General features: G+C 44.5%; 44 protein-coding genes, 1 tRNA gene and 1 pseudogene (1 of these 46 running past the window's edge). 23 read left to right on the plus strand and 23 right to left on the minus strand.

The window, feature by feature from the left end; translation table 11 throughout:
* Positions 1-471 precede the first annotated feature (471 nt).
* From LZG73_RS19560 to hpt, 3 genes are all read right to left on the minus strand, one after another.
* Positions 472-555: transfer RNA gene (locus LZG73_RS19560), tRNA-Leu, on the minus strand.
* Positions 556-629: 74 nt separating this feature from the next.
* A complete protein-coding gene (locus tag LZG73_RS19565; protein ID WP_233853737.1) occupies positions 630-2,030 on the minus strand; it encodes an MBL fold metallo-hydrolase RNA specificity domain-containing protein in 1,401 nt (466 codons plus the stop codon).
* A 13-nt stretch (positions 2,031-2,043) separates the two neighbouring features.
* Entirely contained in the window at positions 2,044-2,571 is a 528-nt protein-coding gene (gene hpt, locus LZG73_RS19570; RefSeq protein ID WP_233853740.1) for a hypoxanthine phosphoribosyltransferase, read from the minus strand.
* Between the two features lie 163 nt (positions 2,572-2,734).
* Between hpt and LZG73_RS19575 the strand changes: the two genes are divergently transcribed.
* Entirely contained in the window at positions 2,735-3,961 is a 1,227-nt protein-coding gene (locus tag LZG73_RS19575) for a lipopolysaccharide assembly protein LapB (protein WP_233853742.1), read from the plus strand.
* 16 nt (positions 3,962-3,977) lie between these two features.
* Here LZG73_RS19575 and LZG73_RS19580 read toward each other — a convergent pair whose 3' ends face one another.
* The 4 genes from LZG73_RS19580 to prmA form a co-directional block, all read right to left on the minus strand.
* On the minus strand, positions 3,978-5,348 hold the full coding sequence (locus LZG73_RS19580) for a dipeptidase (protein WP_233853744.1): 1,371 nt from the start codon (positions 5,346-5,348) through the stop codon (positions 3,978-3,980).
* Positions 5,349-5,449: 101 nt separating this feature from the next.
* Entirely contained in the window at positions 5,450-6,106 is a 657-nt protein-coding gene (gene plsY / locus LZG73_RS19585; RefSeq protein ID WP_233853752.1) for a glycerol-3-phosphate 1-O-acyltransferase PlsY, read from the minus strand.
* A gap of 153 nt (positions 6,107-6,259) precedes the next feature.
* Positions 6,260-10,942 (minus strand): hypothetical protein, encoded by a 4,683-nt coding sequence (locus LZG73_RS19590; RefSeq protein ID WP_233853754.1) that lies wholly within the window; start codon positions 10,940-10,942, stop codon positions 6,260-6,262.
* A 9-nt stretch (positions 10,943-10,951) separates the two neighbouring features.
* The gene (gene prmA, locus LZG73_RS19595) at positions 10,952-11,782 is read right to left on the minus strand and encodes a 50S ribosomal protein L11 methyltransferase (RefSeq protein ID WP_233853762.1); all 831 of its coding nucleotides are present in this window, start codon (positions 11,780-11,782) and stop codon (positions 10,952-10,954) included.
* 125 nt (positions 11,783-11,907) lie between these two features.
* Here prmA and LZG73_RS19600 point away from each other — a divergent pair, with 125 nt between their 5' ends.
* Both LZG73_RS19600 and LZG73_RS25695 read left to right on the plus strand, forming a co-directional pair.
* Positions 11,908-12,141 (plus strand): DUF2281 domain-containing protein, encoded by a 234-nt coding sequence (locus LZG73_RS19600; RefSeq protein ID WP_233853764.1) that lies wholly within the window; start codon positions 11,908-11,910, stop codon positions 12,139-12,141.
* Complete coding sequence (locus tag LZG73_RS25695; protein WP_409014346.1) at positions 12,142-12,540, plus strand: type II toxin-antitoxin system VapC family toxin; 399 nt, start codon at positions 12,142-12,144, stop codon at positions 12,538-12,540. It abuts the gene before it with no gap.
* 49 nt (positions 12,541-12,589) lie between these two features.
* On the opposite strand, the gene LZG73_RS19605 is transcribed toward LZG73_RS25695, so the two are convergent.
* Positions 12,590-14,404 carry a glycogen synthase gene (locus LZG73_RS19605; RefSeq protein WP_233853765.1) on the minus strand — a complete coding sequence of 605 codons (1,815 nt, stop codon included), beginning with the start codon at positions 14,402-14,404 and terminating at the stop codon, positions 12,590-12,592.
* A 379-nt stretch (positions 14,405-14,783) separates the two neighbouring features.
* Here LZG73_RS19605 and LZG73_RS19610 point away from each other — a divergent pair, with 379 nt between their 5' ends.
* Together LZG73_RS19610 and LZG73_RS19615 are read left to right on the plus strand one after the other, a co-directional pair.
* A complete protein-coding gene (locus LZG73_RS19610) occupies positions 14,784-16,301 on the plus strand; it encodes a glycoside hydrolase family 10 protein (protein WP_233853768.1) in 1,518 nt (505 codons plus the stop codon).
* Positions 16,302-16,305: 4 nt separating this feature from the next.
* Entirely contained in the window at positions 16,306-17,523 is a 1,218-nt protein-coding gene (locus LZG73_RS19615) for an NADH-quinone oxidoreductase subunit D (protein WP_233853770.1), read from the plus strand.
* Between the two features lie 56 nt (positions 17,524-17,579).
* Here the strand turns inward: LZG73_RS19615 and LZG73_RS19620 are convergent, their stop codons facing one another.
* A complete protein-coding gene (locus LZG73_RS19620) occupies positions 17,580-18,590 on the minus strand; it encodes an aspartate-semialdehyde dehydrogenase (RefSeq protein ID WP_233853779.1) in 1,011 nt (336 codons plus the stop codon).
* Between the two features lie 84 nt (positions 18,591-18,674).
* Positions 18,675-19,253, minus strand: coding sequence for a 5-formyltetrahydrofolate cyclo-ligase (locus tag LZG73_RS19625; protein WP_233853782.1), 579 nt, complete (start codon positions 19,251-19,253; stop codon positions 18,675-18,677).
* Positions 19,254-19,370: 117 nt separating this feature from the next.
* Between LZG73_RS19625 and LZG73_RS19630 the strand changes: the two genes are divergently transcribed.
* The 3 genes from LZG73_RS19630 (at position 19,371) to LZG73_RS19640 (ending at position 22,242) form a co-directional block, all read left to right on the plus strand.
* The gene (locus LZG73_RS19630) at positions 19,371-20,582 is read left to right on the plus strand and encodes an NADP-dependent isocitrate dehydrogenase (RefSeq protein WP_233853784.1); all 1,212 of its coding nucleotides are present in this window, start codon (positions 19,371-19,373) and stop codon (positions 20,580-20,582) included.
* A gap of 143 nt (positions 20,583-20,725) precedes the next feature.
* On the plus strand, positions 20,726-21,940 hold the full coding sequence (locus LZG73_RS19635) for a hypothetical protein (protein WP_233853786.1): 1,215 nt from the start codon (positions 20,726-20,728) through the stop codon (positions 21,938-21,940).
* A 95-nt stretch (positions 21,941-22,035) separates the two neighbouring features.
* Positions 22,036-22,242, plus strand: a complete 207-nt coding sequence (locus tag LZG73_RS19640; RefSeq protein WP_233853788.1) for a prevent-host-death family protein — start codon at positions 22,036-22,038, stop codon at positions 22,240-22,242.
* On the opposite strand, the pseudogene LZG73_RS19645 reads toward LZG73_RS19640, so the two are convergent.
* Positions 22,243-23,769 (minus strand): annotated as a pseudogene (locus LZG73_RS19645) (RtcB family protein).
* Between the two features lie 182 nt (positions 23,770-23,951).
* Here LZG73_RS19645 and LZG73_RS19650 point away from each other — a divergent pair.
* Both LZG73_RS19650 and LZG73_RS19655 read left to right on the plus strand, forming a co-directional pair.
* A complete protein-coding gene (locus tag LZG73_RS19650) occupies positions 23,952-25,181 on the plus strand; it encodes a pyridoxal phosphate-dependent aminotransferase (RefSeq protein ID WP_233853790.1) in 1,230 nt (409 codons plus the stop codon).
* Between the two features lie 94 nt (positions 25,182-25,275).
* Positions 25,276-26,343, plus strand: coding sequence for a ferredoxin--NADP reductase (locus LZG73_RS19655; RefSeq protein ID WP_233853792.1), 1,068 nt, complete (start codon positions 25,276-25,278; stop codon positions 26,341-26,343).
* Positions 26,344-26,405: 62 nt separating this feature from the next.
* Here LZG73_RS19655 and LZG73_RS19660 read toward each other — a convergent pair whose 3' ends face one another.
* The 6 genes from LZG73_RS19660 to LZG73_RS19685 all read right to left on the minus strand — a co-directional run bounded on the left by LZG73_RS19660 (position 26,406) and on the right by LZG73_RS19685 (position 33,922).
* Positions 26,406-28,325, minus strand: coding sequence for a M56 family metallopeptidase (locus LZG73_RS19660; RefSeq protein WP_233853796.1), 1,920 nt, complete (start codon positions 28,323-28,325; stop codon positions 26,406-26,408).
* Positions 28,326-28,327: 2 nt separating this feature from the next.
* Positions 28,328-28,702 (minus strand): BlaI/MecI/CopY family transcriptional regulator, encoded by a 375-nt coding sequence (locus LZG73_RS19665; protein ID WP_233853797.1) that lies wholly within the window; start codon positions 28,700-28,702, stop codon positions 28,328-28,330.
* 225 nt (positions 28,703-28,927) lie between these two features.
* The gene (dnaN, locus tag LZG73_RS19670; protein ID WP_233853801.1) at positions 28,928-30,052 is read right to left on the minus strand and encodes a DNA polymerase III subunit beta; all 1,125 of its coding nucleotides are present in this window, start codon (positions 30,050-30,052) and stop codon (positions 28,928-28,930) included.
* Positions 30,053-30,159: 107 nt separating this feature from the next.
* A complete protein-coding gene (gene gldG, locus LZG73_RS19675) occupies positions 30,160-31,818 on the minus strand; it encodes a gliding motility-associated ABC transporter substrate-binding protein GldG (protein ID WP_233853803.1) in 1,659 nt (552 codons plus the stop codon).
* Between the two features lie 117 nt (positions 31,819-31,935).
* Positions 31,936-32,943 carry a phytanoyl-CoA dioxygenase family protein gene (locus LZG73_RS19680; RefSeq protein WP_233853805.1) on the minus strand — a complete coding sequence of 336 codons (1,008 nt, stop codon included), beginning with the start codon at positions 32,941-32,943 and terminating at the stop codon, positions 31,936-31,938.
* Between the two features lie 85 nt (positions 32,944-33,028).
* On the minus strand, positions 33,029-33,922 hold the full coding sequence (locus tag LZG73_RS19685) for a DUF1080 domain-containing protein (RefSeq protein ID WP_233853807.1): 894 nt from the start codon (positions 33,920-33,922) through the stop codon (positions 33,029-33,031).
* Positions 33,923-34,263: 341 nt separating this feature from the next.
* Between LZG73_RS19685 and LZG73_RS19690 the strand changes: the two genes are divergently transcribed.
* On the plus strand, positions 34,264-34,479 hold the full coding sequence (locus LZG73_RS19690; protein ID WP_233853808.1) for a hypothetical protein: 216 nt from the start codon (positions 34,264-34,266) through the stop codon (positions 34,477-34,479).
* On the opposite strand, the gene rnr is transcribed toward LZG73_RS19690, so the two are convergent.
* Genes rnr through lipB form a run of 4 tightly spaced genes read right to left on the minus strand, consistent with a single transcriptional unit; the run spans position 34,480 to position 38,801 of the window.
* Positions 34,480-36,849 carry a ribonuclease R gene (gene rnr, locus LZG73_RS19695; protein WP_233853809.1) on the minus strand — a complete coding sequence of 790 codons (2,370 nt, stop codon included), beginning with the start codon at positions 36,847-36,849 and terminating at the stop codon, positions 34,480-34,482.
* Positions 36,850-36,904: 55 nt separating this feature from the next.
* Complete coding sequence (locus LZG73_RS19700) at positions 36,905-37,639, minus strand: 3'-5' exonuclease (protein WP_233853812.1); 735 nt, start codon at positions 37,637-37,639, stop codon at positions 36,905-36,907.
* Between the two features lie 26 nt (positions 37,640-37,665).
* The gene (locus tag LZG73_RS19705; RefSeq protein ID WP_233853814.1) at positions 37,666-38,076 is read right to left on the minus strand and encodes a hypothetical protein; all 411 of its coding nucleotides are present in this window, start codon (positions 38,074-38,076) and stop codon (positions 37,666-37,668) included.
* Between the two features lie 11 nt (positions 38,077-38,087).
* Positions 38,088-38,801, minus strand: a complete 714-nt coding sequence (gene lipB / locus LZG73_RS19710; protein ID WP_233853816.1) for a lipoyl(octanoyl) transferase LipB — start codon at positions 38,799-38,801, stop codon at positions 38,088-38,090.
* Between the two features lie 164 nt (positions 38,802-38,965).
* Here lipB and LZG73_RS19715 point away from each other — a divergent pair, with 164 nt between their 5' ends.
* The 4 genes from LZG73_RS19715 (at position 38,966) to LZG73_RS19730 (ending at position 42,963) form a co-directional block, all read left to right on the plus strand.
* Positions 38,966-39,172: a hypothetical protein gene (locus LZG73_RS19715; protein ID WP_233853817.1), complete on the plus strand. Its 207-nt coding sequence runs from the start codon at positions 38,966-38,968 to the stop codon at positions 39,170-39,172.
* The gene (locus LZG73_RS19720) at positions 39,162-39,488 is read left to right on the plus strand and encodes a type II toxin-antitoxin system RelE/ParE family toxin (RefSeq protein ID WP_233853825.1); all 327 of its coding nucleotides are present in this window, start codon (positions 39,162-39,164) and stop codon (positions 39,486-39,488) included. Before LZG73_RS19715 ends, LZG73_RS19720 begins: the two co-directional genes overlap by 11 nt.
* Before the next feature lie 16 nt (positions 39,489-39,504).
* Positions 39,505-39,864, plus strand: a complete 360-nt coding sequence (locus LZG73_RS19725; RefSeq protein ID WP_233853827.1) for a YraN family protein — start codon at positions 39,505-39,507, stop codon at positions 39,862-39,864.
* A 195-nt stretch (positions 39,865-40,059) separates the two neighbouring features.
* Positions 40,060-42,963: a PVC-type heme-binding CxxCH protein gene (locus LZG73_RS19730; protein WP_233853828.1), complete on the plus strand. Its 2,904-nt coding sequence runs from the start codon at positions 40,060-40,062 to the stop codon at positions 42,961-42,963.
* A gap of 4 nt (positions 42,964-42,967) precedes the next feature.
* Here LZG73_RS19730 and LZG73_RS19735 read toward each other — a convergent pair whose 3' ends face one another.
* The gene (locus LZG73_RS19735; RefSeq protein ID WP_233853829.1) at positions 42,968-43,837 is read right to left on the minus strand and encodes an AraC family transcriptional regulator; all 870 of its coding nucleotides are present in this window, start codon (positions 43,835-43,837) and stop codon (positions 42,968-42,970) included.
* Positions 43,838-43,974: 137 nt separating this feature from the next.
* Here LZG73_RS19735 and LZG73_RS19740 point away from each other — a divergent pair, with 137 nt between their 5' ends.
* From LZG73_RS19740 to LZG73_RS19765, 6 genes are all read left to right on the plus strand, one after another.
* Positions 43,975-44,793: a phytanoyl-CoA dioxygenase family protein gene (locus tag LZG73_RS19740; protein ID WP_233853831.1), complete on the plus strand. Its 819-nt coding sequence runs from the start codon at positions 43,975-43,977 to the stop codon at positions 44,791-44,793.
* Between the two features lie 151 nt (positions 44,794-44,944).
* The gene (locus tag LZG73_RS19745) at positions 44,945-47,698 is read left to right on the plus strand and encodes a DUF1553 domain-containing protein (protein WP_233853833.1); all 2,754 of its coding nucleotides are present in this window, start codon (positions 44,945-44,947) and stop codon (positions 47,696-47,698) included.
* A 553-nt stretch (positions 47,699-48,251) separates the two neighbouring features.
* Complete coding sequence (locus LZG73_RS19750; protein ID WP_233853835.1) at positions 48,252-49,727, plus strand: DUF1501 domain-containing protein; 1,476 nt, start codon at positions 48,252-48,254, stop codon at positions 49,725-49,727.
* Between the two features lie 24 nt (positions 49,728-49,751).
* Positions 49,752-50,072 carry an L-rhamnose mutarotase gene (rhaM, locus tag LZG73_RS19755; protein WP_233853837.1) on the plus strand — a complete coding sequence of 107 codons (321 nt, stop codon included), beginning with the start codon at positions 49,752-49,754 and terminating at the stop codon, positions 50,070-50,072.
* A gap of 23 nt (positions 50,073-50,095) precedes the next feature.
* A complete protein-coding gene (locus LZG73_RS19760) occupies positions 50,096-51,595 on the plus strand; it encodes a c-type cytochrome domain-containing protein (RefSeq protein WP_233853839.1) in 1,500 nt (499 codons plus the stop codon).
* A gap of 57 nt (positions 51,596-51,652) precedes the next feature.
* The gene (locus LZG73_RS19765) at positions 51,653-52,096 is read left to right on the plus strand and encodes a barstar family protein (RefSeq protein WP_233853840.1); all 444 of its coding nucleotides are present in this window, start codon (positions 51,653-51,655) and stop codon (positions 52,094-52,096) included.
* On the opposite strand, the gene pnuC is transcribed toward LZG73_RS19765, so the two are convergent.
* Entirely contained in the window at positions 52,093-52,710 is a 618-nt protein-coding gene (pnuC, locus tag LZG73_RS19770) for a nicotinamide riboside transporter PnuC (protein ID WP_233853841.1), read from the minus strand. The genes LZG73_RS19765 and pnuC overlap by 4 nt on opposite strands.
* A gap of 491 nt (positions 52,711-53,201) precedes the next feature.
* On the opposite strand from pnuC, the gene mfd reads away from it, so the two are divergent.
* Positions 53,202-56,555 carry a transcription-repair coupling factor gene (gene mfd / locus LZG73_RS19775; RefSeq protein WP_233853842.1) on the plus strand — a complete coding sequence of 1,118 codons (3,354 nt, stop codon included), beginning with the start codon at positions 53,202-53,204 and terminating at the stop codon, positions 56,553-56,555.
* Positions 56,556-56,695: 140 nt separating this feature from the next.
* Positions 56,696-57,671, plus strand: partial view of an SUMF1/EgtB/PvdO family nonheme iron enzyme gene (locus LZG73_RS19780; protein WP_233853851.1) — the 5' portion only. Its footprint extends 296 nt past the window's final position; the window shows 976 of its 1,272 coding nt (coding positions 1-976); its start codon is at positions 56,696-56,698; the stop codon falls past the right edge of the window.

Genomic DNA, 57,671 nt, shown 5'->3' on the forward strand with positions numbered 1-57,671 from the left:
CAAAGACCATCTCAAAAGGATGGTCTTTTTTTGTGCCCTAGGCCTGGGCGGTGCCACGTTCGCTTCACCTCTTCCCAGGCTGGGCCGCACAGGCTTGAACAGAGAAGTTAAGCGCGGCTGCCTAAGCGGGGCTAGCTAAGCGGGAGGCGCCTAAGCGGGGCTGCCTAAGCGGGGATGGTCTAAGCTCAGAACCGCCGATGATAACGCCCCACGCAGGCTTGCCTCAAACCTGGAGAGTAGGTCAGGCCAAGGAGGTAGCCACCAAAATTAAACTAAAAGCCTTTTAATGCTTAAAGTGGAATGGTGCAAAGCCGTAGTGCCTAGTGGGTATTTTCGATCAGTCCTAATAGCTAGTCGACAAACTTTAACAAACGTAGACCCACAGTCTTCGCATCGATCATATATATCTATTCTTAAAGCACAAAAAAACCTCAACTTGCTTCAAATGAGCTCATTGAGGTCTTAATGTAGTGCCGAAGATGGGACTCGAACCCACACAGGGCAACCCCCACACGCCTCTGAAACGTGCGTGTCTACCAATTTCACCACTTCGGCATAAAAACTGGTTGACAAAAGTAGTAATGTTTGGGACTTTGTCTGCTCTTGCAACCGAAAAGTGGTGAAACTTTTTACACCTGGATGTTTTCGAATTGTGCTGGTATATGGATATTTTGAAAGCCCGCCTGTTCGAGTTTCAGTTTGAATGCAACTTGTGTTTCGTATTCTCCATGAACTAAAAAAACTTGTTTGACTTTCTCAGGTGCCTGGCAGGATAAAAATGCAAGCATTTCGTTATAATCCCCATGACCTGAGAACGATTCCATCGAGGCAACCTGGCAACGCACATCAAATTGTTCACCGAAAATATTCACAATCTTTTCTCCGCGCTTCAATGCTCCTGCGAGTGTGTTTTCAGAAGCATATCCTACTAGTAATACCGTTGAATTCGGATCGCCAACATTGTTCTTGATGTGGTGTTTGATTCGGCCAGCTTCTGCCATTCCAGAGGCGGAAATGATGATGCAAGGCTCTCTATTATCATTCAAGGCAATTGACTCATTCACATCTGAAATGTAATGAAGATACGGAAACGCAAATGCGTCGCCATCCTTTTCAATATAAGCCAGAATTTCCGGATTGAAGCATTCATCATGTTCCTTCATAATGCTTGTAGCACGAATTGCGAGCGGACTGTCGATATAGACAGGAATTTTGGGCAGTTGGCCGGAACTGGCTAATTGATCCAAAGCATAAATAAGCTCTTGTGTACGGTCAATAGCAAAGGCTGGAATAATCAGCTTGCCCTTCCTTTTTACACAAGTCTCGTGGACAATTTGTAAAAGATGACCTCGCATGTCAGTTTGCTTTTGATGCAGCCGGTCTCCATAAGTCGATTCGCAAATAATAATGTCTGCTTGTGGAAATGCATCTGGCTTTCGTAGAATGCGATCTTCGGGTCGACCAATGTCACCGGTGAATGTTAATTGTTTGACTACTCCGCCATCAGGAATGGTTAAATGCACGGCGGCGCTTCCAAGCAAATGTGCGGCATCTGTTAGTGAAACCGAAATTTCATTATCATTTCCCAAATGAAACTTTTCTCTATAATTGACAGGCGTAAATAAGGCCAGTGCATTCGCAGCGTCGGTTGCATTGTACAACTCCGATAATAGGGGTCTTCCCTGCTTTTTGCGACGCTTATTTATACGCTCCACATCCATTTCCTGAATATGCGCACTGTCCAGAAGCATAACTTTGCAAAGATCTGCGGTGGCGGCGGTGCAATAGATAGGACCGTTGAAACCTTGCTTAACGAGCCGGGGAATTAATCCTGAATGATCAATATGGGCATGCGATAAGATTAAATAGTCTACCTCGGATGGTTTAAAACCGAAGTTTTCATTTAGTTCATCTGTCTGAATGCCCTGAAACAATCCGCAATCAAGCAAAATCTTTGTTCCCTTTTCGGTTGTAATTAAATGTTTGCTGCCTGTAACTGTCCTTGCAGCTCCAAAAAACTGAATGTTCATAAATGTGATTTGATCAAGCTAAAACGTAAAGCGAATCTAAATTTCGCCCGATTCCATCATAGTCTAAGCCATAGCCGACCACGAATTTATTTCCAATGTTAAATCCAATGTATTTAAGATCAATGGAGGTTTGCAAAGCTTCCGGTTTGTGAAGCAATGTGGCAATCGCCACGGAAGCAGGAGCGAGGCCATTTAATTGGCTCAATAATTGAGACATTGTCAGGCCTGTGTCTACAATGTCTTCGATAATGATCACGTCGCGGCCTTCAATGTTATTATCCATTCCGATGATTTCCCGAACCTCACCTGTCGATTCGGTTTTTGCATAAGAAGAAAGCCTTATAAAGCTAATTTCGCAGGTTAGGGGGATTCTTTTGACCAATTCGCTTGCAAAGAGAAAGGCGCCATTTAAAACAACGACAAATATCGGACAGCGTCCTTGATAATCATTGGTGATTTCGTTGGCAAGCGTGGTAATGCGATTTTCTATATCTTCCCGGGAAATTAAAGGGACGAACGTCTTGTCCAGAATGTTGATCATAATTGGGTGTCATTTTACCGAATCAGCATGAGCCGATTGATAATAATTTGTTTCTCAGCAGTTCAAATTTGCATGAGTCAATATTAACTCTTTTTTCAAAAACCTAACCAGTAGCAAACGTAAAATATAAAACACACGTTAATTAGTGAGATTTGCCCCTGATATGAAAAGTTTGATAATCCATATAATCGCATCCTTTTGCCTGGTTGTGTCTGCTGCACAACTGGCTTCGGCTCAATTGTATTCCTCTGCTGAGTTGGACAAGAATTATGACATGATTCTCAAAAACCCGAGTGTGCAGATCGAGTCCACGGAGGCGATCAATATGCTTTATAATTACAAATTCGCCGAAGCAGATGCTGAATTTCGCTGGCTGAAATATCGCTATCCCAAACACCCGATGCCACATTTTTTGATGGGATTGGCTGAATGGTGGAAAATTGTGCCGAATACAGAAAACGAATCGCACGATAAAGCTTTTCTTGCGCAAATGGATTCAACAATCAATTTGGCAGAAGAGCTTTACGAAAATGAGAAAAATAAGGTTGAACCTGCGTTTTTCTTGGCTGCGGCTTATGCATTCAAAGGACGTTTGTATGCGGAGCGCGAAAGCTGGACCAAGGCAGCATTCGCTGGCAAGAAATCGTTGAAATATTTTGAGCAATGTAAAGGAAATGGTGATCTGACCCCGGAATTGCTTTTTGGAGATGGACTTTATAATTACTACGCGGAATGGGTTCCGAAAGAATATCCGATCTTGAAACCGGTTATGTCATTATTTCCAAAAGGCAATAAGAAGCTTGGAGAACAGCAACTCGAAAAAGTGGGAAACAATGCATTTTACACGCGCGTTGAAGCCAGATATTTTTTGCTGCAAATTTATAGCATGGAGAATGAGCATAGCAAAGCGTATGAGATGGCTAAATATATGTGGCAAACCTATCCGAACAACCCTTATTTCGAACGTTATTTTTGCCGAACTGCTTTTGTGACCGGGAAAATGGGTGAAGCTGAAAGAGCTGCTCAAAACATAATTGACAAAATCAGTCAGGGAATGCCGGGTTATGAGGGCGTGAGTGGCCGTAATGCGGCTTATGTGCTTGCCTACTACAACATGACTTACCACAAAAATTACGATCAGGCGGGCAAATTTTACCAGAAAGCAATTGATTATTCCAAACAGACCAATTCGCTGAACGCCGGCTATTACGTGTCGTCTCTGATTGGTCTGGGGAAAATCGCGGAAACGAAAAAGGACTACGACGAAGCACTGCGTTTTTATAAGCAAGCTGCCGATAGCGCCGACAAGAAAACCAGTCAGGATAAGGAGGCAAAAACGGCCATTGCAAATCTAAAAAAACTAAAACGCGATCAGCGTAAAAAACGATGAAAGAGTTGCCAAGTCATCAAGACCTGACAAGTTTCAATGCTGCGTAATGCTTAAAAAATAGCGGAATCGTTTCTATTCCCTTATAATAATTGAAAAGACCATAACTTTCATTAGGTGAGTGTAAGGCGTCAATGTCCAGCCCGAAACCCATCAAGATGCTCTTCCTTCCCAATTCTTGTTCAAATAAGGCAACAATGGGAATGCTTCCGCCACCGCGCGTAGGAATAGGCTTTTTACCAAATGACTCTTCCATGGCCATTTCGGCCGCCTGATATTCAACAGAATCAGTTGGCGTAACATAAGGCAAACCACCATGATGCGGCATCACCTTAACCTTCACAGACGCAGGTGCAATGGATTCAAAATGCTTCGTAAATATTTCGAGAATTTCGTTATCTGTTTGGTTAGGAACCAGACGCATTGAAATTTTTGCATTAGCCTTTGATGGAAGCACTGTTTTTGCTCCCTCACCAATGTAACCTCCCCAAATGCCGTTCACGTCCAATGTTGGGCGAACGGACGTTCTTTCAATCGTTGAATAACCCGCTTCACCGGCGATATCATCAATTTGGAGATCATTTTTATATTCGTCCAAATCAAATGGAGCCGCATTCAATGCCGCTCGCTGATCTGCCGTCAAATCTTCAACATTGTCGTAAAAGCCTGGAATCGTAATGTGACCGTTTTCATCTTTGAGTGAAGCGATCATCTCGCACAGCACATTGATTGGATTGGCTACGCCGCCGCCATAAACTCCCGAATGCAGATCGCGATTGGCTCCCACAACTTCTACTTCCACATAAGTCAGGCCGCGTAAACCGGTTTCAATAGAAGGGACATCATTGGCAATAATGCTCGTGTCAGAAATCAGGATCGTATCGCATTTCAGCAAATCCTTATGCTCCCTGACAAAATCACCCAAATGCGACGAGCCGATTTCCTCTTCACCCTCAATCATTATTTTCACATTGCATACAAGATTTCCAGTCGCAAGCATTGTTTCCAATGCCTTAATGTGCATGTAAAACTGCCCTTTGTCATCACAAGATCCGCGTGCATAAATGCGCTCATTCTTGATAACAGGCTCAAATGGCGGTGAATTCCAAAGTTCGTAGGGATCAGCTGGCTGAACATCATAATGTCCATAAATGAGCACAGTCGGGAGCGCTGGGTCAACGATCTTTTCTCCATAAACCACGGGATGGCCGGGCGTTTCAAAAATTTCAGCCCGATCTGCGCCTGCATCTGAAATCCGGTCGCGGACGTAAGCGGCTGCATTGAGCATATCCTGCTTGAACTTAGAGTCTGCGCTGACAGATGGAATGCGCAACAAATCCAAAAGCTCATTCAAAAACCTTTCCTTATTCTCATTTATATATTGAAGCATCTCGTATTTGTTGAATTGAAATTATGGGACATTAGCCCGTCAAGATAAAAAAATAGCCTCTAAGGTCGATCCTCAGAGGCTATTTTTTTAAATGTATGTTGTTATTGACGGTTGTCTGACCTTGATTTTTTGAAAATCTTAACCCTGCTTTCATTGCCATTCATCAGTCTGACAATGTTTTTTTGGTGTGTAAAAACAACCAGAATAAACATCGTAAATCCAAAGACAATCAGCAACGGCTCCGGATGCCCAAAAACGCCGAGCCACGAAAGCACTGGAAACGCAAGTGTTGCTAAAATTGAGCTTAATGAAACATATTGAGAAGCAAGAAGCGTCGCAATGAAGATCGTGATGCAAACCAAGGCAAGTTCCGGATGAATTGCCAGCACCATTCCCAGCAAAGTCGCGATGCCTTTTCCACCTTTGAATCGAACAAAAACCGGGAAAATATGACCGATGATTGCAATGATCCCGAAAAGGATTTTATACATCAGTAACTCAGTTTCGCCGATCTCATTCATGTAGAAAAGCATAGAAGCAAGACAAGTTGCAGTCCAACCTTTCAAAACATCAATCAGCATTACCACCGTTCCTGCACGCTTACCCAAAACCCTGAAAGTGTTGGTGGCGCCCGCATTTCCGCTGCCATGTTTTCTTACATCAATTCCAAAGTAACCTATTCCGTACCAGACTGAACTGGGTATTGATCCTAACAAGTAGGCAGCGATAATTGTAATTATTAATAAGGCAATACTCATATTGTACTATTCGCAGAAAAATTTAAACGTTGAAATGTATTTTTCAAAAATACGATAGTTGAAGGATTTTACAAGCAAAACGAATACAAAACTAACATTATACAAGCGAATTTTCAAGTTGTAGCATTAACTATTGTAAATTCTACATTTACATTAAAATCCTTCGGTTGGTTCCACTTTCTTCTTTTTGGCTTCTGTGGGAACAACCTTCTTTTTCGTTGTTTTCGCGGCCAACTTGGCTTTTTTAATTGCTGGTTGATAGAAGTCATCAAAGCGGTTTACAAATGCATCTTTCTCCTCAGAGCCGATAGAAACCAGTGACATATCTTTCGATTTCACATTTTTTGATTTCGCTGTAATCTGATCATTGAAATCAACCTGCGATGAAACTACACCAAGCTCGCCCAATTTGTAGTCAAAATAATACCACACATCCGGTGAGGCCTGTAAGAACAGACTGAATTCATCGCCATCAACGGAGCGTCTAATTTCCAGAACGCCTTCCATTTGCGCATTAATGTTGTTTCTGCCCAAATTGGCAACGCCAATCGGACCTTGAGAATAATAGGAGCCGTGCGACGCAGACCAATGCAAATTTACATTCGACAACAGCATGGGCACGTCCAGAGCAGGGGAGGCTTCAAATAAAGGTTTGTAACCAGCGGCAGTCAGCTTAGCGTATGCGTCAGTCGCTTTGGAACCGATTAAGGCAGATAATTTTTTGTTCAATTGCTCTGCGTCATCATCCGCCGCAGTGCTGTTTTGCTCTTCCAGATTAACCTCGACGATTTTAGCCGCCAATGGTTGCGAGATTGGCTCCAATGCCGGTAACTTCATCAGCAACATGGTGTTGAATGAAAATCTTGCGCTATCAACCTGCGCTTCACCTGTTCCCACGGATTGAAGCCATTGCGCTCCTGTCAGTTTCAAAGGTCCCGAAAATGTCGCCAAACCAGTTTTATCATCAAACCGCAAAGCATTGGCTTCATCAATCAGCCCATCAGCGCCGGGAGGAGGCAAAACTTTAAACGCCTTTTCGTCTTCATCATAATTCAGCGCGCCTTGTGCAAGATAAACGTCTTCGTCACCATCCGATTCTTTTGGTGATAAAAACGACATGTACATGCCACGTGCCTCATTGTAATGCAAGCCAACCGAAAGCGGAATTTCGTGCTCATTTTTTAGGTCCTTATCGATTTTAATGGCAATCGTTTCTCCGGGTGCTTCTTTGTATACAATCCAGGAGCTCTGGAAATCCTTCCTGAACTTGATCACAGGCTTCACAAAACCATCCAATTGAAGCGAAGGCTCGTAAGCAATAAGGTTAATCCCTCCTTTATATTGAATGCGTGGTGAGAGGATCAGATTTTCGGCTTCCTTAATGTCGGCGCGGGCAGTTGTGTAATATTTAATGGCCCCTGGTGCCTGATTATTATTACGCTGCTTTTTCCCTTCTGTCGCTTCGCCCATTTCCCTCAACTCGAAATTTTGCATTTTAATGTTGAAAGTGTCTTTCCGGGCGGTAATATATTGATATGTGGCCGAACCCTCAAAGTGATTGCGCGAATCAATGCGAATGTCCGCGTCACGCATTCTGTGCGACGTATTTAATGTATCAATCTCAATGCGCGCTTTTTTCAAAGGAGCAATTTTCCCTTTGCTGTCCACGCTCACCAAGCCGCCGTCGGGAATGATCTTCACGTCCGCAGTTTGTATAAATGGAACGCCCTTAATGTTCAATGTTACTTTCTCAACATCATAAATGGCCTCAGAACCATTGAAAGTAAGTCCTTCCTGATCCGGGTCCATGGATGTATAAGACGAAGTTTCGCCAAAACCCTTCATCAAAATCGTTTTCTTGGCCATGTCCCATTTCGCACTGCCAATCAATGTTTTATAGGAAGCCGTAGGAATTTCCATCCCTGATGAGTCCGTGCCGAAGCCAGTTTCATCCGTCAGGAAGTTGGCAATGCCCGTTTTGAAGTTAAAATCAATGTTAACATTCTTGCCGGTGAGCAACTTTTTTGTAGACTTTTGATCCACACTATTGATCGCAAATTCCGAGCGATTTGCCAGATAACCATCTTTATTGAATTTAATGTCAGGTGAGGAGAGCTCAGAATCAGGCCGTTTCAGCTTTCCGCTTCCATATAATCCGCTCGATCGCAACAACAAGCTGCCTTCCAGACTCGTCGTTCCTTTGTAAAACGAAAACGACTTGCCCTGCGTGTTAATGAACATGCTGTCCGCATTGGGATACCATTTCAATGCATAATCCTTTAATTCAACCGCCGGGAAATAACCCTGGCCAATGGTTGCCTCCTTAATGCTTGCCACATCACCAGACGCCATCAGCGAATCGGCGGTCAGCAATATATTTTTTGCGGTCATGGAGGCAGACATGTATTTCAAAACAGCCTTGGAATGAAGTCCGCTGTTGTCCATCCTCAGCGTGTCCGTAAACCGTGCCATTGCTTTGCCTTCATACAGTTTCATGTCGGTCAATGGTGGCTTGTATTCGAAGCCAAGCGAATTATCAGGCATGCTTTTCAAAACCGTTTGAATCAGCGGAATGATGCCATTTGAATTGAACGCGCCCTCAAAAATTACATCGCGCTCATCCAATCCACCCATATCAATCTTCGGAATCTTGAAATTAACCTCTCTCGGGTAAATGACCGTTCCGCGTTCAGGCTGATCAAAATAAACCATCATCCCCTCCTCCACAACAAGCCGGGGCGATTTTTTCATGCCTTTCTGAATCCCGGATTTGTTCTTTGGATCGCTCAGATAAAACGTCCCGCCCTTTTCATACTTGACGTGACCTCCAACTTCGCCACTCTGTCCTTTGGCAAATTTTTCCCTTGGTGTAAATGTGATGGAATCGGAGGGAGCCACATTAACGAAGAATTGATTGTAATCAAATTTGAGATTAAGCCCTCTAAACTGGTAATTGGAAGCCACCATCTGGCCATTTAATGTGAAATTCCTGTTTTTACCAATAATCAGTTTTTTGTCCGAAGGAACAGCGTAGATTTTCAGAGAATCACTAACCACAAATCTGGAAACGCCTAACACAGTAAGCATTGTATCAGGCAAATAAATAGTTGCGTTGGCAATTTCGTCGTTGGATGTGTATTGCGAAGTGACCTGAAAATTGTCATAATCGGCCTTATCCAGGTTTGCCAAAACGAAAAGGATTCCTTTTTTGCTCAGGGCAAATTCGTCGGTTGCTTTGTTATAAATGAAATACTCCTCCAAAGTTAGCCTTTGCAGCGCACTGCGCATGATTTCCGGCTTTTGCTTGAACTTCCGCGCTAGGTCGTCGGCCAGGAATGCGCTTTTCTTTTCTGTCTGCGTATAATTTGCGGCCATAATTAGCGGCTGGAATCCATATTCCTTGCTAATGTCCTTAAATCGCTCTTTTTTGAAATAATCCAAAGACTCCAACTTTACCGGAGCAACCTGCTTGCCATTGATGCGGAAAAATTCAACCTTATCATTCGGAAACCGCCACCGCATTGCCTGCGACCAGATGTTCATTTTATGATAAGTGTCTTTGTAAGGAAGCGGCGCGTAGTCCGTCCTTTCCACGCGGCCCAGTTTCACCAGACCTTCATCATCATTGTATTTGAATGTAACGCCGGGGTGATAAAGCGAATCGCTGCCGAGCGGCATCGAATATGTGGCAAATGAGGCCGCAACCACAGAATCTTTCAGAACAAACTTCTTGCTTTGTGCCGTGAACGCGAGCTTGTCTTTGTATTTTACTTTAATCGTCGAGGGAAGTTCGCTTAATGAAGAACTATACATTTCCGTCCCGATCAATGCAAAACCGCCTTTGTAATCAATGTTCTTGCGCGTTGCTTTCAATTGCGCATCAATTCCGTTGGAAACAAAGCGTGGATATGGAGCCGGTTGACCCTTCAACTTTTTAACGCCACGATATTCCAGCGTTCCTTTAATGGGAGCCGCAAGTTGGGCATCGCTGTGCAATGTGACATGCTCCGCAACCAGTTTAGGTTGAGAAATATTGAAAGAATAACTATCCAAATCTGCGTAAATCGACGAATCGCCAGCCGCCTGCCAGTTGAACTTGCCATTTTTACCAACAAAAACTCCGTCTTTCAGCGAAACACTGCCATTTGCAGGCCCGAAAACGACTGAGTCACCAGCAGTGACCATTGCGAAAGTTGCGTTTTGCAAGTCCAGCAATGCGCCGGTGATGGCAGGTAGGGGATTGGTTTTGGGTGTAATTACAAAATTTGAATCAACCGGCGTATCCCAACTGTCATTCGCTGCTGCGACGGAGGCTTCGGCGTTGGCAGTCACCGCATTGGTGGTGTCAAAGCGATATTTGTATGTTCCGCCTAAAAGATAAAGCGAGTTATAATTAGCCGCATAAAGTTTGTTGGTTTCACTAATCGTCCTGACCGTTTCCAGCACTTTTTGCAATGTCTTGCCATCATATTTCTGTCCCGAATTCGTCGCCAAATCCAGAAACCCATCCAGATTTTCCGGCGATTGCCGCGCGAATGTATGCGCATTGCGAATCAGCAAAAACATGACAGGCCCTGCTTTCTGACCTTTTGAAATTTGAGTTTTTACAATGTTGATAAATTTCGCCTGCTGCGATGTGTTAAGCGAAGACATCCAAATGCTGTCGAGCTGCGCCACGGAACGGATATATTGCGGATTGCGGCTCCCGTCCATCAGCTTGCGCAATTGCACAATAAATTGACCGGGTTCATCCGAAATTTTAAGATTTTGAGCAAAAACGGTTTCCGCCGTAAATGCCAAAATGCAAAAAAGTAAAGCAGTACGAAATATCCTCATCTGTAAAAATTAGCTTTTAAAAACCACACAAGCCCATTGGTTGCGCGTGTTTGAATTTATCTTGGTCAATCCATTCTTTGCCGCACATTGCTCAATGTCAGCCTGATCCATTTCATAAAATCCGCTTGTCACCAGCCAGCCACCAGGCTTTAAATGCTTTACATAAGCCGGAATCTCGCTTAGCAAAATGTTGCGGTTAATGTTTGCCAAAATGCCTCCAAACATTTGTTCGTCAGGCACTTCGGTAATTGTTCCCTGGAAAACCTCAGCCTCGAAATCCAGTTTATTCATTGCAAAATTCTCCCTTGTATTTTCAACTGCCCATTCATCAATATCAAACCCCAGCAAATGCGTAGCACCAAGTTTGGAAGCCAAAATCGAAAGGATTCCGGTTCCGCAACCCACATCCATGACGGATAATCCCGCATGAGGAAGGCTCAGTTGCTCATTCATGACAAGCCAGGTTGTTTCGTGGTGTCCCGTGCCAAAAGACATTTTGGGTTGGATCAGCAAATCGTATTTGAATGCAGGGTCCGGCTCGTGAAAGGTGGCCCTCACCCGGATTTGGTCACCAACTTCTATTGGCTCGTAGCTTTTTTCCCACTCCTCGTTCCAATTTCTCCTTTCTAACGATTTCCATGTGGCCGCTATTGTCGTTAATTCCAGGTATTTGGCAGTTAAATCGTGTATGTTTTGTTCATCAAAATCGTTCTCCTGGATATACGCCAAAAGCCCCTCATCCGTCTCCACAAAAGACTCAAACCCAACCTCCCCCAACTCCGCCATCAATATCTCCGAAAAATCCGGATCAAGTTTCAGATCTAGTTCTATGTAATTCATGTTAATTAATTTTCCTTTCTAAAACGGTTATCAAAAGTAAAATTACGGCAGTAGACAAGGATTCGTGCAAAGACTTTGGTGACTTATGCCGATTATCCTTAAATTTATATTAAAGAATAACGACTATGTACACAGCTGTCAAAGGAATTTATGAGAATGGTGTTTTGATATTTACAGAAACACCCCCTTCCGAAGATAAGTCGGAAGTCCTTGTTCTATTTTTGGGTGAAGAGAATAGAATAAAAACACAAAACAGGAGCCCTGAAAAAGGAGTTGTGCTTGGCAGCCTTGTCAATAGAGGTTTTAAGATCCCGGATGATTTCAATGATCCGTTGGAGGATTTTAAAGACTATATGTAAATGCGGAGATACCTAATTGACACGCAGGTTTTAATATGGTCTCTTGTTTCACCTGCAAGGCTAAGTGCGGAGGTTTTCAATCTGATGTCTTCCAATATAATTTGCGTTTCGCAAATCAGCCTTCTCGAAATAGCTATCAAGCAGAAGCTGAGCAAACTTCCAGAGTTGCAAATTAGCGTCGATGAATTGGAGACGATAATTTTAAAGGATGGATTTAAACTAATCCCGTTATTCACTGCACATATTGCGCATTACAAGACAATTCCATTATTTGAGAATCATCGAGATCCAATTGATCGAATTCTTCTGGCGACTGCTTATTCTGAAAATACGCCGATTATATCCTCGGATAAGAATTTCAAATTATATAGTGACGTAATTTCGCTCGTCGAGGCCTAATTGACAAAAAAGCTCGCTTATCAGTAAGCGAGCTTTTTTGTTTAAGTTATCAAGGCTTCCGCCGCTTCGCGGCTAAGTCATGCGCGGTGTCGTAATAGGACCTCAGATTCATCCAGTCGAAGACATCTGAAATGTTTTCGACGCGGTTTCTTTGCATGATGCGGTCGCGGCGTTGCATTCTTACGAATTTGAAGAGAATGTCTGCAAGCTGGTCGGCGGCTTGGGTAAATGTCTGGGATTTTCTGTTGATGACGTAAATGCCACGATTTTCATAATCCCGCATAATTTGCATAATGTAATCTCCAAAACCGGAAAGATCACTCGTCACAGTCGGCACGCCACGAACAACACATTCCAAAGGTGTGTAACCCCATGGTTCATAATAACTTGGGAAAACGCCTAAGTGACAACCCCGAACGAATTGTCCATAATCAAGACCGAAAAGCGGATTTGTTGAAGAAATAAAATCGGGGTGATAAACGATTTTAACCCGGTCGCGCTCATTGTTGACCAGATTTGCCGTTTTGCAAAACTCCGTAATGCCATCCTCAGCTTTCAAATCATGCGTTACGAAGGCAGGAAGTTTATCCGTTTTCCAGCTTTGAATCGTCCTGCGAAGCCTTAACCGCCAATATTCATCTACAAAATTGTTGAGGTCGGGCATTTTATGATCTGTTCCGGATGCGGCTGCCAGGAATAGCTTTTCACCAACATCCTTCTCAATAGCCCGGCACGTTTCCTGCAATTCATTTAGCACTGCTCGCGATTGCAGAACATCTGGATTTACCGAAGAATATGGCTGTTTGGTCACAATAAACATGACAACCGTCGTGTCCATGTTAGCCTGAACCATTTTCCAGTTCAGCCTGGCCAATGCTTCAAGCGTCAGATCATAGCCCTTGTTGCTATATTCATAACGTCCGGAAGTAAAGAAGTATAGCGTTTTGTCAAGATCAAAAGAATAGCTTGGAAAGAAATGGCCCAAAACAAACTCATGAATGCGCTCCTTATGCTTTAAATGCAGGTTTTGAAATTCATGAACAGCCTGAAAACGAACCACATTCAGCCCGTTCGGTGTTACCAGATCAGGCATTCTGCCCAGGAAAACCTCACATTCACGCGCGGTAACATCACTTACGGTTGTCAGAACGTGCGCACTTAATGCTGCTTGCCGTTCAACCGAACATTGTGCCAGAATTCCGTAATTTTTGGCCTCCTGCTCCCAATCGAAGAAAGGAAGCTTGCTGTAAAATCCGCTTACATTCTGTGCCAGATAACGCCCCAGCATTGTGGCGTGCGTCGTGAAAGTTGTTGCAATTTTAACATTGTCGCGTTTCAGGTCCGGTAAGCCGCTGCTGGCCATCCACTCATGGAATTGCGCAAAAATCTCTTCCCGTTTTGCATTCTCCTCAGCGTATTCCTTCAAGAAAAGGCGGACAAATTCGCCGAAACACAAGGTCTGATTTACCAAATGTTCCACATTGATCGTGGGAATCCTGCTGCGTTCCCAAAGATTGAATTTGATCGAATCAAGCTCGTGCGCATTGCTTTCGAGATCAAAAAGTATCACGCGGGGCTTGCCCGTTACGAGCCAATAGCCATAAAAAACATTATAGCCCATGTCGCGCAATCTCTTCACGACACGCGCAGCCGGAGAATCTTCCAGATCACTGATTACTTCAAATTCGGATGACGCTTTTTTCTCGAAATAAGGGCCTAATAAAAAGTAGTTCTCATCCCACTTTTCAACCATCGCGGGAACCTTGGTCCGTATTACAGTATAAATTCCTCCAACTTGATTACAAACCTCCCATGCAATTTCAAACAGGACGTTTTTCTTAGTGGTTTTGACAAATGGTTCCAATACGGGATGTTGTTTTAAACGTTACTAGCTGCATTGCAAAGCGTGATGTTTTCTATTAGTCACAAAAATCCTTGTAATTACACAATAAATATGCAGAAAAATTTTTCACAATTACAACAATCCGTCGTTTGTTTCTTCATCCTCAAACACCGCATAATCGGCGATTTTGAGCTCAAAATATAACAAAGTCAAGAATGCCGGTTTTGTTTCTTGATGCGCGAAGGACCATCGTAAAAACGGTCAGCACATGAATTTAAGAACGTTCTCGGCTAACTTTGTTCCAAATTACGTTACTTTGATTGGATTAACATTTTGCATTGGTTAGATAGTGAAAAAAATTAAATTAGTTGCGCTTTCCTTTACATTGCTTCTATTTGTAATGGAAAGTTGCATAGCCCAAAATGCCGATAATGAAATCGATTTACCCCCAAAAAGGGAATTCAGGGCAGTTTGGATCGCAACTGTCGATAATATCGATTGGCCCAGCAGCAAAAATCTTATTCCAGAACAACAGCAACAGGAGTTTTCTAACCTGCTGGATTTTCATAAAAAAGTAGGCATGAATGCGGTGTTCGTCCAGGTGCGCGCAGCCGGTGATGCATTTTATGCCAAAAGCCCCGAACCGTGGTCCGAATGGCTTACGGGGCGTCAGGGAAGGCAGCCGGACCCAATGTGGGACCCATTGGATTTTATGATTAATGAGGCCCATCGGCGCGGACTTGAATTTCACGCGTGGCTTAATTTAAATCGGCTGGTTCACAAGTCCTCAACCAGTGTTTCGTCCGAAAACGTCAGCAAAATCCATCCCGAATGGATTTTAAGTTATGATGGCTATAAGCTTTTTAATTTCGGAATTCCGGAAGTAAGGCAGTTCATTACGGACATGACGGTTAATGTGGCCAAAAATTATGATGTCGACGGAATCCATTTTGACGATTACTTTTATCCATACGCAGCTCCCGGGCAAGTCATTCAGGATGAGGCAACTTTTCAAAAATACGGAGAGGGATTTACCAACAAAGCGGATTGGAGAAGGCACAACATTGATTTATTGGTTAAACAAATTCACGATGGACTGGAAGCTGTTAAGCCTCGTTTGAAATTCGGAATCAGTCCTTTCGGTGTTTGGCGAAACAAAGACCGCGATCCGGAAGGCTCAAAAACATTCGGTGCATTGGCTTCTTATGATGACCTTTTTGCAGACAGCAGAAGATGGATTAAGGAAGGCTGGATTGATTACATTGCGCCGCAGGTTTATTTTTCATCGGGTTTTTCAAGGGTTCCTTATAAAAATCTTGTCGATTGGTGGACTGCAAATTCTTATGAGCGACACCTTTACATTGGAATGGGAGCTTATCGCGTTGGTTATAAGGACAAAGACACGCATTGGTCCAATCCATTGGAAATTCCGAATCAAATCCGATATTTTAGGGAAAGCGAGACAAATGGGGCGATATTTTTCAGTTCCCGTTCATTAAGAGGCAATAATTTAGGTTTTGCGGACTCATTAAGGAAAGATTTTTTCCGATATCCTGCTTTGATCCCGACAATGCCTTGGAAAGATCGCATTGCACCGCTTTCGCCGAAGAGTTTGAAAGCAACATTGTTATCAAAAGGCATAGAGCTGACCTGGGAAAAACCCGAGGCAGCTTCGGATGGTGACCGAGCCTGGTATTACGTTATTTACCGTTTTGCTCCGGAAGAGAAAGCAACTGCTTATGATCCGCGGCGCATTATTGGCATGTGTTACGAGGGCGAGCAATATGTGGATCTGACGGCCGAGTCTGGCAAGCGTTACGTCTATTATGTAACGGCCGTCGATCGGTTGCACAATGAAGGCCGCCCCATCGGGCCATTGAAAGTGGAAGTGCACGACCAGAAGCTGGTGAGATTTTAGTTCTATGAGCAACACGATCCAATACGAATACAAACCTGAATATTTAGCGGTTTCCGTTCCCACAAAATACAACTCCGAAACGCTTCGTACTGAGGAGATGGTGATCAATATGGGACCGCAACATCCTTCTACTCACGGAGTTTTGCGGCTTGAAGTGGTTACGGATGGAGAAATTGTTGTTGATGTGGTGCCGCATTTGGGTTACTTGCACCGTTGCTTCGAAAAACACGCCGAATCCCTTCCTTTTAATCAGGTCATTCCTTACGTGGACCGGCTGGATTATGTTGCCGCAATGAATTCGGAACATGCTTATGTGATGGGTGTGGAAAGAATGCTAGGCATAGAAAACGACATTCCGAAACGCATTGAGTACATCCGTGTTGTAGTTGCTGAATTGAATCGGCTTGCTTCCCATTTCGTGGCATTAGGAACTTACGCGATGGACATTGGAGCTTATACGCCGTTCTTATGGATGATGCGCGATCGGGAGCAAATCCTACGCCTGCTGGAATGGACTTGCGGCGCCAGAATGCTTTATAATTATATTTGGATTGGCGGGTTGTTTTACGATTTGCCCGTCGGTTTTGAGGAACGTTGCCAGGAGTTTATCAAATATTTGAAGCCTAAGCTCATTGAATTACAACAGCTTGTTGTTGATAATAAAATATTTATCCAACGAACTGCGAATGTTGGCGTGCTCCCAATGTCTGTTGCAATCAATTACGGCTGCACAGGCCCAATGTTGCGCGGTTCCGGCTTGCGATACGATCTGCGAAAAGTGGATGGTTACTCGGTTTACCCCGAGCTTAACTTTGATATTCCAATCGGTGAAGGCAAAATGGGAACGACGGGCGATTGCTGGGACCGGACCTGGGTTCGTGTGGTTGAATGTTGGGAATCGGTGAAAATTATTGAGCAAAGCCTCGAACAACTAACCGGCAACTACAAACGCACGCGTGATTTTGATCCGCAGGCAATTGTCCCTAAAAAAATCCGTCCGAAAGCCATGGATTTCTACGTTCGCGGCGAAAGTCCAAAAGGTGAACTTGGCTTCTTTTTCAGAACAGATGGCCGTTCCGACATTCCCTTCCGCTGCCGTGCCCGCTCGTGTTGCTTTCATAACTTGTCCGTAATTGGTGAAATCACAAAGGGCTCACTCTTAGCAGATTTGGTGGCCGTTATTGGCTCCATCGATGTTGTTATGGGTGAAGTTGACCGCTAGAAGCGAAAAAAGGAGCCACTTTTCAGCGGCTCCTTTCAAATTGTTGATGTCAAAATTTAAGCTTCCTGCGCTACGCTTACGAGGTCATGCTTGGCTAAAAACTCAGCGATTTGAACTGTATTTGTTGCAGCCCCTTTGCGAAGGTTGTCTGCTACGATCCACAGGTTCAATGTTTTAGGCTGAGATTCATCGCGTCGAATGCGGCCTACAAAAGTCTCGTCTTTTCCATGCGCTGTTAACGGCATTGGATAAAGCGCATTTTTAGGATCGTCTTGCAAGATCACACCTTCCGCTTCGCTCAAAATCTGACGAACTTCGTCCAAATCGAATTCATTTTCGAATTCAATGTTAACCGCCTCAGAATGACCGCCAATAGTTGGGATGCGAACCGTCGTGGCTGTAACAGCAATGCTGTCGTCGCCCATGATTTTTTTCGTTTCGTTGGTCATTTTCATTTCTTCCTTTGTGTAGCCGTTATCCAAAAACACGTCTATATGCGGCAACACATTCAGGTCGATTTGGTGCGGATAAACTTTTCCTCTGCTGTGATCGCCAGCACGTTCCGAGAAAAGCTGGTCAACCGCCGCCTTACCCGTTCCGGTTACAGATTGGTAAGTCGAAACAACCACGCGTTTCACTTTATATTTTTTGTGCAAAGGATTCAAAACCACCACCATTTGAATGGTCGAGCAGTTTGGATTTGCAATGATTTTGTCTTCTTTAGTCAATTCGCCTGCATTGATTTCAGGAACAACCAGCTTTTTGGTCGGGTCCATTCTCCATGCTGAGGAGTTGTCAATCACTGTAATGCCAGCTTCTGCAAACCTTGGTGCAAGCTCTAATGACGTGCCGCCGCCTGCCGAAAATATTGCTATTTCAGGTTTGGCTGCAATCGCGTCCTCAAATCCGATTACCTTTATCTGTTTACCCTTGAATGTAACTTCCTTACCAACAGATCTTTCGGATGCAACGGCTAATAATTCCGTCACTGGGAAATTACGCTCTTCGAGCACTTTGAGGATTTCGCCGCCCACCAAACCGGTAGCGCCTACTACTGCGATTTTCATTCTTGCATTGAGATTAGATATGAAATAATTTAGATTTTGCTCTCACCAAAAAGGCGAAAAGTGCCGCAAAAATACAACGAATTTTTAGAAGTTGTAAATAATATCTGGTGTAATGCACACATTCATAGGCACATCATATTCATCCAAATCACTTATTTTATTAGCTGACGAAAAAAACGAAAGGCCGATTTTCAACGCATTGGGTCTGCATTGCGACAAAAAACGGTCATAATAACCGCCTCCATAACCCACCCGGAATCCGTTCATGTCGAATGCGAGCAAAGGAATAAGCACCGCATCCAGTTCGTCGGCAGTAATCCACTGAGCCTGAACAGGATCAGGCTCAGGAATGCGCCAGCGATTTTCAATGAGCGGCGTGTCATGCTTCAATATATAATGCTGCATTTCCTTGGTTCCCGGAATAATGTAGGGGACCGCAATTTGCACTTTAGGGAAGCATTCACGGACAATGGAGATAATTTTCCAGGTGTTGACCTCGGTTGCATTTCGCTGTGGAAGAAATGTGTGAAGTGTGTTAATTTCCTTGTCAGTCAGCAAGTTCCATAGGTTTGCGGCAATTTGATCGTTTGCATGGGCAACGTCTTCCAACATTAATGACTGCCTTTTTTTCAAATATTCCTGTCTTAGTTCAAATTTGGTCATTGCAGGAAAACCGTGTTTTTTTAGTTTGCAAGATCAGGAATTTTCGCCTTTTTATTCTATTGTTCGTACTTTCACGGTCTGATTTCAAAATCTTTAACTATTGTATAGAATTAAGACATGAGCAAAATTAAAGTTGAGAATCCCGTCGTTGAGCTGGATGGCGATGAAATGACCCGGATCATCTGGAAGTTTATCAAAGAAAAACTTATTTTACCTTATCTGGACGTAGATATTAAATACTACGATTTGGGCGTCGAATATCGCGACGAAACCAATGATCAGGTGACAATTGATGCAGCCAATGCAATTAAAGAATATGGTGTTGGTATCAAATGCGCAACCATCACGCCTGATGAGGATCGCGTAAAAGAATTCAATTTGAAACAAATGTGGAAATCACCAAACGGAACAATCCGCAATATTTTGGATGGAACCGTTTTCCGTGAGCCTATCGTGATGAGCAATGTGCCGCGTTTGGTTACAAACTGGACTGCTCCTATCATCGTTGGACGTCACGCATTTGGTGATCAATATAAGGCAACTGATTTTGTTGTGCCAGGAAAAGGAAAGCTTACCATCAAGTTTGAAGGCGAAGATGGACAAGTGATCGAACACGAAGTGTATCAGTTTAAAGGAGCTGGTGTTGCTATGGGAATGTACAACATTGACGAGTCGATCCGTGGATTTGCTACTGCTTGTTTCAATGTTGCCTTGGATAAAGGATGGCCATTATATCTTTCGACCAAAAACACGATCCTTAAAAAATATGACGGTCGCTTCAAGGATATTTTCCAGGAAGTTTACGAAAGCGATTATGCAGGCAAAGTGCATTATGAGCACCGTTTGATCGACGACATGGTTGCCTCTGCATTGAAATGGGAAGGAAACTTTGTTTGGGCTTGTAAAAATTATGATGGTGACGTTCAGTCAGATACAGTTGCACAAGGTTTTGGTTCGCTTGGCTTGATGACATCTGTTTTGGTAACACCAGACGGCAAAACAATGGAAGCTGAGGCAGCGCACGGAACGGTAACACGTCACTATCGCGAGCACCAAAAAGGGAAACCAACTTCAACAAATCCAATCGCATCGATTTTTGCGTGGACGCGTGGTTTGGCATTCCGTGGTAAATTGGATGGAAACCAGCCATTGATCGATTTCAGCCATGCACTTGAAAGAGTTTGCATTGAAACGGTCGAAAGCGGTAAAATGACGAAAGATCTTGCAGTGAACATTCATGGAAATGATGTGAAACACGGCGAGCATTACTTGTATACAGAAGAATTCCTTGACGCCATTGATGAAAATCTAAAAGCGGCATTGGCTTAATTCCGACGAAATATTTGCTGAAAAGCCACCAATTCCTCGTGAATCGGTGGCTTTTTCCGTTTGGTATCATTTTGGTATGCTATATTATGTTACCAAATATTACCCCCATAAATAAGTTGAACCGAAATACTCTACGCATATTGATGCTGTTCCTTTACCTGGCGTTCACAGGTGTGGAATCTTACAGCCGACCCATGCAAATCCCTGATGATCAGCCAGTCGCAAAGGCGGACTCGATTGAGAAGATCGTTTTGCAAAAGGACATTATTGACGTGATTAAAAGTCTGCGAAAAAAGCATCGGCAGGATTCTGTCAAAGTGGATACTATTTTGAAAACGGGGAAGGTTTTGTTCTCTATTGTTCCGGCTTTCGGCTACACATTAACCTCTGGCTTAATCGGTTCAATAAATGTGAATTCCGCATTTTATTCCAGCGATCCGCATAAAACCAGGATATCGAGCATCACTGCAAACTTCATTTACACGCAATACAAGCAAATTACCGTCCCGCTGCAAGCCAGCATCTGGACGCGGGATAATGACCTTAACATTCTAACCGATTGGCGTTATTTCAAATATCCGCAGGACACTTACGGACTCGGGCCAAATAGTGAGCTAAATAATGCTTCAAAGATTGATTACAAGCACATTCGGCTGCATCAGATAGTTTTGAAAAAAGTGACGGAGTCATTTTATGCCGGAGTCGGTTACTTTTATGATTATCGCTGGAACATTCTTCAAGAAGATAGTAACGCCGACGTTCTTAAATATGGCTTGGACCCAAAATCCAGATCCGCCGGTCCGGTTGCCACATTAGTTTACGACAGCCGCACGAATTCCATTAATCCTGAAAAGGGATTTTACACCAGCGTTCAATATCGGTCGAGCTTGAAAAAGCTTAAAAGCACAAGTAACTGGAATTCAGTCATAGTCGATATCCGAAAATATTTCAACCTGCCGCAAGGAAGCAGAAATACGCTTGCATTCTGGAATTACAACTGGCTGATTGTGAGTGGCAAAGCACCTTATCTCGATCTGCCGAGCACCGGCTGGGACCCGGCAACCGCCATGGGGCGCGGCTACATTCAGGGCCGTTTTCGCAGTCCAAAACTGTTATATTTCGAAACAGAATATCGAATGTCCCTCACCCGGAACGGTTTGATCGGGGCAGTCGTTTTCGGAAACGCACAAAGCGTGTCCAACTGGCCCTCAAACAATTTCACCAAAGTCGCTCCCGGCGGCGGAGTAGGGTTACGAATAAAGGTCAATAAAAAATCCAGAGCCAACGTCGCCATCGACTACGGTTTCGGTATGAAAGGCTCCCGGGGGTTATTTGTTAATTTGGGAGAAGTGTTTTGAGCTTAATGTAAATGTCAGAGATCCAAGTGGCGCCTTTTGTTTGCCGATTAACAAAGGATACTTAACTTTATTGAAGCACACTAAAACATTTACTAATGAACTTACACGCTCAAATAATAGAGGAATCCGGCAGGCCGAAATTTGCGGTTTTGCCAATAGATGAATACGAATCGCTTTTGAAAGAGTTATCTGAATTTGATAGCATTGAGGATCTTTCCGATTATTTAAAGGCGATTAAAATCAAGTCAGAAACCAAAACCTGGCATAGCCTTGACGAAGTCAAAGCCGAGCTGGACATCTGATCAATCCTCCCTCCCTTCTTTTCGGTTCGGATCTGCCATTCGGACGATTTTTGGGGAGAACTTGGCTAGGACGGAAACGAGATCTGTTTGGGCGGCGATGACGTCGTCTATATTTTTGTAAACCAATGGCGATTCGTCCAGGTCTCCGCCAATGAGCTGAATGCCGGCATCATCCAGGATTTTGTTCATTTCACTTCGAGTGGTCATCGAAAACGCTTTTGTCCGAGACATGAGCCGCCCGGCGCCGTTTGAGGCGGAGTTAATTGCTTCCGGACTTCCTTTTCCCCGAATGATGTAACCAGGCTGACTCATTGAACCCGGAATGATTCCCAATTCATTTGTCCCGGCAGGCGTAGCGCCTTTCCTGTGGACGATCACATCTCGGCCATCCGCCAATTGCTCCCGCCAAGCGAAGTTGTGGTGGTTTTCAATCATTCTCAAAGGCTTATGTCACAATTCCTTGGCAATTTTATTGTGGATTTCATGATGGTTTGCAGAAGCATATTCTCCCGCCAGATTCATCGCAATCCAATATTCCTGTCCTTCCTGCGTATTCAAATCCAGCCACGCAAGATGGGCCGCCTGCTTAGGCAAAACGGTTTTCTGCATAGCGAGTTTGGAAAAATGGTTGGCCACATTCCCGCCAAATCCACGCGAACCGGAATGAGAAAGAAGCGATAAATAGGAGCCTTTTGGAAGCATCAAAAGTGCGTCGTCCTCAAAAACGTCAACAATGCCCCACTCAACAAAGTGATTACCGGTTCCGGAACTGCCCAATTGCCGGTAAGCTTTGTCTTTAAGCCCCTTTACAATCTTGCTAGATTGCCATTCAGGCCGATCCATTACGCTGTCATCAAACTTGCGCGCAGTTTCGCCACCCATTCCGAATTTCGTATTTTCGAGTAAGACTTTTTTAAGCAAATGCGACTCTCGGTTCAAATATTCAGCAGGCAAATTAAACACAGACATGCACATGCGGCACGCAATGTCAACCCCCACTGCAAATGGAATGACCTTATCTGCCTCAGTCGCGAGCACGCCGCCAATGGGCAGCCCGTAACCCTGATGTGCATCCGGCATTAATGCGCCTGCAATGGAAATAGGCAGGCTCACGGCGGTTTCCATTTGCGCCAAAGCGCCTTCTTCAATGTGCTCTTTGCCAAACACTGCGTAATCCAGCTTGTCTTCCCGTAAACTGAATGCATTTTTAGGCTGACTCTCCTTTTCGCTTAATGTTAACACAGCTTCTTCATTGAATAACAGCTCTTTACCGGCGTCAGTGAGCGAAATGTTGGCGCCATTTTTCTGACGATCATAAACTGCCTTGGCCAGGTTGGTGACCTTATTTTTGGAAAAAGCATACTTTTTCGGGTTGCTCAGCATCTTAACCAATGTAAGAAAAACCTTTTCCTTCGAATGTTTGGCTCGCTGGTGAAGGCCATTGGCGACACGCAGCATGGGAGTATGCAGTTCATCCGGGATATTGGCCAAAAAATTTATTTCTTCTATGGTTATTGCCGTTTCCATTTTGAAAGTTTTTAGGAAATAAATAGTTGTCCCTGCTTAGACGCAGGTTGTTTCGATCGGTAACGCCTCTTTCTCACAAATCTTTCTTTGCATTACACAAAACAACTCTTAAAAAACACATACCTTTGCGGGCAATTTGTTCATACAGATAGCAGTCCTTCTTTAACTAAATTAATGTTGCAATGTCCGCAGTAGCAGAGCAAACCCAGGTGGCACCCCGGTTATTGGCCGACCGGATCAACGCACTCGAAGAATCTTCGACGCTCGCAATGACCAAAATGGCGCGCGAATTAGCCGCCCAAGGCCACAAAGTAATCAGTCTGAGCGTTGGAGAGCCAGATTTCAAGACGCCCGCACACATTTGCGAGGCTGCAAAAAAAGCCATTGATGATGGTTTTCACGGGTATTCACCAGTTGCAGGTTACCCTGATCTGCGAAAGGCAATTGCTGATAAATTGAAGCGCGACAATAATATAGATTGGAAACCGGAGAATATTGTAGTTTCAACAGGAGCTAAACATTCGCTTGCCAATGTAATTCAGGTGCTGATTAACCCGGGCGATGAGGTTGTAATTTTTGCCCCTTATTGGGTTAGTTATTCCGAAATGGTGAAACTGGCTGAGGGTAAATCAGTTGTGGTCAATGGTGCTTTTGACAATGATTTCAAAGTGACCGCAGCGCAACTTGAAGCCGCCATTACACCACGCACAAAAATCGTGATGTACGCTTCTCCAAACAACCCAACCGGAGCTGTTTACTCAGAAAAAGAACTAAGAGAGATCGCGGCTGTGATTGAAAAACATGAAGACATTTATGTTTTGGCTGATGAAATCTACGAATATATCAACTTCACAGACGAGGGACATTTCAGTATCGGATCCATTCCAGCATTGAAGGAGCGTGTGATTACTGTGAATGGTGTGGCAAAAGGTTATGCCATGACAGGATGGAGAATTGGATTTACGGCTGCCGCGAAATGGATTGCTGACGGAGTTGAAAAATTGCAAGGCCAGGTGACTTCGGGAACAAATTCTATTGCGCAAAAAGCCGCAACAGCTGCATTTAACGGGCCTATGGAACCAACGATTGAAATGACCAAGGCATATGCCCGCCGCAGGGATCTTGTGGTTGGATTGCTCAAAGACATTCCAGGTTTTAAAGTAAATGTGCCTCAAGGAGCGTTTTACGCATTCCCGGACGTGAGTTTTTATTTTGGAAAATCTGATGGAACGACAACGATCAATGACTCGGACGATTTCTCAAACTGGCTTCTGAATAATTCCTACGTTTCAACTGTTGCTGGTTCAGGTTTCGGTGCGCCGGATTGCATTCGCATCTCGACCGCAGCTGCTGATGAATCACTTGTGGAGGCAGTTCAACGCATTAAGGACGCGGTGGCGACCTTAAAATAACATTATTTGAAATCATAAAGGCCTCATAGGTGTTACCTGTGGGGCTTTTGTGTTCAAAGGCAATTGGTTTTGCCGCTAATCGCAATTTTTGATAATGAGTAAATACTATTTTTTAAAAGTTAAGGAGATAGAAAAGGAGACAGATGAGGCCTCCACCATACACTTCTGGCATCCATTAAACGAAGTCGTGGCTTATAGACCGGGCCAGTTTCTGACTTTACTTTTGCCGGTTGACGACAAAAAAATCCGTCGTTCTTATTCCATGTCCAGTTCGCCTTACACGGATGTTTCACTGGCCATCACAATAAAACGTGTTCCGGGTGGATATGCCTCCAACTTGCTGTTGGACACAATTAAAGAAGGAGATGTCCTTGAAGTGATGGAGCCCATGGGCACATTTTTTCCAAAACAAGCAGATGACCAAACCCGGCAAGTCGTTTTCATAGGCGCGGGAAGTGGTGTGACGCCTCTTTTCTCGATGCTCAAATCCATTCTAATGGTAGAGCAGGAAAGTGAGGTTTTCCTGATTTATGGAAGCAGAAACGAAGACAGCATCATTTTCAGAAAGAAAATCGCTGCTCTTGAAGCCAAGTATGGAAATCGGTTCCAGGTTGTACACACATTGAGCCAGCCATCTGAAACATGGGAAGGGGAGAAGGGGCGCTTAAATAAAAGCCATCTGCTTAAAATAATGGAGAATCTGCCAACATTAAATAAAAGTGAGGCTGAATTTTTCCTGTGCGGGCCGGATGATATGATGGAAGAAGCGCATAGGGCGCTGTCCATTCTGGCAGTTGAAGACAACAAAATTAGAAAAGAAAGTTTCCTGACCGCGACTGCGGCACAACCCGGCGAAGTGACTTTGGAAGAGGAAGATGACACTTTAAAGACACGCGAAATCACATTGTTTTACGAAGGTGCAGAATACAAACTTCCTGTAAAACCGCATGAAACTGTGCTCGAAGCGGCATTGAATATGGACATTGACTTGCCTTATTCTTGTCAGGCAGGAATGTGCACGGCTTGTCTGGGAAGATGTGTTTCGGGAAAAGTGCATTTAGATGAAGAGGACGCACTTTCCGAGGCAGAATTGAATGAGGGTTTTATCTTAACCTGCGTCAGTCACCCCATGAGCGATGATGTGATAATTGAAGTCGAATAGCAGAAGGACATAAAAAACGCAGGTCACGGTTCAATCGGTGACCTGCGTTTTCGTTTTAATCGTTATCGTTTTGCCGGTGGCACTGGCGCTTGCGGCGCTGCTGGTGCACTAGGCACTTTTGCTGGCTTCGCTGGTTTTGCTGGGGCCACAGCAGCGGGTGGCGGAGGTGGAGGAGCAACCCTGCCTGTTCCTTTTACTGCTCTTGCCGGGCGCGGCATCCGGGCCAGTCTTGGAGCGCTATCATCTTCAAGTCTGCCAATTGACTCAGATTCCCTTTCCATTTTACGGCTTATCTCCTGAATGCGATTATCGATTTCCTCGATCTCCTGTTCCAATTTTCGCATGGGCTCTTCCACCTTGATTTCTTCTTTGCGATTTGCGCTGATTTGCGCGTTCAGCTCCGAGATGGCTTGTTCCTGAACCTTGATTTTTTGTTCAAAATCAGCAAGTTGTTTTTCGAGATCTGTCTCGCTTGGTTTGGCTGATTGATTGGCTTTATCTTCTCCACGATCAAACAAAGCCGAACGCTTCTCCATCAGTTCGGAGCGAAGCTCAGCAGCGTGATCCTTTTTCCATTCGATTTTTTCCTGCTCACGCTCAAATCTTTCGACTTCAAACCGATGCTTTTCCATTTCCAGGTTTAATTCCTCCATTCGCTGGCGAAGTGGGCGCATCTCATTTTCAAACACTTCCATCTGCTTTTGATATTCGTCCAACCGCTTTTGAAGGACTGTATCTTTGGCCATTGAAAATTCAAATGCCTGGACGATGTCACCCTCAATCACTGGATCAATGTGAAACGGCTCCATTTCAGCAACTTCGTCAATCTCAAAGTTTTCGTCAAAATCAACCGAAGGAATTTCCTCAATATCAATCAAAGGCCTTACACGTGCAACGTGCTTTTTGGATGCGTGCTTGATCACCTTTTTGGACTCTTTTTGTTTGTCAACCTTTTGAGCCACAGCATAAACGGAGATTCCGATGACCAGACTCAAAGCAAATAACATAATGGGCAGGTTTCCGATAGTTCTGGCAGGTTTCGGCGTTAATCCCAAAACCCTTTGCACTCTTTGCAAAAGCAATGGTTTTTTGGAAGCAAATGCCATTGCAAAACCGGGTGTATGCTGCCATTCGGCCACTTTTACCAATGCATGCGCCAGCGACATTTTATCTCCGCAAACACTTAATGCAATGTCGTCACAGCAATGTTCACGTTCTGCGCGGATGCGGTCAGATAACCACCAAATCGCCGGGTGGAAAAAGAAGACGACTTCCACAAATGATTGTAACATATTGATTAAGTAATCGTTGCGTCGGATATGCGCCAATTCGTGCGCGAGAATTGCTTCGACCTGCGCAGTTGAAAACCCTGATAGCAGTCCAATCGGAATCAGCACAACCGGACTCAGTGCACCGATAACCATGGGCGTCACGATTTTTGCCGTTTCACGAAATTCTACTGACTGGGTGATATTCATTTTGGCGGTCATCACACCGAAACGTGCGCGCCATTCTTTGTCCATTACAATGTTCGCTTTGAAACGCAATCGCTCTGTGAAGATCCATCCACCTGCAAATCGCAGCAGCAGAAATGCTGCGCCAATCAGCCAGCAAACCACAAGCTCATACAGATGTGCGGATATCCACATTTGAACTTTGAAAGAAAGAGGAAGTTTGTAGTCCGTCACACGGCTTACTGTCGAGCTTGCGAAATGCAAAACATTGGCTGCGGGCTTGCTTGCCATAGCCGCTGAGGTTGCTCTAAAATAATAATATAAAAACGTAACTGCGGATGCGAAAACCTGAGCGAACAGAAATCCAACGCCTGCAATGTATTTTAGGTTAGCAGATTTGCGGCGAAGCAGATAAAAACTCGCGACAGCAATGATAGCAATCAATGTTGCCTGCCAGAGCGAATGGATCAATGTCCATCCAAATGAAGCCACGGCAGCTTCGGTAAGAAGGTTTGGGAGCAGTTTCATGACTAACGATTATTTTCAAGATTATTTAATAATTCGCGTATTTCATCTAATTCCTCTTTCGAAGTCGTGTGGTTGCCTAGTGCTTGCATAACCATTTGCGCGGCTGATCCCTGAAATGCCGTTTCAACCAATTTGCCCAGCAAGTTTTGCTGCGTCTCCTCCTTACCAAGTAATGCAACATAAATGTGCGAGCGACCTTGCTCAGTCCGATAAAGCAATCCCTTATCGTGCATAATTTGCATGAGCTTTAATGTTGTCGTGTAACCGACGTCTTTGGTTGCCGAAAGTGCGTCATGCACGGCACGAACAGTGCTAGGCCCTGCTTGCCAGAGAAAGTTTAAGATTTCTAATTCAGAATCTGTTGGTTTTAAATACATGGCGTGTTGTTATACGATAATCTTCGTACCAAATGTCTACGAAAAAAATCGTAGTTGCAAGAGGTTGCTACGATTTTTTTCGTACTTTGCCAATAATATTTGTTACAAATTGATTTTCAATCAGTTACCTTGTAATTGAACAAAGTGATTAGAAGCTATGATTAGCAGTAAACAAAGAAGTCCTGCATATTTTGCAGGACTTCTTGTAAAAATAAGATTCGCCTTCTAAACGTAAGTGTTCAGCATGACCGGCATAACCAGCATTAGGATGTCTTCATTTTCCTCCTGATCGACTGGAATAATTAAACCAGCTCTGTTAGGAGCGGACAATTCGAAAGTGATTGTTTTACTGGAAAGATTTCCTAAAACTTCAATTAGAAACTTGGCATTGAAACCGATCTCCATATCATCGCCATTGTATTCGCACATCAGGCGTTCATTGGCCTCATTGGAATAATCAAGATCTTCGGCGGAGATCACCAGGTCATTCAATGACATTTTCAAGCGAACCTGATGTGTGGTTCTGTTTGAATAAATGGAAATACGTCTTAGCGAACTAAGAATTTCCATCCTATTAATGGTCAATGTATTTTGATTGTTCGTCGGAATAGCATTCTCATAATCAGGAAAACGCTCATCGATCAAGCGGCAGATCATGCGAATATTGCCAAAGCTAAAAAATGCATTGCTTGATGTAAACTCTGCCTTTACGGGCATATCTTCGGAAGGAAGACAAGATTTCAGCAAGTTCAATGCTTTCCGCTGGATAATCATGGACGTGTCCACTTCTGACTTAATATCCGTGCGGCGATATCTTACCAAACGGTGACCATCGGTTGCCACGAAAGTTGCGTTTTCTGTGCCCATTTGCACAAAAACCCCGGTCATTGCCGGACGAAGATCGTCGGTGCTTGTGGCGAACAATGTATTAGCGATGGCGGCGCCAAGTGCAGAGGATGAAAAATCAACGGACTGGCCACGATTCACAGCTGGCGTCTTAGGAAAATCAATCGGATTCTCTCCTGAAAGCTTGTAGCGACCATTGTCAGAAATGATTTCTGTCCCAAAAGTTTCGCTGTTAACCTGCAATGTAATGGGTTGCTCAGGCAGCCCGCGCAATGTGTCCAGCAATAATTTGGCAGGAATCGCTATGGCTCCTTTTTCAGAAGATTCGACCTCAATTTCAGTGATCATCACTGTTTGAAGGTCAGAAGCCGTCACGGTTAATGCATTGCCATCAAGAGAAATTAGGAAATTCTCAAGAATGGGTACAATTGGGTTCGTTGAAACGACACCGTTTATAGCAGACAGCTGTTTGAGTAGAACTGATGACGAAACGACAAACTTCATAATTCGTGACGTAAGTGTTTAGATGATAAATTTATAAAATAGCAGATTTTGAAAAATCGTTTTGTAGGGGACAAAAGTATGAAAAATTACGGATGAAGCACCTTCCGTTATGCGAATTTTCGGGTACGAACTAGATATCGCAGCGCGCCAAATATTCCGATTAGAGCGATTGGAAGCAATAAATTAAGCGCTTGCCAGAACTTTTTCTCCTCCTGAATCTGGATTTTGTCCAATGCGCGAATGTCGATTTGTTTGCCTCGCGCATTGATCAATCCGTTCGCATCGGTCATGTAATCAAGCGCGTGCATGACGAAGTCCTTGTTTCCAAAGGTTTGCTTACTGACCCGGTCATACCCGAGCGGCAACGGCGCATTCCTTTTATAATCATAATCATTAACAATGAGGTCGCCGTCCGAACAAATGATCACCTTCCCCAGACTTCCTTTTGATTTAAATTTGGCCGCTCTCGGGTCACCAGGTAAAATTCGGTTCTCAAAAAGTGAGCTGAATGATCCTTCTAAAAGGATTCCTGCCAACTTCACCCCACCTCTGTAAGTCGCAGGATCGGGATCTTTGCGCGCTTCATTATAACCCACCAATGCAGGCGCATTAAGCGTCTGAGTGTAAGCTGAGGTCATCAATAATGGCGTTTTAGCAACATTCGCAGCGCCTCCAACCGTGTCAACAGAGCTTAGAAATCGTGTATAAACTGCGTTGAGGTTTCTTGTAATGGTGTGTTTGCCAAAATTGTTGAGCAACGGATAAAACCGCCACGGCATCGGTCTAATTTGCGGTTCCTCACCCATATTGCCCACATTAAGGAGGATTTCGGCGCTATTAATGTCCTTTACCAAGTTCGTATTCACTCTCGCGCCCCATTTGAAAAAAAGATCGTTGAGATTCAGATCCAATGGTTGCGCATAATTTCCCTCCAAACTCACGCTGTCTACGCGCGCGCCATCAATGAAAAACAGTGCTTTGCCGCCGCCAACGATATATTGGTCCAGCTTGAATTTGTCATTTTCCGAAAAAGCGCTGTCCGGCTTCAACACGACCAATGCATCCAATCCGTCATAAGATTCCGGATTGTTCATGTCCAGGAAAACGTCGTAATTCTGCTGAATGGTGGCAATGAGGTCGCTCAAACGAGCAGGAGAAATCTTGGTGTGACTGACAATAAGACCGACCTTTTTGTGCTCCTGATTGCCCAGCAACCGAATGGCTGATGCAATCTCGAACTCGACGCCTTCATAAGATTGGTTAAGCTGCTCCTCCGGTGAAGTATCTTTCGTTTTGTTCCCCTTCAAAAGCTGCACCGGCACAGATAACGTGTCCGCCTGAACAATTACGCCAGGGAAAATGATCTTCTCTGTTCGTTTTCCATCTTCGTTCGAAAAGACATTGGTCGGTGTTAAACCTCTGTCAACCAGATTCAGATATTGCTTTTGCCTTTGCTCTTCGCTGGTCGCGTCAGATGGATCGGAATAGTTGACAATCAAATGTCCGTTGGCATAGGTCTTAAACTCGTCAAGCGTTTCGCGGGTGGCAGATTCTAGTCTCTCAAATCCCGCAGGCAAATCGCCGTTCAGGTAAACATTGACGATAATATCTTTGTCCAAATTCCCCAAAAGCTCTTTTGTCGCATCGGAAATGCTGTAACGCTTGTCCTCGGTAAGATCCAGCCGGAAAAAGAATTGAGAAGACAACCAGTTTAACCCCGCGAGCAAAACCACGATTAAAGCAAACCGGAGCATTTTATTTTTCATTCAGGAAGATGCGGCTTTTGCCAATTAGATGGAAACAAAAAATGGACGATGCTGTGTCCAGTATTAACGTCCATTTTTTGCAAAAATATAAAAAACCAAAAATGAATTGGTTATTAATTATTTCAATACATCCTCAGATTGTGGGAAGACGGGATTATTGTAAATATAAACGCCGTTGTAGTCCTGCTTAACAGGCACTTGCGTGGTGAAATTTCGGTGATAAGGCAAAGCTTGCTCTGTTGAGTAATGACAAACAAAAGATTTCCTAGTTTGCTCGGGATTAGTAATGATGGACCCGCCGTGGGCCAATGCAGCATGCCAGATCAGCACATCTCCTTTCTTAATTAGTAAAGTTTCTTTTGGATATTGGTGTTCGGTGCAGGTTTTATCAAGATATTCAGCAAATTCAAGCGGACTTTTGGTGGAGTCAGGTTTGAATAAAATGCCGCTCCCGAAGTTGAATTTTGGCATTTTATGTGAGCCAATGTAATAATACAATGGCCCCGAATCGATCTTAATGTCTTCCAACGCAATCCATGCTGCCGCCAAATGGCTTGGAATTTTGGCAGTCACCCACGGGAAATCCTGATGCGTAGGCTGCTGGCTTCCATACATGAAAACCAAACTTTGCATTACCACAACCTGCTGATTGAAAATCGCTTCTAGGAATGAGGTGATATAAGGATGCGTCATCAGCTTTTTGCCAGCCACAGAAGAATTGTGAAAGTCGTTGATTTTGACATATTTACCAAGCAATGCCTGCTTAGGAAATTCTTTGATATTGCGTTCTTGATTGGGTTTGAATTCGTCCAGGTCAATGCGGACAGACAGATCGTATTTATCAGGATTTTTCACTAATTTTTGGAAATCGCCCCAGAAACTATCGATCAGCTCCTCCGGGATAATTTTCTCCAAAACCACATAGCCATTCTGTTCCCAGCTTCTCAATTTATCAGCCATATCATACGGAACATTAAAGCGCGGAGGGTTCTTTTTCAAGAATTCACTAATGTTTGGATTTGGCTTGTCAATCCATGGCAGTGTCGCCTGATCAAACTCTTTGAGTGGAAAATAATGGTCTTTGATTGATTCGGCTTTGCGAATGACACGCTGAACGATGCTCATAATGATATGGGTTAGCGAAAATTGACTTTACCAAATATAATCAAAACCACGCGTGGCGGTCGGCAGAATGCAGTGCAGTTAATGGTTACTTATTAAACGTGCAGGCGCTGTTGTCGGGATATTGATAATAGGACTTGTAATTGGACGCTTTGCGATTCATGCATCCTTTGAGGTTGAGCACCTGAATGTTCCTGAAATCGATCGGATGGCTTTCGGCCTGAAGTGCAATGTAGCCGCTGCCCAATGGCGTGTTGTCCTTGCGAACCCATTCGTCTTCACTGCCAACTTTTCCGTCTTTAAATGTATGGTTTTTGCCAACATAACCGCCACCGATTTTTGGATTGGTAAAAACTAAAACCGTGTCGCCTTCGATCATGTGATAAACAATAGAATCTCCCAAGACAATGGCCTCAGCAGTAACCCATTGGTCGCCATTGTAAGTTTTTGAACTGGAATTAATGCAATGCGCTTCGTCTACTTTGCCATTGATTTCCACGATGGTTCCTGGTGTGCAAAGGTTGCCTGTGGTCCGTTCACCAGCATTTAAGCCGCCCAAATATTGCATTTCCAAAGAAATTGGGAAATCCTGGTCCAAACCAAGGCTGGCAGCTGATTGTGAATGCAGCATAATGCCGCTATTTCTGACATTCCAGGAAGCGCCGCCTGGCACCTGGTTTCCTGTAAAGCGATATTGAAGTCTGATTTTGTAATGAGAAAAGGGCTTGTTGTAATACATGTGCCCGTATTCAGTCGTGAACTTAATGTATTCCTTGTAATTGACTCGGATCATGTTATCCTCGACAATGAAGGTGTTTTTGTAATTGTCATTCACCTTATGCCCCGCAATTTTAATGTCCCAGCCTGTGAGATCTTTTCCATTGAATAACGATTGCCATTCTTCCTTATCGGCGGCTTTTTGGGCGTTGGATGTTAGGGAGAGGAAAAGTAAGAAAGCTACGAGTTTTACGGATTTAAGCATATCAGATGATTAAGGTTTGCCTTTAAACTCAAAGCCTTTAAGTCCATCAATCTAACATAACTCCGTTAAATTTAACGGCACCGCTTTACCGGCAGCTAATTTGTTTGCGAACGCTAAGACGCGTTGTGTATATTTCTTTTAGATAAGAACACGCACTAGAACCAATAAATGTCACCAGCAGAAAGGAAAGAGCTCGAAGAAGAGATAATTTATCTAAAATATATTCTCGATTTTTACACTGGATCAGAAAGCGAACTAACAAGTTTGAAAGGACCTAGACTGGAAGCACATTTAAATAGTATTTTGGATCGACTACTTGAACTTAAATCAATTCTTGACACATGAAGAAACAGATAATCCCTGGTTCTTTGCAAGCTGCATTCAGCAAATTCTCAACATTGCAAAGTGAGGAAGAAAAAAAAGAATTCTGGAAGGAAATTACCCGGAACAAAGACCAGTTCGCTCCGGGTACATTGGATATGGAAATTGAAAAAGGCCTGATAGCCTTGTCCGACCGTGTTGATGAACTTCTAAAAAAAATAAAGCAACCCGTTTAATTATCGCGCTCTTCTCTTACTCTTCGGCTTTGGCGAAGAAGCTGAAGAACTTGTTTTACGGCTCCTGCCGCCAGAAGATCTTGACTCGCGCGATTCCCTGGGCCGTTTATCGCGGTCACCGCCGCCGTTGCCACGCGATGGCGAAGGGATCGTCCCAGCCAAATATAAATCCATGCTTCTGCGAGCCAGATTTGTTTCTTTTACTTTGACCTTAACCGTGTCACCAAAAGTGTAAATTTTCTTGGTGCGCTGGCCGATTAACCGGTAATTTTCCTTGTCAAGTTCGTAGTAATCGTCGCCCAGGTCCGTCATGCGGATAAGGCCTTCCGATGCAGTTTCAGTGATTTCAACAAAGATTCCGAATTCCGTAACGCCGGTAACAATTCCGTCGAATTCCCGGTCTTTATCCATCATACTCATGTATTCGACCTGCTTGTATTTGATCGAAGCCCTTTCGGCCTCGGCAGCAAGTCGTTCTCTTTCAGATGAATGCTTGGAGGCGTCTTCATAACTTTCGCTCGGAACCGAGGCGCCGCCGTCCAGATAATGCTGCAAAAGTCGATGCGCCATAACGTCCGGATAACGGCGAATGGGCGATGTAAAATGTGAATAGCGTTCAAATGCCAGACCAAAGTGACCAAGATCATCCACGCTGTAACGCGCTTTTGCCATTGTTCTCACGGCAAGCGATTCGATGAGGTTTTGCTCCGGTTTGCCTTCCACTTTCGAAAGCATGCTGTTCATGGATTTGGCAATTTTATTTTCCTCTTCCACTTCAATTTTGTAGCCAAGCTTGCCAACGAAATTGGCAAAAGTCTGCAAGCGATCCGTGTCAGGCGCTTCGTGGACACGATAGACCATTGTGTTCTTCGCCTCGCCTTTTGAAAGCGAATACACATATTCCGCAACCCGCTTATTGGCAAGAAGCATGAATTCTTCAATCAGTTTATTCGAATCGTGGCGCTCTTTTGTATAAATGCCGAGCGGTTTCCCTTTTTCATCCAACTTGAATCGCACTTCCGTAGTTTCGAAATTAATCGCGCCGCTTTTGAAACGCTCTTTTCTCAAAATTTTGGCCAGCGTATTCAATGTGTTCAACTCACGCGGATAATCTCCTTCGCCCGAGTCCAAAACAGCCTGCGCTTCTTCGTAGGAAAACCGTCTGTCCGAGTGAATGATCGTTCTGCCAAACCACTCTTTCAGCACTTTGCCTTTTGGATTTATTTCAAAAATCGCTGAAAACGAAAGTTTGTCTTCGTTAGGGCGAAGTGAGCAAAGATTGTTCGATAATTTTTCAGGAAGCATTGGCACCGTCCGGTCCACCAGATAGACCGATGTGGCGCGGCGATAAGCCTCTCTTTCCAACTCAGTTCCAGGCAACACATAATGCGAAACGTCCGCAATGTGAACGCCCACTTCAACGTTCCCCTCATCCAGATATCGCACAGAAAGCGCGTCGTCAAAATCTTTGGCATCAACCGGGTCAATCGTAAACGTCAGCACGTCACGGATGTCTTTCCGTTTTTTAATTTCTTTATCAGGTATTTTATCAGAAATGCGTTGCGCCTCAGCTTCTACGATTTCAGGGAATTGATAAGGAAGTCCGAATTCCGCAAGAATCGCGTGCATCTCGACATCATTGTCACCTGCTTTTCCCAGAACCTGCACAATTTCACCCTCGGCTTGGGTTCGTCTGGTTGGCCATTGTACGACTTTAACAATCACCTTATCACCATCTTGAGCCTCCTTAACTTCCTCCGGCTCAATGTATATGGGGTCGAAAAGCTTCTTATTGTCAGGCTGAACAACCGCATAACGCGATGTGATTTCTATAATCCCAACAATTTCAGCGCTCGAACGCTCTACAATTTCTGCAACGCGTCCTTCCACGCGGCTTTTACCAGAATCATTGCGGCCAGATCTTGCATTACGGCTGTTTTTAGTCAGTGGCTGCACAGTAACAATGTCACCATCCCAAGCGCCGTTTAACATTTCGGACTCTATAAAAATGTCGTCTTCCCGACCTTCGATGATCACAAATGCGAATGATTTGTTCACACGATCCACACGCCCGGTAAGTCCTTTCTTAATCTCTTTATTCGGACCGGCAGAATAGCCGCCGTTCTGATGCACAAGCCTTCCGGCCTCTTCCAGCTCATGAATGATTTCATTGATAAGCTGCTTAACCTTCTTATCCTGAACGCCGAAGTGATCGTGGACGTCGAAAGGACGAAATGTATGTTCGCTGTTTAGATCGAAAAAAGCCGCAATGTCAGCCTTTAAATTATCGATGTAGGACACAATGTGATGAGGCGTTTTAACCTCTTTTTTATCATCTCCTTTGTTAATTTTTATTTTCTTGTCTTTCATTTATGCTATATATAAATGCTTTCGCAGATGCGAAAGCGGGTTGCGGACAACCTTTTTACTCAACTCTAATAATGTTTTGTGGCTGAACGGCTTTAAAACAATGCAACCTTAGATAAAGCTGTGCCAGCACGACAACATCTTCTCTGCAATATCGACAAATTTTTGCCAGATCATTTTCTTCGTAATAAACCTTGGTAACCTGGTCGCCGCTCATTTCGTTTTTGCTGCCCGGAATGTCAAAAACAGCAGCAAGCAAATCGAGGGAAGTGTAGCTTTTATAGTCGCCAAATTTCCAAAGATCCATCGTGTCCTGATGCAAAACTTCCCAGGGTTTTTTCCCGGTAATTTGTAATGCTTTTGGAATTTCAATGCAATGAATCAACATCCGGCGGCAGAGAAACGGGAAGTCAAATTCCTTGCCATTGTGCGCACACAAAATGAGCTGTTCTGCGGGATATTTTTCTATTAACGCTTTGAACTGCAAGAGGATATCAACCTCATTGTCGCCGGAGAAGCTGCTGACTTTGAAGGAAATTTCATCATTTTCATTCCAATAAAATGCGCCGAATGCAATGCAGACGATCTTGCCAAACTCCGCATAAATCGCGCCTTTGTCATAAAAACATGCAGCATTGGAAATAGTGTCGTCGCCTTTTTTGAGTATGAGCGCTTTTTTGTCCCAAAGCTTTTGCATCCGCTCAGGAAGCTCGTCATAAGAGGCAAATGAGGAGACGGTTTCAATGTCAAGTAACAAGAAGTTCTTGGCACGCTTTCTAAATTCTTCTGTCATAATGTGTGTTTTGTAAAATATTCCTGCTACTCGTGGACCACCCCTTCCAGGCCCAGCGGACTGATCTGGATCAGGTTGTCTTCAATAATGCTGTCCGGCACGAAGATAAACTTTTTATCGTATATCTGATTTCCAATGAAATAGCTGACCCAATATTCATTGTTAAGATGAAAAACATCCGGCATAATCGGCTCTACAACCACATGCTCGCCCGCTTTTATCTCTGGAAAGAAATGTCTTAATGTTGACGTCCGTTGCTCCGAGTTCGTGCCAGATTCAGTATTCCCGTAACCTTTGGAAGTCACAAAAACATTGGTGATCGGCTCCTGATTTCGGTTGATCACGATAACGTTCCACTCTTCCGCCACCTCATTTACGCTTCTTGTAATTGCAACTTGTATGCCCTGAACAGGGTGAAATATGATGTCTTTTTTCATTAATTCTAAACTTACAGCTCCATTTGGAACAGTCCTGCTAAATGATTTTTTAATTTATCAGAAACTTCCTGAATATCCAACTCGCGCCCCAATTCAGCCGCCATAGAAGTAACCGCTTTATCCTGAATGCCGCACGGCACAATGTTGCCAAAATACGAAAGGTCCGTGTTGACATTCAATGCAAAGCCATGCATCGTAACCCACCGGCTCGACTTCACACCCAATGCACAAATTTTCCTTGAATTTTCCTGCTCCTTGAAATCAAACCACACGCCCGTCAAACCATTAATCCGACCCGCTTCCAGCCCATAATCCGCCAAAGTCAGGATAATGGCCTCCTCCAAAGTCCGCATATAACGGTGGATATCGGTAAAAAAATTGTCCAGATCAAAAATTGGATAACCCACGATCTGGCCCGGACCATGGTAAGTAATGTCGCCGCCGCGGTTGATCCGGTAATATTTTGCCTGTTTCGCCGCCAGATCATCCTCGCTCAGCAGCAAATGATCCTGTTTCCCGCTCTTACCAAGCGTATAAACATGCGGGTGCTGGCAAAACAACAAATAGTTAGGAGTCAAACGCTGCTTATCCTTCTCAACATCTCGGTTTGCAGTCTTAATAGCAATCGTCCCAGCAAATATTTTCTCCTGATAATCCCAAGCCTCCTGATAATCAATCAGTCCCAGATCCTGAAATTGGACTTTTTTATTGATGAGGGTATTCATTTAAAAAAAATTCAAAATTTTTGAAGCGTGCTGTGACTTAGAAAATGATCCTTCGTCTAAACGTTAGACATCAGTGAAAAAGCACGTTTTCTTCTTTATTATAATAACACTAATTTGCATTAGAAATGTTCGAAACGATAAGATTAAGGCTCAAATCTAATAACATGAAAGTCCTGCTTGACATTAAGGATAACAAGGCCGCCTTCGTAATGGGGCTGTTACAAAGACTTCCATTTGTTAAAGCAAAACCGCTTTCTGCCTTCCAAGGTAAAGTTTTGGAGGACATGAAAGAAGCGGTCGAGCAAATCCAGCTGATCAAGAAGGGAAAACTCACAGCCGGGGACGCAGAAGACCTTTTCAATGAACTTTAAGGTCAAGACCATCCCTAAATTCGAATCGGAACTTAAAAAACTGGCTAAGAAATATCCATCATTAAAAAACGAGTATATCGAACTCGTCCAATCTCTCAAAATCGATCCTACTCAAGGAACCTCGTTAGGCCAAAATTGCTTCAAGATCCGATTGTCAATTGCATCCAAAGGAAAAGGAAAATCCGGAGGGGGCAGAGTGATCACTTGCTATCAAGTGTCCGAAACGACCGTTTTCCTTTTGGCCATCTTTGACAAAAGTGAACGCGAAAGCATGCCAGACAAAGAGCTGAAAGATTTATTAAAAGAAATTCTTTAATCACATATTATACACGATGGCAGCACACAATGACCTCGGAAACTGGGGTGAGGACCAGGCAGCAGCATTCTTAGTGCAAAAGGGATTTGAGATAGTTGAAAAGAATTATCGAAAAAGCCACTCGGAAATCGACCTCATTGTCAAAAAAGACAAGATGTTGATTTTCGTAGAAGTCAAAACGCGCACCGGCTCTAAATTTGGAATGCCCGAGGAATTCGTAAATGTTACAAAAGCCCGCCTAATTATGCGCGCAGCTGAAAATTACATTTTTGACAAAGATTGGCATTACGACATTAGGTTTGACATTGTTTCAATTCTAATCCAACCGAGTGAAAAGCCGGAAATCTATCATATTGAGGATGCATTTTGTAAGTAAGTGGAATCTTCATTGCAAAATGCAGTCCTACTAAGACTGACGGCCAGCCTGCATTATAATAGTGCAGGTTGGATAACGGGACGTACATGCTTCTTAGCATTATAAACGTTTCAGAAACAAGCAAGTAGAATGCTTTAATTCCTGATTTTGGATGATGATATGCATTAGACAGCAAAGTTTCCTCCCTTGTAAACAATGGCCGCCTTTACTCAAACTTTGTCAAAACCATCACTTTTTGCTATTGGCATCTGCATTTTAATTGCATCATGCGTGCTGTTTTTGCAAAGAAACGATCCTCCGAAAAAAAGCACAATCCCCGCCGCTTTTGAAACCGATTCTACCCGCCTTTATCTCCCTGCCGACCTTGAAGCAACATTATGGGCTGAAGCGCCTATGCTTTACAATCCAACCAATATGGACATTGATGCCCGGGGCCGCGTTTGGGTGACCGAGGCTGTTAATTATCGCGATTTCAATACAAAGCCGGAAGAGCGCCTAAGCCACAAGCAAAAAGGCGACCGCATAATGATCCTCGAAGATAAGGATGGTGATGGAAAAGCGGAATCTTCAAAAGTTTTTGTTGAGGACACAATGCTTACGGCGCCGTTGGGAATAGCGGTAATTGGCAATAAAATCATTGTTTCCTGCGCACCAAACCTCATTATTTACACCGATTCAAATGGCGATGACAAACCGGATAAGCGCGAAGTGCTGCTGACCGGCTTTGGCGGTTTTGACCACGATCATTCGCTGCATTCGTTGGTTACGGGCCCGGATGGGCGATATTACTTCAACACGGGCAATGCGGGACCGCATCATGTGACAGACAAAAGCGGCTGGACGCTGCGGAGTGGCAGCCTCTATACGGGCGGGACGCCATATAATAAAACCAATCAAGGAAATCAGAAATCCGATGATGGCCGCGTATGGGTTGGCGGCCTCGCATTGCGCATTAATCCGGATGGAACGGGATTGAAAGTGATGGGTCATAATTTCAGGAACAGTTATGAAGTGTGCCTGGACAGTTACGGCAATATGTGGCAAAACGACAATGATGATCAGGTGATTACGTGCCGTGTTTCGTTTTTGCAGGAGAATGGCAATGCAGGATATTTCTCGGCCGATGGCACGCGTTACTGGCAGGCGGATCGCAGGCCCGGTCAGGACATTTTTACAACCCACTGGCACCAGGAAGATCCCGGAGTGATGCCGGCTGGCGATAATTCAGGCGCAGGATCGCCCACGGGCATCGTTTATTATGAAGGCGATGCGCTTGGGAAAAATTATCGGGGAACATTGCTGAGCTGCGAAGCGGGCCGGAATGTCATTTTTGCTTACCAGCCAAAGCTGAATGGTGCCGGTTTTGATTTGGAACGGCGCGATCTGATCAGCTCATTTCCGCAGGCTTCGGAACGATATGAATGGTATGAAACGGATCATGACAGCCGTAAATGGTTTCGGCCGTCGGATATTGCGGTCGGGCCGGATGGTGCTTTATACATTGCGGACTGGTTTGATCCGGTCGTAGGCGGACATAGCATGAAGGACAAAAAAGGTTATGGCCGCATTTACCGCATAACGCCAAAGCGCAAGAAACTGACTGTTCCAAAACTGGACTTTTCCACAACCAATGGCTTGATTGAAGCATTAAAAAATCCCGCTGTGAATGTGCGTGCATTGGGTTTTGAGGGGTTGAAAGCGAAAGGCGATGCAGCATTAAACGATGTTAAGAAGTTGCTCAATGCTGAAAATCCTTTCCATCAGGCCCGCGCAATCTGGCTCATGGCGCAGTTGGGAAACCAGGGAAAAAGTGAAGTGATTAACCTATTGAAATCGACTAATGAAGCGCATAAACTTACTTCCTTCCGTGCATTAAAAGCCATTGGAGCTGAAAAAGATTTCCTGACACAAATGGCAAAGGACGAAGATCCTGCCGTGCGTAGGGAAGTGGGAATTGCGCTTCGGGATGTTCCTTTTGAGGAAACAAAGAAAAGCATTGCGAGTCTTATTAAAATGTATGACGGCAAAGATCCGTGGATGTTGGAGGCAATCGGAACGGCGGCGGATGGGAAAGAAAAGGCAGCTTATGCGCTGGTGCGTGACATTTATCCGGGTGAACCGATCCATTTCTCGCCGCAGCGCGCCAGTCTGGCTTGGCGGTTGCATCCTGATGAGGTGATTGATGAGATGAAAATCCGGGCGAATTCTTCACAAGTTGTTGCCACGGAACGGCGTAAGGCGCTCACGGCCATAGGTTTTATCAAAAATGGAAAAGCTGCCGGGACAATGATCGCATTATCTAAATCGCCCCTTCCGGATGTGGCTTCGCAGGCAGCCTGGTGGGTAAATTTTCGGAAAACGAATGACTGGGCCGATCTGATTGATTGGGAAGAGGCCGTTGCGCAGGAAATGACGCCGGCTTACAAGCAGATGTTGGAAAGCAAAAAGCTCGTTGCTGACAAAAATCGGCCGTTTTCGGCAAGAATTGAGGCTGCGAAATGGATGGCTGCTGATGAAAATGGCGGCAATATGCTCGTGGATATGCGTGTGCAAGGGCAGTTGCCCGACAGCATTGCAAAGTCGGTAAGTGACATTATTTTCAAAAACCCTGATCAGAATGTGCGCATTGTGGCCAGTCAGTTTTTTCCGAAAAATGGGAAGGTTTTGAAAACAGATTTCATCGCCAGAATGAGTCCTAATGTCTCGCAGGGCCAAAAGATATTTGCTGCAAACTGCGCGGCTTGTCATAAACACGGCACAAATGGTGCGGAAATCGGGCCGGACTTAACATTGATTCATAAAAAGTTTGATAATACAGGACTTTTGGATGCCATCGTAAATCCATCGGCCAGCCTGGTTTTTGGCTATGAAAGCTACACCATTGTCACCAAGAGCGGCGAAACGTTTTTCGGATTTCTGCTGAGCGATGGTGCAAATGTGGTTTTAAAAGATGCCGCCGGTCAGCAACATTCAATCAAGGCAGAGCAAATAAAAACGAGAGAAAAAATGGAGTCTTCTCTAATGCCGGAGCCGACGGCATTAGGCCTTAATGAGCAGGATCTGGCTGATTTGACGGGTTATCTAATGCAGTTTAAATGATTTATTACAGCCCTTTCTGGAAATTTTTCCTGTAACTAAGTGGACTCATTTTCATGCGTCTTTTGAACAGTTTATAAAAATGAGAAACATCGCCAAAGCCGCTATCAAAGGAGATTTCAGAAACGGGCCGGTCTGTTGAAAGCAGTTGCTGCACAGCGAAGTTAATGCGGTAATCGATGACCGTGTCCAGGAAAGTTTTGTTAGTCACCCTTTTGAAGTATTTACAAAAAGCATTGGGCGACATATTTACAACCGCCGCGACCTCATTCAGCACAATGTCATTCCTGAAATTGTCCACAATGTAGCCGAGCGCTGCATTAATGCGGTCTTTATTGCTGTTGATCTGTGTGGCAACAACGCCGTCCTGATCCAATAACATGAATTCTTTGGAAGCGGCAAGATCTTCGAGAATGTCCAGCAGCAGCAACATTTTTCGGAAGGAATTTTCTTCGCGTGCCAGAACGCTCATTTTTCCACTGACTTCTTTTGCAGTTTCGCCAACGAAATGAATCCCGTGAGCACTCATTTTCAGCAGATTCCGAATGTTAACTAACTCCGGTCTCTCAAAAAACTCCATGCCCAGAAAGCATTTGTCAAACTGCGCCACAATCGATTTTGCATGAACGCCTGGTTTGGAAATATCCTCCGATTTCCAGGAATGTGGTAAATCTGACCCTAACAAAACAAGATCCCCGCAGTCAAAATCGGCCATTTGCTTGCCTACATAGCGTTTTCCTTTGCCTTTCAGAATCAATGTCAGCTCAAATTCGGGATGAAAATGATACGGCACGTCAAACTTTTCCAAACTGAATGAATTCACCAGAAATGAAGCGTTCGATCCTGCGCTAACGGTTTCAAATAAGGCCTTTATCATTGACTATTCTACTCGGAATGGTTTTGCCAAATCAATATTAGATAATATTCTCCACAAAATATCCATTATCAGCCTAACCTCCAAAGCCCAAAGCACCGAAATTTGAAATTGATTATTCCTAAACTCCTAAAAAATTTATGACAACCCTAACTGCTCCCGAGCTGGCTGATTTCAAGCCTGTTTCCGAAACCCAGATCGAGCGTTTCAGAGCGGATGGTCATGTGCTGATTCCCGGCGTGTTGAATGAAGCGGAAGTGTCTCATTACCGGAGCGTTATCAACACCGCCGCAACGAAATTCAACACGGAAAAGCGGAAACTGGAGGACAGGGACACGTATGGAAAGGCTTTTTTGCAGATCACAAATCTGTGGGAAGTCGATGAAAACGTGAAAACTTTTGCGCTTGCCAAACGCTTCGGGAAAATCGCGGCTGACCTGCTCGGAGTAGAGAATGTCAGAATTTACCACGACCAGGCTCTTTATAAGGAGCCTGGCGGTGGGTTTACGCCGTGGCACCAGGATCAATATTATTGGCCAGTGGACACCAACAACACCATTACAATGTGGATGCCGCTCATTGATATTGACATGGATATGGGCATGCTCACATTCGCTTCCGGATCGCATCAGGCTGGTTTTGTGGAGAATGTGCCGATATCGGACGAGTCGGAAGTGATGTTTGAAAAATTTATTCAAGACAAAGGTTTTAGGATTTCGCGTGCGCAAACCATGAAAGCGGGCGACGCCACCTGGCATTACGGCTGGACATTGCATTCAGCGCCCGGCAATAAATCGACAGAAATCATGCGTGAAGTGATGACCATCATTTTCATAGCTGACGGCGCAAAGGTTACCGAACCCAAAAACAAACATCAGGAAGCTGACCGCCAGCGCTGGATGGGTGGATTGCCAGCTGGCAGCACATTAAATTCTCCCCTCAATCCGTTGATTCTCTGATCAGTTGCCCTAACCGACGGCATTTTCGGAAAATATGCCGGATCATCAAAGCTTACCAAGTAGTTGATCGGCGGCTCATCCTTTTGGAAATAACTTCTTCGCCGACATTTCACTGTTGGCAATTCGCATTTGGAGCATAATGTAACAGATCATGAGCACAAGGATTTTGATAATCGCGGGCACACTGGCCATCATTATAGCTTCCTTCACATGGTCATCAGGTTGGTTTGGCAAAAAAGTCGATTATAACACCGAGGTAAAGCCTATCCTCAACAAACATTGCATGGGCTGCCACGGTGGCGTCAAAAAAGCGGGCGATGTGAGCTTTCTCTTCGAACACGAAATGCTTGAACCGGGCAAATCCGGCAAAATTCCTGTCGTTAGGGGTGATGCAGAGGCAAGTGAAATGATCAAACGCATTCTCAGTGATGATCCGGAAGAGCGCATGCCAAAAAATGGGACGCCTTTGAATGACGCGGAAATTGGCACATTAAAACGATGGATCAACGAAGGCGCAAACTGGGAAAAACATTGGTCCTACAACCGCATTGAAAGACCCGAAGTGCCGTCCCTCAACAGCATTACGAATCTTTTCGGACTTCTGGAAACTGGTGACAAAATGTGGGCTAAAAACGAAATTGACCACTTTATTCTTAAAAAATTAAAAGAGGAAAATCTACACCCTTCTCCCGAAGCCGATCGGGCAACGCTTATTCGCAGAGTTAGTCTGGACCTTACAGGACTGCCGCCAACTGAAAAGCAGGTTGAAGATTTCAAAAATGATAATTCAGAAAATGCTTATGAGAAGGTGGTTGATCAACTCCTGAAATCACCTGCTTATGGCGAAAGATGGACGTCCATGTGGATGGATCTGGCGCGTTATGCAGACACGAAAGGTTACGAGAGTGACGGCGGCCGTACCATGTGGCGTTACCGAGATTATGTGGTGAAGTCGTTTAATGAAGACAAGCCATTTGATAGATTCACGATTGAACAACTGGCAGGCGACTTAATTCCAGGCAGTCAGGATGGTTTTCCAGATCAGCAAAACCTCATTGCCACCGGATTTCACCGTAACACGATGACCAACAATGAGGGCGGAACTGACGACGAAGAATTTCGTACAGCTGCGCAAATTGATCGCGTGAACACAACCTGGGAAGTTTGGCAAGGGACAACGTTTGCTTGCATTCAATGTCACAGCCATCCTTACGACCCTATTCCGCATGAGGATTACTATAAATACATGGCGTTTTTCAACAATGCGCGTGATGAGGATGTGTGGGACGAATGGCCAAAACTCAGATTTTACAAGGGTGAAGATTCGGCACGGGTGGAGCGGGTGAAGGATTGGATCAAAAAATATGATCCCAAACGGGTTTCCGAAGTCACACAGTTTATGCGGGTTATGGAGCCAAAAATCAATGCGCATAATTTTGTAAAAGGCGATCAGTCAACTGTTTTGCTGATTTCTTATTATGGCGTCAAAGACAATGGGAATGCAAGAATTTCACAGGTTAACCTCACAAATGTGGGCAGTGTTGTGATGAATGTTTCGACAAAAGCAGAGAACGCAACACTGAAACTGCATCTTGACAAATTGGACGGGCCAGTTATTTCAACGATCAATGTGCCGGTCAGAGATTCTGTAATTATTGCGCCCCTCACGCCGGTTTCAGGCAAACACGACATTTATCTTTCCCTAAGCAGTCCGAAAAAACCTGATGAATGGGTGCGGATCACCTGGGTTTCATTTCAAAAAGCATTGCCAGGATCAGATCAGGCGGGTTACGAGAATGTTATCGCTGATTATGCGACCGCATTGACGCGCTCGACGGAAAGCATGCCTGTCATTTGGGAAGGGAAGGATGATTATGCGCGTAAAACGAATGTTTTTGTAAGAGGAAACTGGATGGTCAAAGGCGCAGAAGTGAAGCCGGACGTTCCGAAACTTCTGGCGGGAATGCCCAAAGATTATCCCAAAAACCGCCTTGGGTTAGCCAAATGGATCGTTAGTCGTGATAATGCGCTGACAGGCCGTGTGATCGTTAATCGTTTTTGGGAGCAGCTATTTGGCAGGGGAATTGTGGAAACGGTGGAGGATTTCGGTTCGCAGGGCAGCGAACCGACGCATCCTGAGTTGCTGGACTGGCTGGCCGTTGATTTTATGGAAAAAGATCAATGGAGCGTGAAAAAGCTGTTGAAAACAATCGTGATGTCGGCGACTTACCGGCAAAGCTCGCGTTCGGATAAAGAGAAAATTGAGAAAGATCCTTACAATGTCTGGATTTCAAGAGGACCGCGTGTGCGCCTAAGCGCGGAACAGGTTCGGGATCAGGCATTGGCTTGCAGTGGTTTGATTTCCAATAAGATGTATGGTCCAAGTGTGATGCCTCCGCAGCCTGACAAGATCTGGCAGTCACCTTACAGCGGAGAAAGCTGGGTGGTGAGCGAGGGTGAAGACCGATATCGCCGGGGCGTCTACACATATTGGAAAAGGACAGCTCCTTATCCTTCCATGACCACATTTGACGCGCCAAGCCGTGAGTTTTGCCAGTCCAGAAGGATTTTGACAAACACACCTTTGCAGGCATTGGTTACATTAAATGACCCTGTTTATCTGGAAGCCGCGGAGAAATTGGCTGCGAAAATGAAAAGCAGGGGTAAAACGCCTGAACAGCAATTAAGAGCGGGATATAAGCTGCTGACGTTCCAGCCTATTGAACAAAAAAGTCTAAATGTGCTGGTAAAAATTTACAAGGAAGCCTTACAAACATATAAGAGCAAACCATCCGAAGTTGACAGCATCCTGGTTTACGGAAAAGAAAAATCTCCCGAACTAGCCGCCTTAACCATCTCAGCCAATGTCCTTTTAAACTTAGATAATGTTGTAACAAAAGAATAAGAACAACTCATGCCCCGGGCTTAAGCCCGGGGCAATTGACAGAGAAATGAGAAACATTCCCCCGAGTTTTTAACTCGGTGAATGCTTAAAGAAAAAGACAATAACAAAAACATTGCCCCGGGCTTAAGCCCGGGGCAATTGAAAGAAATATGAGAGACATTCTCCGAGTTTCAACTCGGTGAATGCTTAAAGAAAAAGACAATAACAAAAACATTGCCCTGGGCTTAAGCCCAGGGCAATTGAAAGAAATGTGAGAGACATTCCCCCGAGTTTTAACTCGGGGAATGCTTAAAGAAAAAGACAATAACAAAAACATTGCCCCAGGCTTAAGCCCGGGGCAATTGAAAGAAATATGAGAGACATTCCCCGAGTTTTAACTCGGCGAATGCTTAAAAAAAAGACAATAACAAAAACATTGCCCTGGGCTTAAGCCCCGGGCAATTGAAAGAAATATGAGAGACATTCTCCGAGTTTCAACTCGCAGAATGCTTAAAGAAAAAGACAATAACAAAAACATTGCCCTGGGCTTAAGCCCAGGGCAATTAATAGAGAGATGAAAAACTTACTTAATGAACTCCAACATGCTGACTTGCACCGACAAACTCGGCGCCATTTCCTGCAATCAGCCGGATTCGGACTGGGTGCGCTGGGGCTTGGCTCTTTGCTGGGTTCATGCGGAAGCTCGAGTAGTGACATTTCGGAAAAAACACAGGCCGCATTTGCTAGAATTCCGCAGTTTGCACCGAAAGCCAAACGGGTGATTTACATTCATATGGCTGGCGCGCCATCCCAGCTTGAACTCTTTGATTATAAGCCTGAACTGGAAAAATATCATGGCAAAGACTGTCCTGCGGAATTTCTGAAAGGGAAAAAGTTTGCATTCATTCAAGGAGTGCCCAAAATGCTGGGGCCGCAAGGGAAATTCAAACAATATGGACAATCCGGGGCATGGATGTCAGATTATGTGCCTTATTTACAGACCGTTGCTGACGAAATAACTTTTTTGAAAGCAATGCACACCGACCAGTTCAATCACGCACCCGCACAGTTGCTCCTGCACACAGGCAGCGCGCGGCTGGGACGTCCGAGTTTGGGCGCTTGGGCGGTCTACGGATTGGGCTCTGAAAACCAGAATTTGCCGGGATTTATTGTGCTCGCTTCGGGCGGCAGGCAGCCAGATGCGGGGAAAAGTGTATATGGAAGTGGCTTCTTACCCTCTGTTTATCAGGGTGTTCAATGCCGGACAGGCGGTGATCCTGTGTTATATGTGACCGATCCCAATGGCATGAACCGCAATATGCGCAAGCAGACCATTGAGGCAATTAATGAAATCAATAAGCAGACTTACGAAGATGTGCAGGACCCGGAAATCCTGACGCGGATCAGTCAATATGAAATGGCGTTTCGCATGCAAATGTCTGTGCCTGAGGTGATGGACGTTTCCAAGGAGCCGCAATTTATAATGGATATGTATGGCGTGAAACCAGGCGAGGGAACATTTGCCATGAATTGTTTGCTAGCCAGGAAGTTAATTGAAAACGACGTCCGTTTTGTGCAGCTTTTCGACTGGGGCTGGGATGGCCATGGAACATCTGCCGGTGACAATGTGGAAGGCGGATTAAGAAACAAATGTCAGCTTTCCGACAAACCGATCGCTGCACTGATTCAGGATTTGAAAATGAGAGGACTTTTGGAAGAAACCCTCATTGTCTGGGGTGCGGAATTTGGCCGGACGCCTATGCAGGAAAATAGGAATGGATTGGTAATGCCTTATATGGGTAGGGATCACCATTTGGATGCTTACACGATGTGGATGGCAGGCGGCGGCACAAAGCAAGGTTACGTCCATGGCGAAACTGATGAATTGGGTTATTATGGTGTAAAAGACCGCGTGCATGTGCATGATTTACAGGCCACTATCCTGCATTTGATGGGTTTTGATCATGAAAAATTCACTTATCCTTTTCAGGGAAGAAATTTCAGGCTGACGGACACCGAGGGAAAGGTCATCAAACAGGTCATTGCATAACATTTGGTCAAAAAATAAGCTTTAATGGAGCAGGATACGATTTCGGCATTCCGGATGCAATTGAAACCGGGCAATCAATTGGAATACAAAAAACGGCATGACGAAATCTGGCCTGAATTGGCTGAGCTGCTTAAAAACGCCGGCATTAAGGAATATTATATTTTTCTGGACGAGGCCACATTGGCGCTATTTGCATTCCAAAAAAAGGGAAGCAACGATCAGACAGCAGATTTGGCATCCTTGCCCATTATGAAAAAATGGTGGGATTATATGGCTGACCTGATGGAAGTTAATGCTGATAACTCTCCTAAAACGGTCGCTTGTCCGGAGGTTTTCAGACTTTAATTATATAAAATTAGTAACCCTCCATGTTGCATATCCTCTTGCAGGCTTCATCCTGGGCGCTTTTTATTGGCAGGTTTCATCCGGTGCTGGTGCATTTGCCCATCGGATTTTTGCTGATTGCCGCATTGCTTGAAATCGGGCGGCGCACGGGCAAAGTGCAGGTTAGCGAATCCGCCATTTCATTTATTTTGTTCTGGTCGGCGATAAGTGCCACCATTGCTTGCGTTGCGGGATATTTACTGTCATTAGGAGGCGGTTACGATGATGAATTGCTGAGTGATCACATGTGGCAAGGGATAGGCGTTGCCGTTTTTGCCTGGATTGCATGGATCGTTAAATCAGATCGCTTTCACAATATAATTCCTTTTGCTTCAATCATTTACTTGCCCGCGTTTGCACTCGCTACATTGTTATTGCTCTCTGCCGGGCATCATGGCGGATCGCTCACACATGGGGAAGCATATTTGACCCAATACACACCCGAACCATTCCGCAGTCTGGCTGGAATGTCGCCTGTAAAAGAGGCGGTTACGGAAATAAAGCCGCTCGCTGACGTGAACCAGGCATTGGTTTACAAAGATGTGGTGCAGCCGATCCTGGAAATGCGGTGCGTGCAATGTCATAACGAAAGCAAGCAAAAGGGCGATTTGCGAATGGATAAGCTGGCTTTATTATTGAAAGGCGGCGAAGGCGGCCCCGCATTTGTAGCCGGAAAAAGTGCTGAAAGCGATATGATCAAACGCTGCCTGCTTCCTGAAAACGACGATGATCACATGCCGCCAAAAGGCAAGCCGCAATTGGCAACAGATCAGATTACATTGATTTCCTGGTGGATTGATCAGGGCGCGCCTGCGGATAAAAAAGTGGCCGAGCTAACCATTTCAGACCAAGTAAAACCGGCATTGGCTGCATTAGGAACAAGCAGCGCGGCCAATGCAACTGCAAAAAACACTGTTTCTGCCATTCAAAATGTTAAGGTGCCAGCCGCGAGTGAGAAGGATTTGAGTGCATTAAGGAAGGCCGGATTGATCGTAAATGCATTATCGCAGGATCAAAACCTGCTGGAAGTGAGCGCAGTAAACACGCCTAATTTTTCGGACAAAGACATAACATTGCTTGCGCCCATAGCCGAGCAGATTGCCTGGCTGAAACTCGGCGACACAAAAATCACAGACTCCGCTTTAAAGGAAATGTCAAAATTTAAAAACCTGAACAAGCTGCATTTGGAACACACCATTGTAACGGACGCGGGCATTGCGCATTTGAAATCGTTGCCTTTATTGGAATATATTAATTTGGTAAATACCAAAGTCGGCGATTCCGGGCTTAGAGAAGTGGCCGCATTCAAAGGATTGCGTTCGGTGTATGTTTGGCAGTCGGCCGTTACGGATTCGGTTGTAAATGAGGTCAGTAGGAAATATCCGAATGTAATGATCGTCAATGGTTTTAACGAAGCGGCTGTTGCAGCGTTTTTGAAAGCGGGCGATACAACGACGCTGAAAGCGAAATCGAAGGCATTGTAATTGCAATGTTGCAGGTGAATTTTTTAACTTGCACCTCTGTAATCGGCTCAAAAACCTATGAAAAACACGCACTTCCTGATCGCCAAGGATGATTCGGATGTCAAGACGCTGTCCCTCGGCGCTTTCATCGCGCAAATCGATGGCCGCAAGGCGACTTCTCTCAAAGATTTTTATCAGGAACTTTCGGCAGCCATGCGTTTTCCGGAAACAGACAGCAAAAGCCTGGAAGCGCTGGACGAAATGCTGAATGACCTCGAATGGATTCAGGAGAAAAAGGTCATTATTTACATTGAAAACTCGGCGGACTGGCTTATAAAAGAGAAATCGGACGAAAAACTTTTGTCTGTTCTCGACATTCTGGACGCGACTGCCGAGGATTGGAAATGGATGGATGAGGAAGAAGGCACGCCTCAAAAGGAATTACAGATCATTTTCCAGGATTCGGAGCGCATCAGAACATTGTTGGAGGACCAGGAAATTCCTTTTTGGGTTTTGAGCTAGACAACTGCGGCATTCCGCATCATATCTCGCCGCCATTGCACATAACCAATGACCGCGAGCGCAAGAAAAACGGCATATAAAATCGCAGTGAGATGCAGGTTTTTGTAAAAATACATGACCACATAGCAGGCATCCGCGATGATCCACAAGATCCAGTTTTCTAGATATTTACGCGCCAGCATATATTGCCCGATGAGGCTGCCGATGGTTAGTGCGGAGTCGGCGTAAGTGAGGCTCGCGTTTGTAAATTTCCCCAATAGAAATCCCCAGGAAACGGTTCCTACAATAAAGATCAATTCGAAAATCGTGTATAAGCGGGCTGGCGTGCGTGTTACGCTGATGCCGTCATGATTTTTTCCGCCAAATTTCCACATCCACCAGCCGTAAATGCTTGTGACGAAATAATAACCCTGCAAACCCGTGTCTGCATAAAGTCGCACCTGCCAGAAAACCACGGCATAAAGTGCTGCATTAATGATTCCAAAAAGCCATCCCCAAGCATTTTGCCGAGTGTTGAAATATACATAAATCGCGCCGGTGATGAAGCCCAGTATTTCAAGCCAGTTGGTCGCAATGCCAGCCAAAGTAATGGTTTGATTGAGCCAATCGGACATAATAAGAGTTTAGGGTTTATGAGTTTAAAAGGTAAATATACATTTACATCGCAAATTCTTGCCCCGGCGAGGCCTCCTTGCCGATGATTAGGGAACTTCTCAGGAGTTGGCGGTTTCGGCTAATGGATTTTTCTAGAAACAGATAATCTCTCGAGGAATGTGTTAATTGTTTGACGAAATACGCACTTCTGCGGGGTCATGCATTGCAAAATGGTTTTCTCGAAAACCAACGAATACGATTATTGCGAATGAATTTCTCAAAACCCAATGATTAACAATTTTGTAATTTGCCGTCTTCTGTGTTTCGAGCTATTTTTGTATTAAGATAATTGGGGCAAATCTTTTTTGGCAAACGCTTTGCGGCAAAACTTTTGTGGCAAACATTTTGTACAAAACCATTGTTATCCTAAATGCCGGTCAGGGAAAATCCTGAAACGGCTTTTTGCATTTACATTCACGCAGCGAACCAACGCTTTATTTACTATACATAATTGGAAGTTAAAGACTTATTAACACTCTATAAAGGTGACAGTTATCTCGATATTCTGAGTACACAAATTGCCTCGAAAGATCCGGAAGCGTCGCATGTCCAGATCAAAGGATTGGTGGGAAGCCTGGATGCCGTTATTGCGGCCTCTATCCAGGACAAAAAGAAAACCCCCGCAGTTTATATTTTGAGCGACCGGGAAGAGGCAGCCTATTTCCAGAATGACTTGCAGAATTTGATTGGTAAAACAGAAGTTTTGTTTTACCCGACTTCCTATAAGCGCCCTTATCATTATGAGGAAGTGGACAATGCCAATGTGCTGATGCGCGGCGAGATCCTTAACAAACTGAATGTCAGTAAATCTGTTCCGCTGCAAATTGTTACTTATCCTGAGGCTTTGTTTGAAAAAGTGATCAACAAGCGATCATTGAAAGCCAACACATTCTCGGTTAAGATTGGAGAAAAGCTTGATCCGTCGTTCCTGACTGAGTTTTTGACGAGTTATGGATTTGAAATCACAGACTTCGTGTTCGAAGCAGGCCAATTTTCGGTTCGTGGGGGGATTTTAGATGTGTTTTCTTTTGCTAACGAGCATCCGTTCCGCATCGAATTATTTGGCGATGAAGTGGACAGCATTCGTTCCTTTGACCCCGACACGCAGCTTTCTATTGAAACGGCTAAGCAGATCAACATTGTGCCCGACATTCAGCAAAAGCTTTCGCACGAGACGCGCGAATCGTTCCTTAATTTCTTTGCGCCTGAAACGGTTTTGTGGTTCAAGGATGCAGAGCTGACATTGGAAATCATTGAAAATTGTTTTGAAAAAGCCGAAAAAGCGCTGGAAGAAGTCACAGGCGGCGGCGTTCAGATCGTTTCCAATCCGCAGGACCTTTTCGAAACGCGGAGAGGGTTTTTAAATCAGGTTAAGAAGTTTAAAACGGTTGAATTTGGTAAAAAAGGTTATTTCAAAACAGAAAGCAAGCTGCCTTATTCTTCCAAACCACAGCCTTCGTTTAATAAAGATTTTAAAAGATTGCTCGACGATTTGTCTGAAAATCAGTCAAAAGGATATGTGAACATTATCGTCGCCGAGCAGCCAAAGCAGCTTGACCGGCTTGAAAGGATTTTTGAAGATCTGGACCCGTTTGTGAAATTCCGTCCCATGCACATTTCGCTGCGGGAAGGGTTTGTGGACGATAATATGAAAGTGGCGTGTTACACGGATCACCAGATTTTTGCGCGTTTTCATAAATACAGACTCAAAGAAAAATTCAGCAAATCGAAAGCGATCACGCTCAAAGAGCTGAAATCACTGCATCCGGGTGATTTTGTGACACACGTGGATTATGGAATTGGCCGGTTTGCGGGCATGGAGCGAAAGGATGTCAATGGCAAGGAACAAGAAGCCATTCGCTTGATTTACAGGGACAATGATCTGCTTTATGTAAGTGTGCACAACCTGCACAAGATCGCCAAATATACTGGAAAGGAAGGCACGCCGCCTGCCATGAGCAAATTGGGCTCAGGCGAATGGGAAGCCAAAAAATCGAAGGTTAAGAAACAGCTTAAAGACATTGCGCACGAGCTCATTGCATTATATGCGAAGCGCCGCCAAGCACCCGGATTTCCATTTTCGCCCGACAATTACATGCAGGCCGAGCTGGAATCGTCCTTTATTTATGAAGATACGCCCGATCAGGCCACTGCCACAGCCAATGTGAAAGAGGATATGGAAAAAGCGCATCCCATGGACAGGCTGGTTTGCGGTGATGTGGGTTTTGGTAAAACAGAAATCGCGATTCGCGCAGCATTCAAGTCGGTTTGCGACAGCAAGCAAGTTGCCGTTCTGGTGCCTACGACGATTTTGGCCATGCAGCATTTCAAAACATTCAGCGAACGTCTGGCTGATTTTCCTGCGAAAGTGGGTTATATCAATCGCTTTAAATCTACAAAAGAGATCAAGGACACGCTCAAACAGGCTGAGGAAGGCAAAATTGACATATTAATAGGAACCCACCGCATTCTGAACAAGGATGTGAAATTCAAAGATCTGGGACTCCTTATTGTCGATGAGGAGCAAAAATTCGGTGTAAAAGCAAAGGACAGATTAAAGGAAATGCGCGTTAATGTGGACGTTTTAACATTAACCGCAACGCCTATTCCCAGAACATTGCATTTCTCACTTATGGGCGCGCGCGACCTTTCGGTAATTGCCACGCCGCCGCCTAATCGTCAGCCGGTTACTACGGAAGTTCATACATTCAGTGAAGAGTTTATTCGTGACGCGATCAGTTTTGAAGTGCAGCGCGGCGGGCAGGTTTTCTTCGTCCATAACCGGGTTAATGACATTGAATCCATCGCCAACATTATCATGCGCCTCGTTCCCGATGTGCGCATAGGCGTCGCGCACGGCCAAATGGACGGCGATAAGCTGGAAAAAGTGATGGTCAATTTCATTGAGGGTGAATACGATGTGCTGGTTTCAACCAACATTATCGAATCCGGAATTGACATTGCGAATGCAAATACGATCATTATTAACTCTGCGCATATGTTCGGACTGTCGGATTTGCACCAGATGCGCGGGCGTGTAGGACGCTCTAACAGGAAGGCATTTTGCTATTTATTAACGCCTTCTGTTTCAACATTAGCGAGTGATTCCAGGAAGCGCTTGCAAACATTAGAAGAGTTTTCGGAATTGGGCGACGGTTTCAAAGTTGCTATGCGCGATTTGGACATTCGTGGCGCGGGTAACTTGCTAGGCGCGGAGCAAAGTGGTTTTGTGAATGATCTGGGTTATGAATTGTATCACAAAATGCTTGATGAAGCCGTTCAGGAATTGAAAAATAATGAGTTTAAAGATCTGTTTTCAACCGCATTAGGCTTGCCTTCGAAACTGGTTCCGGATTGCCAGATCGAAACCGATTTTGCAACATTAATTCCGGACGATTACGTCAAAAATATTTCAGAAAGATTGTCGTTATATACCCGCCTCGACAATATTTCGACGGAAGAGGAACTGGCCAAGTTTGAAAAAGAGATTTTGGACCGGTTTGGCCCGGTGCCGCCAGAGGTTCAGGATTTGCTGAAAATGGTGCGTTTGCGCTGGGAAGCAGAGCTTTTGCACTTTGAAAAATTAACTTTGAAAAGCAATACATTGAAAGGCTACTTCGTTACTTCGCAGAACGATGAATTCTTTCAGTCTCCGAAGTTTGGAAAGGTGATCGATTACATTAAACAACACCCAAGAAAAATTGCTTTAAAAGACCAGAAAGGCAAGTTGATGCTGATTTGTGAAGACATTAAAAGCATCGAACAAGCCAGGAACGTTCTGATGGAGATGACTGGGTCACATTGACCGGGTCACGATGATCCAGAACCGGGTCACGATGATCCAGAATTGATTTTTAGTAAAAAATTCATTTCATTTCTTACATTTGCGATTTCGCATACTATATTAATACCAAACACTTAAGTCACTTTAAAGCAATGATTTGCATGCATAAGATGGGTATCCGGTCGATCGCGTTGATTCTGATTGTGTTATTAGCGGCTACTTCATGTAGTAAAAAGAAGCGACCAACGTCTCTGAAACCTGGTAAAACAAGCTCTAAAACGGGTTTGGCTTACAACGGCAAGGACGGATTTGAGGTCAAACAGTATAAGGCATTGCCAGCAGGCCCCGACCTTGTTTATATCGAAGGTGGCCGGTTTACAATGGGTTCGTTGGAGGAAGAAGTGATGAGCAGACGGGATAATCCAAAACGTACTGTCAGTATCCAATCCTTTTACATGGACCAGACAGAGGTGGCAAATGTCCATTATCTTGAATATTTAAATGCAGTTCAAAGAGACTCATCTGAGGAATTTTACAGTAAAGCATTGCCTGATACCAACGTTTGGTATAACGAATTGTCTTTCAATGATTCATATGTAACGATGTATTTGCGTCACCCAGGTTTCCGTTTGTATCCGGTTGTGGGTGTGTCATGGGTTCAGGCAAATGATTATTGCGCATGGCGGACGGCTGCTGTAAGCTTGGCTAACAACACAGCAGGGCAAGCAGCGTCAGCAGGCAAGAAAAAGAAAGGTTTTTCTTTTGGCAAGAAGAAAAAGGATGCAGCGGCAGCCGATGCAGCAGTTGCGACTGCCGAAACATCAGCACCACAGCTTAGAATCGAAAGTGGTTACGTAATGCCTCCTTACCGTCTGCCAACAGAAGCAGAATTTGAATATGCCGCTATGGCGATGATTGGAACGCAATATTCTGATGAGAACCAGTCGAACCAAAGAATTTATCCGTGGGATGGTTCAACAATGCGTCAGCCACGCGGCCGTAAGCAAGGAACAATGCTGGCAAACTTCAAACGCGGTCCTGGTGACTACGCGGGTATTGCAGGTAAATCAAATGACGGCGCGATCATTACACAAGAAATTCGTTCATATCCTGCCAATGATGTTGGCTTGTATGACA

The organism is Dyadobacter sp. CY326, assembly GCF_021390515.1.
Classification (GTDB): Bacteria; Bacteroidota; Bacteroidia; order Cytophagales; family Spirosomataceae; genus Dyadobacter.

Coding starts and splice junctions, on each gene's coding strand:
- LZG73_RS19565 (WP_233853737.1), bottom strand. CDS start 2,030: ATGAACATTCAGTTTTTTGGAGCTGCAAGGACAGTTACAGGCAGCAAA.
- hpt (WP_233853740.1), bottom strand. CDS start 2,571: ATGATCAACATTCTGGACAAGACGTTCGTCCCTTTAATTTCCCGGGAA.
- LZG73_RS19575 (WP_233853742.1), top strand. CDS start 2,735: ATGAAAAGTTTGATAATCCATATAATCGCATCCTTTTGCCTGGTTGTG.
- LZG73_RS19580 (WP_233853744.1), bottom strand. CDS start 5,348: ATGCTTCAATATATAAATGAGAATAAGGAAAGGTTTTTGAATGAGCTT.
- plsY (WP_233853752.1), bottom strand. CDS start 6,106: ATGAGTATTGCCTTATTAATAATTACAATTATCGCTGCCTACTTGTTA.
- LZG73_RS19590 (WP_233853754.1), bottom strand. CDS start 10,942: ATGAGGATATTTCGTACTGCTTTACTTTTTTGCATTTTGGCATTTACG.
- prmA (WP_233853762.1), bottom strand. CDS start 11,782: ATGAATTACATAGAACTAGATCTGAAACTTGATCCGGATTTTTCGGAG.
- LZG73_RS19600 (WP_233853764.1), top strand. CDS start 11,908: ATGTACACAGCTGTCAAAGGAATTTATGAGAATGGTGTTTTGATATTT.
- LZG73_RS25695 (WP_409014346.1), top strand. CDS start 12,142: ATGCGGAGATACCTAATTGACACGCAGGTTTTAATATGGTCTCTTGTT.
- LZG73_RS19610 (WP_233853768.1), top strand. CDS start 14,784: ATGGAAAGTTGCATAGCCCAAAATGCCGATAATGAAATCGATTTACCC.
- LZG73_RS19615 (WP_233853770.1), top strand. CDS start 16,306: ATGAGCAACACGATCCAATACGAATACAAACCTGAATATTTAGCGGTT.
- LZG73_RS19620 (WP_233853779.1), bottom strand. CDS start 18,590: ATGAAAATCGCAGTAGTAGGCGCTACCGGTTTGGTGGGCGGCGAAATC.
- LZG73_RS19625 (WP_233853782.1), bottom strand. CDS start 19,253: ATGACCAAATTTGAACTAAGACAGGAATATTTGAAAAAAAGGCAGTCA.
- LZG73_RS19630 (WP_233853784.1), top strand. CDS start 19,371: ATGAGCAAAATTAAAGTTGAGAATCCCGTCGTTGAGCTGGATGGCGAT.
- LZG73_RS19635 (WP_233853786.1), top strand. CDS start 20,726: ATGCTGTTCCTTTACCTGGCGTTCACAGGTGTGGAATCTTACAGCCGA.
- LZG73_RS19640 (WP_233853788.1), top strand. CDS start 22,036: ATGAACTTACACGCTCAAATAATAGAGGAATCCGGCAGGCCGAAATTT.
- LZG73_RS19650 (WP_233853790.1), top strand. CDS start 23,952: ATGTCCGCAGTAGCAGAGCAAACCCAGGTGGCACCCCGGTTATTGGCC.
- LZG73_RS19655 (WP_233853792.1), top strand. CDS start 25,276: ATGAGTAAATACTATTTTTTAAAAGTTAAGGAGATAGAAAAGGAGACA.
- LZG73_RS19660 (WP_233853796.1), bottom strand. CDS start 28,325: ATGAAACTGCTCCCAAACCTTCTTACCGAAGCTGCCGTGGCTTCATTT.
- LZG73_RS19665 (WP_233853797.1), bottom strand. CDS start 28,702: ATGTATTTAAAACCAACAGATTCTGAATTAGAAATCTTAAACTTTCTC.
- dnaN (WP_233853801.1), bottom strand. CDS start 30,052: ATGAAGTTTGTCGTTTCGTCATCAGTTCTACTCAAACAGCTGTCTGCT.
- gldG (WP_233853803.1), bottom strand. CDS start 31,818: ATGAAAAATAAAATGCTCCGGTTTGCTTTAATCGTGGTTTTGCTCGCG.
- LZG73_RS19680 (WP_233853805.1), bottom strand. CDS start 32,943: ATGAGCATCGTTCAGCGTGTCATTCGCAAAGCCGAATCAATCAAAGAC.
- LZG73_RS19685 (WP_233853807.1), bottom strand. CDS start 33,922: ATGCTTAAATCCGTAAAACTCGTAGCTTTCTTACTTTTCCTCTCCCTA.
- LZG73_RS19690 (WP_233853808.1), top strand. CDS start 34,264: ATGAAGAAACAGATAATCCCTGGTTCTTTGCAAGCTGCATTCAGCAAA.
- rnr (WP_233853809.1), bottom strand. CDS start 36,849: ATGAAAGACAAGAAAATAAAAATTAACAAAGGAGATGATAAAAAAGAG.
- LZG73_RS19700 (WP_233853812.1), bottom strand. CDS start 37,639: ATGACAGAAGAATTTAGAAAGCGTGCCAAGAACTTCTTGTTACTTGAC.
- LZG73_RS19705 (WP_233853814.1), bottom strand. CDS start 38,076: ATGAAAAAAGACATCATATTTCACCCTGTTCAGGGCATACAAGTTGCA.
- lipB (WP_233853816.1), bottom strand. CDS start 38,801: ATGAATACCCTCATCAATAAAAAAGTCCAATTTCAGGATCTGGGACTG.
- LZG73_RS19715 (WP_233853817.1), top strand. CDS start 38,966: ATGAAAGTCCTGCTTGACATTAAGGATAACAAGGCCGCCTTCGTAATG.
- LZG73_RS19720 (WP_233853825.1), top strand. CDS start 39,162: ATGAACTTTAAGGTCAAGACCATCCCTAAATTCGAATCGGAACTTAAA.
- LZG73_RS19725 (WP_233853827.1), top strand. CDS start 39,505: ATGGCAGCACACAATGACCTCGGAAACTGGGGTGAGGACCAGGCAGCA.
- LZG73_RS19730 (WP_233853828.1), top strand. CDS start 40,060: ATGGCCGCCTTTACTCAAACTTTGTCAAAACCATCACTTTTTGCTATT.
- LZG73_RS19735 (WP_233853829.1), bottom strand. CDS start 43,837: ATGATAAAGGCCTTATTTGAAACCGTTAGCGCAGGATCGAACGCTTCA.
- LZG73_RS19740 (WP_233853831.1), top strand. CDS start 43,975: ATGACAACCCTAACTGCTCCCGAGCTGGCTGATTTCAAGCCTGTTTCC.
- LZG73_RS19745 (WP_233853833.1), top strand. CDS start 44,945: ATGAGCACAAGGATTTTGATAATCGCGGGCACACTGGCCATCATTATA.
- LZG73_RS19750 (WP_233853835.1), top strand. CDS start 48,252: ATGAAAAACTTACTTAATGAACTCCAACATGCTGACTTGCACCGACAA.
- rhaM (WP_233853837.1), top strand. CDS start 49,752: ATGGAGCAGGATACGATTTCGGCATTCCGGATGCAATTGAAACCGGGC.
- LZG73_RS19760 (WP_233853839.1), top strand. CDS start 50,096: ATGTTGCATATCCTCTTGCAGGCTTCATCCTGGGCGCTTTTTATTGGC.
- LZG73_RS19765 (WP_233853840.1), top strand. CDS start 51,653: ATGAAAAACACGCACTTCCTGATCGCCAAGGATGATTCGGATGTCAAG.
- pnuC (WP_233853841.1), bottom strand. CDS start 52,710: ATGTCCGATTGGCTCAATCAAACCATTACTTTGGCTGGCATTGCGACC.